A 56,960-nucleotide genomic window follows, 5' to 3' on the forward strand; every position below is an offset into this window, starting at 1 on the left:
ATGCTGACCGACTCGGTGAACGGCAAGAAGAACGAGGGCCAGGCCAAGGAGTCCGTCCAGGTCGTGGACGTCGCCCAGCTGCTGCTGGAGTCCGTCAAGGCCCCGGCCGACCCGGCCGGTGCGGGAGAGCAGGAGAGCGCACCCGAGCCGGAGCCGGTGCAGTAGGCAGCAGTCGGAGCTACGTCCGGTGGACCCACCACCGGGCGTAGCCCGCGGAGGGGGAAGAGGAGAGGATGTCCCGCGCCACCGAACGGTCGGAGCGGACCCGCAGCGGCTACGCGCAGGACTGGACCGTGTGGTCGAGGTTCTGCACCGAGACCGACCTGCCCCAGCTGTCCGTGACGCCCGGCGCCCTGGTCCGGTTCGTCGAGTGGCTGTGGGTGCAGCCGGGCTGGAAGGAGGGCACCCGGGCGGCACCGTCGACCATCGACCGCCGTATCTGGGGAACCGTGGCCACCGCCCGCAACGAGTTCGGAGTGGTGCTGGACAGGAGCGTCGCGCGCAGCGCCCGAGAGCGGCTGAAGCAGCTGGTGGAGGCGACCGCGGACGACGTCGAGACGCGCGGCCGCGGCCCGTGGCCCGTGTCGTGAGGGGCGGTGGACCTGGTGCTCCCGTGCCGGTCCGCGTGACGGCCCGACGCCCCCGTCCCCGGTCCCGGCCCGCCGGGCGTCCTCGTCCGGCGCCAAGGATCGTGCCTCGATGGGCTGTTCGCGCAGCAGCAGGTAAACGGAACGCATCTGAGGGGGTGTGGGAGTGGACCGTTCCGGCTCCGGCGGAGCCGCCTGAGCGGGCCGGGCACCGGCGGGAGTGTGTAATCCGGCGGGCCCCGGCGCGGCGTGCAGCCGATCGACGACCCGTCGACGAGGCCCTCCCCTAGCGTCGTCGCAGACGATGAAACTGCCGAGTTGTGGAGTCCGCGATGTCACGTACGGTCGACGCGCCTTCCTTCGCCGTGATCCCCGGCGCCCAGGTGTACGAAGTCCTCGACGGCCGTGCACCCGAAGTGGTGGGATTGATCGAATCCGCGTACCGGGTGCACGGAGAGGGCGACACCGTCAATCCGCCCTCCTATTTCCTGCGCTTCCCCGACCGGCCTTCAACGTCGTCGACGACATCGAGCACTGCCTCAAGGCCGACACCTCCCCCCACCTCGCCGAGCAGCTCACCGGCAGCCGCGACTTCCTCAACGGGACCCTGTACGACGTCCTCGACGGCACCCTCGCCGTCCCCGCGGACCGGCCGGTGTTCTTCTCCCCGTTCGGCCTGGGCGTCCTCGACCTCGCCGTCGGTCGGCACGTCTACGACACCCTCCGCGCCCAGGGCCGGCTGCCCGTCGTCGAGGACTTCTTCCACGACATGCGCCGCCACGGCTGACCTCCGCACCCGCCGTCGGCCCCTGGAGCGGCGGCCCGGGGTCAGACGGGGAGCCCGGTGGGCCCCTTGATCCGCTTCATGATGATCTGCGAGTTGACCTCGGTGACCCCGGACAGCGCGGTCAGCTTCTCGATCCACAGGCGCTCGTACGCGCGCAGGTCCGCGACCGCGATGCGCAGCAGGCAGCCCGGGCTGCCGAACAGTCGGTACGCCTCGATGACGTCGGGGACGTCCTGCAGGGCCGCCTCGAACGCCTCCACGGCCTCGCGGTCGCGGCGCACCTCCACCGAGACCAGCACCTCGAAACCACGGCCGACCGCCTCGGGATCGATGACGGCCCGGTAGCCGCGGATCACCCCGTCCTGCTCCAGCTGGCGCACGCGGCGCATGCAGGGGGAGGGGGTCAGGCCCACGCGCTGGGCCAGCTCCTGGTTGCTGAGCCGGCCGTCGGCCTGGAGCTCACGCAAGATTTCGCGGTCGATCGCATCCATCACGCAATTATCACCCGAGCCCTGCCGCGGAACGGGCGAAACCGGCAATCGAATTGCGTGCCGGAGCCCCTATCATTGCTCTGTACTGCACATCTGTACGAGATGTCACCCGTTAGGGGAGTTCGAGCGAAAGGGCGGCCATGGGTCGGATCGTCGTCATCAGCACCGGCGGCACGATAGCCAGCCGCTGGCAGGGCTCCGGCTTCGCCGCGGACGCCGACGGACGCGAGGTCATGGCCACCGCGCCGCTGCCCGAGGACGTCACCGTCGAGGTCGTGGACCTCTTCAGCGTGAACAGCCCCCGGCTGACCACCGCCCACCAGCTGACCCTGCTGCGCACCGTGCACGAGGTCCTCGCCGACCCCGGTGTCGACGGCATCGTCGTCACCCACGGCACCGACACCCTCGAAGAGTCGGCCTTCCTCGTCGACCTGCACCACCACGACCCCCGCAGTGTCGTCTTCACCGGCGCCCAGCTGCCCATGGGCACCGCCGAGGGCGACGGCCCCGGCAACCTCTACGACGCCCTGCTCACCGCGGCGACCACCCGCGGCCTGGGCGTCCTCGTCTGCTTCGCCGGCCGGGTCCACGCCGCCCGCGGCACCGTCAAGACCCAGTCCGTGGCGCTGGACGCGTTCGCCGACCCCTCGCGGGAACTCCTCGGGAAGATCGGCTTCGGCAAGGTCGCCATGCTGCGGTCCCCGCAGCGGCCGGAGCCGCTGCCGCTGCCGGCCATGCCGGAGCTGCTGCCGCGGGTGGACATGGTGATGCACCACTGTGACGGGGACCCGGTGCTGTTCAACGCCGCCGTCGCGGCAGGCGCACAGGGCATCGTCCTCGTCGGCACGGGCGCCGGCAACGCCACCCCCGAGATCGTCGCCGCGGTCGAGGCGGCGGTCGCCGACGGTGTCCTGGTCGCCCTGACCACGCGGGTTGCCGCCGGCCCGGTGACGGAGATCTACACCCACGGCGGTGCGGTCGACCTGGTCGCTGTCGGCGCCGTCCCCACGGGCACGCTGCGTGCCGGCCAGGCCCGCATCGCAGTCCTCTCTGCCCTGCTGGCCTCCGACACCCCGCAGGCCCGGGCCGACACCCTCCGCGCCGCAGTCGCCGCCCCCACCCCGTCCCTAACCCCCGCCTAACGCCGCCGCCCTGCCGCCTGCCGCTGCGCGGAGCGATTCCCCCGCGCGGTGGCAACATCCAGCCCGCGCGGCGTTTGGGCGTTCCGGGCGCGAAGCGCCCGGAACGGGTCCGGGCAGAGCCCGGTTTCGGGAAGGGGCGGGACTGGGGAACGGCTCCGCGCAGCGGCACAACGGCGGCGCGGCCGCGGCAATGCGGCAGACGGCGGCGTCGGCCCCGGGCGGCGGGAGCGCTCTTCACAGCCGCGCCTCCGCGACGGAAGGTAGCTGCATGGGTACGGTGGGTGGCGATGTCTGCACCTCGAAACTCCGGGAGTACGTCATGACCACCGAGGAACTCGCCAAGTTCTACGCCCTGCTGACCATCCTCGAGCCGCAGGCGCAGACCTGCCTCCAGTCCGCCCGCCTCGCCGAGGTGGGGACGGCGGGTGACGGCGACACCGACACCACCGTGGTGAAGCAGCTGAAGGCGCATGCTGACAAGATCTCTGCCGAGCTGGCCTCGGTGAGCCCCGAGAAGCTGCAGCGCAAGACGGCGGCGATCGCGAAGTTCCTCGTCTAGGGTCTTTGTGGTGCCGTGACCGGTCGGCGGCCTTCAGGAGGTCGTCGATCCAGATCATTGCGGCGTGGAGGTGGAGGCCTGCGAGGCAGCCGTCCCGGGTTTTGCCGCAGGGGGTGGCGATGCCGCCCCAGGCCGGAGGCCCCGGCCGCAGCGGCACAGGGCGGCTGCGGCCAGGGTTTCGCTATGGGCGGGTGAACGCGGAGAGGATGTGGTCCGCGGCGAGGGTCGGGGTCAGGGAGCCCTCCCTGACCCGGGCCTCCAGGGCGGGAGCGAGGTCCCGCACCGCGGGATCGGCGCGCAGGCGTTGCAGCAGCTCATCGCGGACCATGGACCAGGTCCACTCCACCTGCTGCGCAGCCCGCTTCGCGGCCAGACGGCCACCGGCGTCGAGCAGCCGCCGGTGCTGTTCGAGGCGACCCCACACCTCGTCCAGCCCGCTGGATTCCCGTGCGCTGCACGTCAGCACGGGCGGGGTCCATGCCGCGTCGGCGGGGTGCATCAGCCGCAGCGCCCCTGACAGTTCACGGGCGGCGGCCCGTGCGTCCCGCTCGTGCGGCCCGTCCGCTTTGTTCACGGCGAGGACGTCGGCGAGCTCCAGTACACCCTTTTTGATGCCTTGGAGCTGGTCTCCGGTACGGGCGAGCGACAGCAGCAGGAAGGAGTCGACCATTCCGGCGACCGTGGTCTCGGACTGGCCGACGCCGACCGTTTCGACGAGGACGACGTCGTAGCCGGCCGCCTCCATCACGATCATCGATTCGCGGGTGGCTTTGGCGACTCCGCCGAGGGTCCCCGCCGACGGCGACGGCCGGACGAACGCGGCCGGGTCCACCGACAGCCGTTCCATCCGCGTCTTGTCGCCGAGGATGGAGCCGCCGGTACGGGTGGAGGACGGGTCGACGGCCAGGACGGCGACCCGGTGCCCCAGCCCGGTCAGCATCGTGCCGAACGCGTCGATGAACGTGGACTTGCCGACGCCCGGCACCCCGCTGATCCCGATGCGCCGGGCCCGCCCCGAGTGCGGCAGCAACTGGGTCAGCAGTGTCTGTGCCAGCACCCGGTGCGCGGGGTGGGTGGACTCGACGAGGGTGATCGCGCGGGCGATGAACGCGCGTTTCCCGTCGAGCACCCCCTTCGCGTAGGCCTCGATGTCGATCTTCGGCACCGGCGGCCGCCTACAGCTCGTGGCCCAGATCCGCGGCGAGCCGCGTCACCAGGTCGTGGGCCGCGTCCGGGATGACCGTGCCCGGCGGGAACACCGCTGCCGCGCCCATCTCCAGCAGCGTCGGCACGTCGGCCGGCGGGATGACCCCGCCCACCACGATCATGATGTCCTCGCGCCCCTCCTCCGCGAGCTGCTCGCGCAGCGCCGGTACGAGGGTCAGGTGGCCGGCCGCCAGCGACGACACGCCCACGACGTGGACGTCCGCCTCGACGGCCTGGCGGGCCACCTCCGCCGGGGTCTGGAACAGGGGGCCGACGTCGACGTCGAAGCCCAGGTCGGCGAAGGCCGTCGCGATGACCTTCTGGCCGCGGTCGTGCCCGTCCTGGCCCATCTTGGCGACGAGCACGCGCGGACGCCGGCCCTCCGCCTCCTCGAACCGGTCGACGAGGGAACGGGTGCGCTCCACGTTCGGGGATTCGCCTGCTTCGCTGCGGTACACACCGGAGATCGTACGGATCTGGCTGGCGTGCCGTCCGTACACCTTCTCCAGGGCGTCCGAGATCTCGCCGACGGTGGCCTTGGCGCGGGCCGCGTCGACGGCCAGGGCGAGCAGGTTGCCCTCCAGGCCCTGCCCGGCGCCCCGTTCGGCGGCGTTGGTGAGGGCGCGCAGCGCGTCCTGGGTGCGGGCCTCGTCGCGTTCCTCGCGCAGCCGCCGCAGCTTGTCGATCTGCTGGGCGCGCACCGAGGAGTTGTCGACCTTGAGGACGTCGATCTGCTCGTCGTTCTCGACGCGGTACTTGTTGACGCCGATGACCGGCTGCCGGCCGGAGTCGATCCGCGCCTGGGTGCGGGCGGCGGCCTCCTCCACGCGCAGCTTCGGGATGCCGGCGTCGATGGCCTGCGCCATGCCGCCGGCGGCCTCGACCTCCTGGATGTGCTGCCAGGCCCGGCGCGCGAGGTCGTACGTGAGCTTCTCGACGTACGCGCTGCCGCCCCACGGGTCGATGGACCGGCAGGTGCCGGACTCCTGCTGGAGGAGCAGCTGGGTGTTGCGGGCGATGCGGGCGGAGAAGTCCGTCGGCAGGGCGAGCGCCTCGTCGAGGGCGTTGGTGTGCAGCGACTGGGTGTGGCCCTGGGTCGCGGCCATCGCCTCGATGCAGGTGCGCGTGACGTTGTTGAAGACGTCCTGCGCGGTCAGCGACCAGCCCGAGGTCTGCGAATGGGTGCGCAGGGAGAGGGACTTGGTGTTCTTCGGCTCGAACTGCTTGACCAGCTTCGCCCACAGCAGGCGGGCGGCGCGCAGTTTGGCGACCTCCATGAAGAAGTTCATGCCGATCGCCCAGAAGAAGGACAGGCGCGGCGCGAACGCGTCCACGTCCAGGCCCGCTTCCCGGCCGGCCCGCAGGTACTCCACACCGTCCGCGAGCGTGTACGCCAGCTCCAGGTCCGCCGTCGCCCCGGCCTCCTGGATGTGGTATCCGGAGATCGAGATCGAGTTGTACCGCGGCATCTTCTGCGAGGTGAACGAGAAGATGTCCGAGATGATCCGCATCGACGGCTTCGGCGGATAGATGTAGGTGTTGCGGACCATGAACTCCTTGAGGATGTCGTTCTGGATGGTCCCGGCGAGCTTGTCGGGGGAGACGCCCTGCTCCTCGGCCGCCACGATGTAGAGGGCGAGGACGGGCAGCACCGCGCCGTTCATCGTCATCGACACCGACATCCGGTCCAGCGGGATCCCGTCGAACAGCTGCCGCATGTCGTAGATGGAGTCGATGGCGACGCCCGCCATGCCGACGTCGCCGGTGACGCGCGGGTGGTCGCTGTCGTAGCCGCGGTGCGTCGGCAGGTCGAAGGCGACGGACAGGCCCTTCTGGCCGGCCGCGAGGTTGCGCCGGTAGAAGGCGTTCGACTCCTCGGCCGTGGAGAAGCCCGCGTACTGGCGGATCGTCCAGGGCTGGTTGACGTACATGGTCGGGTAGGGGCCGCGCAGGTACGGGGCCACGCCCGGGTACGTCGCGAGGAAGTCCAGGCCCTCCAGGTCCCGCCCGGTGTACAGCGGCTGCACGCCGATGCCCTCGGGCGTCTCCCACACCAGGTCGCCCGGGGCGGTGCCGGTGGACTCCTTGACGGCGCTGCGCCACTGGTCGGCGGAGCCGGCGGGGGCGGCCGCGGCCGAGGTGGCCGTGTCGCCGCGGAGCGGGAGGTCGGAGAAGTCGGGGATGCCGCTGCCGGTCGTGGTGCCGCTCACGGGGCCACTCCCATCCGGTCGAGAACGGAGGACAGGACCGCGACCGCGTCGCAGCCGGCGTGGACGTACGCGTCGGCGGCGCCGGCCGCCGTGCCGGGCCTGCCCGCGAGGAAGACGGTCGTCGCGCCCGCCGAGCGCAGGGCCGCGGCGACGGCCTCGGCCTGCTCCTCGTACAGGGCGTCGCTGGAGCACAGCACGGCCATGCCGTCGGCGCCGCTCGCCGCGTACGCCCCGGCGGCCGTCGCCGCGTCCACCGACACCGGGTCGTGGACCGGCTGGATGCCGCCCGCCTGGAACAGGTTCGAGGCGAACGTGGCGCGGGCGGTGTGCGCGGCCGCGGTGCCGAGCGCGGCGAGGAAGATCCGCGGCCGGTTGCCGGTCGCCGCCAGGTGGGCGTCGCTGCGGGCGCGCAGCGCCTCGTACGCCTCGTCGCGCCGGACCCGGGGCAGCCCGCCGGACGGGGCTTCGGGGGCGCTTTCGCGCGCGGGCAGCTGCTCGGTGAGCAGCGGGAACTCGCTGACGCCGGTGATGGGTTCGCGGCGCTTGGCCAGGCGCGCGGAGCGCTCCGCCCAGGTCGCGGCCAGGCGGTCGGCGACCAGGCCCGAGCGCAGGGCGGCGGGCAGGCCGCCGGCCTTCTCGACGGTCTGGAAGAACTCCCAGGCGGCGTCGGCGAGTTCGTCGGTGAGCCGCTCCACGTAGAAGGAGCCGCCGGCCGGGTCGATGACGCGGGCCAGGTGCGACTCCTCCAGCAGGATGGAGGAGGTGTTGCGGGCGATGCGGCGCGCGAACGCGTCCGGCAGGCCGAGTGCGTGGTCGAAGGGGAGGACGGTGACCGCGTCCGCGCCGCCCACGCCCGCCGCCATGCAGGCGACGGTGGTGCGCAGCATGTTCACCCACGGGTCGCGGCGGGTCATCATCACCGCCGAGGTGACGGCGTGCTGGCGCTGGGCGCCGGCCTGTGCAGCCCCGCAGGCCTCGGCGATGCGGGCCCACAGCCGGCGCGCGGCCCGGAGCTTCGCGATCGTCAGGAACTGGTCGGCGGTGGCCGCGTAGCGGAACTCCAGCTGGCCGAGGGCGGCCTCGATGCCGAGCCCGGCACCGTCGAGGGCGCGCAGGTAGGCGACACCGCCGGCCAGCGACAGGCCCAGCTCCTCGGCGGCCGAGCCGCCGGCCTCGTGGTACGGCAGGGCGTCCACGGACAGGGCGCGCACGCCCGGCCAGTGCGCGGCCGCCTCCTGGGCGAGGGCGACGGCCGGGGCGAGGTCCGCCTCCTCGCCGGTGCGGGCCTCGTGGCCCAGCGGGTCGGCGCCCAGGGCGGCGCGGGCGGCCTCGGGGGCCACGCCGCGCTCGGCGTACAGGGCGAACAAGGCGCGGGCGGCCGCGGCGGATTCGGCGCCGGCGTCGAGGGACACGGGCGCGAGGTCCAGGTACACCCCGTCCAGGGCGCGGCCCAGCGACTCCACGGGCAGCCCGCCCCGGCCCAGGGTCAGCCAGAGGGAGGTGACGCCGTTCTCCAGGTCGGCGAGGACGGCCTCGTTGACCCGGACGGGGTCGGTGCCGAGGTGCCGCTGCCGCACGTCCCAGCCGGAGGCGGAGTTGCCCGCGGGGCTCCCGCCCCGTACGAAGGGGGCGAATCCGGGGAAGCCGGTGTCGTGGGGCGTTTCGGGCGTCGTGTACAGCGGGCGGGTGGTGAGCCCGTCCTCGAGCTTCGTGGACAACGCGTTTTCCGCGGCCTCGCCGGTTAGGTCCTTGCCGGACTTGCGCAGTACGCCTTCTACCAGGCGCTGCCACTGCTCATGCGTCGCGTCAGGGAACTCGGCGGCCAGGGAGAGCCCGTCGTCAGGCAGGACCGTCATGGCCCGAATGCTAGGGGGGTCACCCAGACGACGACCATAACCACCGGATGTGATCTCCCCCTCTCAGGTGAGGGGGCGGGGGTACGGACGAGCGCGGCGCGCGGCGGACCGGACCCCCGGGCTGGTCAGGCGGGCAGGGTGTTGCGGTGGGAGCGGCGGCGGGCCGCGCTGAAGAGGGCCTGGAGCTGCACGCCGGACTGCTCGACGTCGTCCAGCGGGGAGGGGAAGGGGAGGGTGACGTCGCGGTGGCCGCGGGCCTCCTCCAGGCGCAGGGTGATTCCGTGACGGTCCATGGCGAGCGGCAGCGCGCGTACGAGGGCGGCGGTGGGCGCGGGCCGGACCAGGCGGAGCAGGAGGGTGACGAGTTCGGCGTGGTCGTCGAGGAGGTGGGTGAGCATGCCGGCCTCGTAGGGCGCGAGCGGGTCGGGGGAGGCCGCCTCCAGTGCGTGCAGTCCGACGTACGAGCGGTGGCCGTCGCCGGTCTCCAGGACGGCCCGGTCGTACTCCATGCAGGTGGTGGCGTCGGGGTCGGCATCGGCGCCGGTGTCCGGCCCGGTGTTCGCGTACGGGGTGAGGAGGCGGCCGAAGAGCGTGACGCGGGCGCGCACCCGGTCCCGTGCGGGGGTGGGGGCGATGTCGGTGAACTCCAGCCGGATCGCGGGCCGGTGTTCGGCGTGGCCGCCGGGTTCGGCGGGGTGGAGGTGGAGCCGGCCGAGGGGGTCCGTGCCGTCGAGGTGGCGGACCTCGGTGGCCAGGCCGTCGACGGTCACGGTCATGGAGTGGGCGGCGGCCAGGATCGACCGGACCCGCTCGGCGTCGGTGGACATGCGCATCTCTACTCCCTCACGACCAACTTAGGTATGCCTAACCTAACCCATTGTGGGGGTGGGCTGAACCCCGGATCCCGCCACTCCGTGTCGTTGTTGGGCTGAACGGGTGAAGCACGAGAAGATGGGGGGATGCACATGAAGCGCACGGTCGAGGCGGTCCGGTGAGCAGGTACGACGTCACGGACGAACAGTGGGAGGGTCTCGCGCAGGTGGTCCCCCTGCGCAGCCGCAACGAGTGGCCCTCCCGGGTGGACCACCGCACGATCCCCACGACTCCCAAGGTGTCCGCGGCGGAGCAGCGCCGCTTCGTCGTGATCCGCGTCCAGGTCTTCGCCGACGCCCGGGAGGTGGCCGAATACCTGATCGCCCAGATCCCGGTGCTGCTCGACCTGACCGGCGCGGACACCGAAGTGGCCAAGCGGATCCTGGACTTCAGCAGCGGCGTCGTCTTCGGGCTGGGCAGCGGCATGCACCGGGTCGACCGGAACGTCTTCCTGCTGGCGCCCGTCGGGACCGAGGTCGAGGGGATCGCGGCCGCGGCCGTCCCCCGATCGTAGGAAGGACGCCGCGGCGGAACGGTTCACCGGCCCCGAGGGGGGCCGGGCTGCCCGTACCGTCCGGCGCATGGACGCCACCTCGGACGCGCCGGACGCGGCGCATGCGTCGAACCCGGCGGACGCCCGGGCCGCCGCAGCGGACGCCAGGGCCGCCGCCCTCCCGGGCCTCCGCCCCGCCCCGACGGTCCCGCCGCAGGCGGGGGCTCCGGGCGACGGCCGGGCTCCGGACGGTCGGTCCCCGGACGACCGGGCTCCGGGCGGCCTGAGTGCCCCCGGTGACCTGTCTCTCGACGGTCCGGCTGAGTCGGGCCGGGCTGCCCCCGACGGCCGGGCAGCCCCCGATGGCCCGGATTCCGGCGGCTCGGCTCCCGATGGCCAGGCTTCCGACGGTTCGGGCGCCCCCGACGGTCCGGCCCTCGACGGCCTGTCCTTCGGCGGCAGGGCAGCCGATGCCCCGGCTTCCGGCGGCAGGGCAGCCGCCTCTGCCCCGGCCGCCCTCGACGACGTCGCGCATCACCGGCCCGCCGTCACCGAGCTGCGGCTCTCCGCTTTCGGCCCGCACCGGGCGACCGTCTTCCCGCTCGGTCCCGTCACGCTGTTCACCGGGCCCAGCGGGAGCGGGAAGTCCCAGGCCCTGGCAGCCCTGGAGGCCCTGGCCCGGCTCGGGTCCGGCGCCACCCTGGACACCGCGTTCCCCGACCCGTGCTCCCGGATCCCCGACCTGGCCCGCCCCGACGGGCAGGGGCGGCGCGGATTCCGCATCGGCTGCACCGTCGACGGCCCCCTCGGGCCGGTCCGCCTCGACCTCGCCGTACAGGCCGAGCCCGAGCTGCGGATCGCCGGCGAACGCCTCTCCGTCGACGGCAGGATCCTGCTCGGCACCGCACTGCGCGACCCGGGCCGGCGCAGCGTCCAGGCCGCCTGGCTCACCGGGGGCAGCGCCGCGGTCACCCGGGCCCCGCTCCCCGACGACCGGCTCGGCACCGCCCTGCTCCCGCTCCGCGTGGCCGGAGCCACGCCCGGGCAGCGGCAGGTCCTCGCCGCCGCCGAGCAGGTCGTGGTGGCGCTGCGCTCGGTGTTCCCCTGCGATCCGCGGCCCGAGCGGATGCGCGCCCCCGTCCCGCAGGGCGAGGGCCGGCTGCTGGGCGACTGCGCCAACCTGGCCGACGTACTGCGCCGGACCCGCCACGAGTGCGGCACCCGCCATGCACTGCTGACCGGCGCGGTGCGGGCGGCGTGCGCGGGCCCGGTGCACGGCCTCGACGTCCGGGCCGCCGGCGGGGGTCTCGTGGCCGCGCTGCTGGAGCGCGGCCACGGACGGCCCGCCACCGAGCTCGGCCGGCTCGGCTCGGGCGAGCTCCGCTTCCTCGCGCTGACCCTGGTCCTGCTGACCGGGCCGGGGGTGCTCGCCATGGACCCTGCCGCCGAACTCCTCTCCGCCCGGCAGGCGCTGACCGTCCTCGCCGACGGCTTCGACCGCTGCCTGGACCCGCGGCAGGCCGCCGAGCTGCTGCGCCTGGCCCTGCTGTCCTGCGCGCGCGGGCAGGTCCGCCTCGTCGCGGCCGTGGGCCCGCAGACCGCGGCGGCCGCCCGCCCGCTGGCAGGGGCCGCGGTGGTAGACCTGGGGGCATGAGCGAGACGAACGAGCGGCGGCCGGACGACGGCCGCCCCGAGGAGCGGCTGCACCAACTCCAGCGGCGGCTGGCGGACTTCGCCGCCGCGCGCGGCTGGGAGCCGTACCACACGCCGAAGAACCTGGCGGTCGCGCTGAGTGTCGAGGCGGCGGAACTGGTCGAAATCTTCCAGTGGCTGACGCCGGAACAGTCGGCGAAGGTCATGGAGAAGCCGGAATCCGCACACCGTGTGGCCGACGAGGTGGCCGACGTGCTCGCGTATCTGCTGCAATTCTGCGAGGTTCTTGGGGTGGATGTGCTGGATGCGCTCGCCGCGAAGATCGAGAGGAATGAACTCCGTTTCCCGGTGGAGGGAACCTCGACACCAAATCGTCACTCTTCGGAGTGATGAGGTTGTTCACAACCATGTTTGTGTCCATAGATTTCCGAATACCCCTGGCTTTACTGGCCCATTGCCCTCACTCTGGGTAGTGGCTAGAACGGCGGATGTCGTGCGGACGGGGGACGGCATATGGATGCGGTACGGCTCATCGCGGTCGGCCGGCACGCGCTGGCGCGGAGCGGGGCGGCACTGGACATCGTGGGCGAGGCCTGGCAGGCCCAGGCACTGGCCCAGGGCATGGGGAACTGGCTCGCGGTCAGCGGACCGCGGGAGCTGAGATCGGAGGCACGGGGACTGGGGGAAGCGGGAGGCAGAGGCTGCGGGGTGTTCGACAGAGCCGCCCTGCGCGGTGAGGGCCGCGGGCCCGACCACCCGCCGAGAGCGGCACAGCTCAGCGGGGTGGCCGATCTCCGGCAGGCGCTGCTCGGACTCCAGGAGCTGCTGGGCGAGGTGGGGATAGCCCTGGTCGGCGTGGCCTGCGCGACGGACGACGAGGGCCTGTACTGGCAGTGCATAGAGTCCATCGACGCGGCCGACGAGTCGAGCGACCGGGTACGGGCGATCCTGCGCCTCCTGATGGTCCCCGACCGCGGCCCCGCCACAGGCGCGGCCTAACAGGCGAAACGCCCGGCCGGCGGGGCGGCCGGGCCGGCCGGGCGTGTTGCCGGAGAGGCTGCGGTCAGAACGGGCGCTATGACCGGCGGTCGCCCTCCGGGGTGCGGGAGGACGCGGGGGACGGTGTGCCGGGGGCACGGTCCGCGGAGGACTGGAGCTCGGCGTCGAGCTGCGACAGGTCGGCGTTCAGGGCTGCCATCAGCTCCTCCATCTGCTGGACCAGGCCCTTCGGCGCGCCGTCCGCGGCGGCCCCGCCGGGCTCCCGGCGCGCGTCGTCGTGCGCGGACTCGTCGGACATGGCGGCCTCCTCGGCCCTGGCCCTCCCGGGTCGGAAGGGCGCGGTGTACGCACCGGCGGGCGCCACCGACGCGCGAGCCGGACGGTCCGGCTCCGGACGGGCCAACGATCCCCGTGCGGGCCGGTCACTGGCCGGGTGTCCTTCGACATCCACGTCAGAGATCGTCTCGATTGGTGTGATCTCTGGGATGGCTGCCGTGACGGCCATGGCGGAGCGTCTGATTCCAGACGGGTGTGGGAGTTGCGTTCGCCGGCAGTGCCGCCGTCCTGATCTGCCACCGCAGACTGGCCGCCTGACCGGAACCGCTGGGCTGAGATGATCGATGCAGGAACCGGAGACGCCACGGACGACGCGTACACAAGTGGGGGACGCCATGACCGACTACCTGGCCGCTGCCATGGCGATGCTCGGCCCTGCTCAGAACCGGTACGCCGATCCGGCCGCCTGGAAGGAGCTCCACGCCGAACTCGGAATCGAGCTGCCGCGCGAGTATCAAGCTGTCGTGGACGCCTACGCTCCCGTTCGGCTCAACGGCCACCTGTATCTGCATCACCCCGCAACCGAACGCTGGAACCTGGGCCGGCAGATCCGGGACACGGTCCGGGCGTGGTCCGATGTGGATTGGGATGATCTCGACCCGGACGAGGACCCTCGCCGGTTGTTCGGACTCGAAGGTCTGCGCTTCGGCACCCGCGACGGACTGTGGCCGATCGCGAGCACCGACCGCGGCGAGACGGTCTTCCTCGTCGCGGCGGGCGCGACAACCGCTCGGCTCCTCGTGGAAGACGGCGAGGGGGGCTGGGCACGGTACGACATGGGATTCGCCGAATGGCTCTACCGCTACCTCATCGGCGAAGACATGGCCGGCCCCACAGCTCAGCCTTCCATCCCGGCCTCATGCGACTGGAGTACCTCCCGATGACCCCCGACGAGCGCCCCGTGCCCTGGTACGGCATGTAGCGGGGCTGCGGCGTGGGTGAGGTCCGTTTCCGCGGCCCGTCCGTCCCCCGAGTCGGTTGACCGCGGAATTCGCCCGGCAGGGGTGGGGGCGGGGCAGGATGGAGGGCATGGATCTGCGTATCTTCACCGAGCCCCAGCAGGGCGCGAGCTATGACACCCTCCTCAGCGTTGCGAAGGCCACCGAGGAGCTTGGCTTCGACGCGTTTTTCCGGTCCGATCACTATCTGAAGATGGGGTCCGCCGACGGGCTGCCCGGGCCCACCGACGCCTGGATCACGCTCGCCGGCCTGGCGCGGGAGACGCGCCGGATCCGGCTGGGCACGCTGATGACGGCCGGCACCTTCCGGCTGCCCGGCGTCCTCGCCATCCAGGTCGCGCAGGTCGACCAGATGTCCGGCGGGCGCATCGAACTCGGCCTGGGAGCAGGCTGGTTCGAGGAGGAGCACAAGGCGTACGGGATCCCCTTCCCCGCGGAGCGGATGGCCCGCCTGGAGGAGCAGCTGGCCATCGTCACCGGCCTGTGGGCCACCGAGCCGGGGGCCGTGTTTGACTTCGCGGGCACCCACTACCGGGTGGAGAACTCCCCGGCGCTGCCCAAGCCCGCCCAGGCCAAGGTGCCCGTCATCATCGGCGGCCACGGCGCGAAGCGCACCCCGCGCCTCGCCGCCCGCTACGCCGACGAGTTCAATATGCCCTTCGCCTCGATCGCGGACAGCGAGCGGCAGTTCGACCGGGTCCGCAGGGCCGCGGAGGAAGCCGGGCGCAAGCCCGACGACCTCGTCTACTCCAACGCCCTGGTGGTCTGCGTGGGCCGGGACGACGCCGAGGTCGCCCGCCGGGCCGCCGCCATCGGCCGGGACGTCGACGAGCTCAAGGCGAACGGCCTGGCCGGCTCGCCCGCCGAGGTCGTCCACAAGATCGGCACCTACGAGGGCATCGGCTCCTCCCGCGCCTACCTCCAGCTGCTCGACCTCGACGACCTGGACCACCTGGAGCTGATCTCGGCCCAGGTGCTGTCCCAGCTCGGCTGACGGAGGCGCAGCACGATGCCCCGCGCGTCCGGCCCGCTCGCCGAGGCCCTGTCCCGCAGGACCGTCGTCCTGGACGGCGGCCTGAGCAACCAGCTCGCCGACCAGGGCTGCGACCTTTCCGGCGGTCTTTGGACGGGCCGGGTGCTCGCCGAGGCGCCCGGCCAGGTCGAGGCCGCGCACACCGCGTACGCGCGGGCCGGCGCCGAGGTGCTGATCACCGCCAGCTACCAGGTGGGGTACGGGGCCTTCGCCGCCCGCGGCCACGACCGCGCGGAGACCACCGCCCTGCTGCACCGCAGCGTCGCCCTGGCGGCCCGGGCCGCGGAGGCCGCCGACCACGAGGTGTGGGTCGCCGCCTCCGTCGGCCCGTACGGGGCGGTCCTCGCGGACGGCTCCGAGTACCGCGGCCGGTACGGGCTGGGCGTGCGCGAGCTCGCCGCCTTCCACCGCCCGCGCATCGAGGCCCTGCTGGCGGCCGGCCCCGACGTGCTGGCGGTGGAGACGATTCCCGACGCGGCCGAGGCGGAGGCCCTGGTCACCGTCCTCGCCGAGACGGGCGCACCCGCCTGGATCTCCTACACCGCCGCCGCCGGGCGGACCCGCGCCGGCGACCCCCTGACCGAGGCCTTCGCCCTCGCCGCCGCCTCCCCGCAGGTCATCGCGACCGGCGTCAACTGCTGCGACCCGCAGGACGTCCTGCCCGCCCTGGAGGCCGCCGCCTCCGTCACGGACCTGCCGCTCCTCGCCTACCCCAACGACGGCTCCGTCTGGGACGCCGCCACCGGCACCTGGAACCGCCCGGCCGACCCCGCCCCCTGGCCCGTGGCCGCCTGGCAGCGCGCCGGCGCCCGCCTCGTCGGCGGCTGTTGCCGCATCGGCCCCGCCCGCATCGCCCGCATCGCCCGCATCGCCCGCCTGGCCGCCGGAAAATAAGGAGCAGCGGGAGCGGGTGACGGGCAAGAATCGGTCGTGTGTTCCTGACGATCTCCACCACCGGTACCCCTGAACGACCCGCCACCGACCTGGGCTTTCTGCTGCACAAGCATCCCGGCAAGGCGCAGGCGTTCCCCACCTCCCACGGCACGGCCCACGTCTTCTACCCCGAGGCCGCGCACGGGCGCTGCACGGCGGCCCTGCTGCTGGAAGTGGACCCCGTCGCGCTCGTGCGGCGCGGGCAGGGCAAGGGCCGGGGCGGGGCGCCCGACGCGGCACTGGCGCAGTACGTCAACGACCGCCCGTACGCCGCCTCCTCGCTGCTCGCCGTCGCCCTGCGCGCGGTGTTCGGCAGCGCGCTGAACGGCCGCTGCACCGCCCGGCCGGAGCTCGTCGGGCAGGTCCGCCCGCTGCGGATCGAGATCCCGGTGCTGCCCGCCCGCGGCGGGGCGGAGCTCGTGCACCGCCTCTTCGACCCGCTCGGCTGGGACCTCGTACGCCCGGAGCCGCTGCCGCTGGACGAGCAGTTCCCCGAGTGGGGGGACTCCCGGTACGTGCGGCTCGTCCTGGAGGGCGAGCTGCGGCTCACCGACGCGCTGCGCCAGCTGTACGTCCTGCTGCCCGTGCTCGACGACGCCAAGCACTACTGGGTCGCCCCCGACGAGGTGGACAAGCTGCTGCGGGCCGGCGACGGCTGGCTCGCCGGGCACCCCGAGAACGGCCTGATCACCTCCCGCTACCTGGCCCGGCAGAAGCGGCTGACCCGGGACGCCCTGGAGCGCCTGGAGCTGGCCCGCCTCGCCGAGGTCGATGGCACCGAGGCCGAGGACCTCGACAACGCCGTCGACGAGGACACCGACACCGCCGAGCGGCCCGTGCCGCTGGCCGTGCGGCGCCGCGAGGCGATCGTCGCCGCGCTGCGCGCCGCCGGCGCGGCCCGGGTCCTCGACCTCGGCTGCGGCCAGGGCCAGCTGGTGCAGGAGCTGCTGCGGGACGTGTCGTTCACCGAGATCACCGGTGTCGACGTGTCCATGCGGGCCCTGGGCACCGCGGCCCGGCGGCTGCGGCTGGAGCGGATGGGGGAGAAGCAGAGCGGCCGCGTACGGCTGCTGCAGGGCTCGCTCGCGTACACCGACAAGCGGCTGGCCGGCTACGACGCGGCCGTGCTCAGCGAGGTCGTCGAGCACCTGGACCCGCCGAGGCTGCCCGCCCTGGAGTACGCGGTGTTCGGCGCGGCCCGCCCCCGCACGGTCCTCGTCACCACCCCCAACGCCGAGTACAACGTCCGCTGGGAGACGCTGCCCGCCGGCCGGTTCCGGCATGCGGACCACCGCTTCGAGTGGACCCGCGCCGAGTTCCGGGACTGGGCCGGGGCCGTCGCCGGGCGCCACGGGTACGCGGTCGAGTTCACGCCCGTCGGGGAGGACGACCCCGAGGTCGGCCCGCCCACCCAGATGGCCGTCTTCACCCGGGGCGACGCAGACACCGGCACGTCCGGCACCACGGAAACCACCGACACCACCCGCACCACCGACACCCCGAAGGAGGGAGAGGCGGCATGACCACCGACACCGACACCACCGGCACCGACACCACCGGTTCCCCCACCGGCAGCAGCGACCGCCGCGTGCTCCCCGTCACCGATCTGTCCCTCGTCGTCCTGATCGGAGCCACCGGATCGGGCAAGTCCACCTTCGCCCGCCGGCACTTCAAGCCCACCGAGGTCATCTCCTCCGACCACTGCCGCGGGCTCGTCAGCGACGACGAGAACGACCAGAGCGCCAGCAAGGACGCCTTCGACGTCCTGCACTACATCGCCGGCAAGCGCCTGGCCGCCGGCCGCCTCACCGTGGTGGACGCCACCAGCGTCCAGCAGGAGGCCCGCCGGCAGCTGGTGCGGCTCGCCCGCGAGCACGACGTGCTGCCCATCGCCATCGTCCTCGACCTGCCCGAGCAGGTCTGCGCCGAGCGCAATGCCGCCCGCCCCGACCGGGCCGGGCTGCCCCGCCACGTCATCCAGCGGCACCGCCGCGAGCTGCGCCGCTCGCTGCGCGGCCTGGAGCGCGAGGGCTTCCGCAAGGTGCACGTGCTGCGCTCCGTCGAGGAGGTGGAGAAGGCCGAGATCGTCCGCGAGAAGCGGTTCAACGACCTCACCCACCTCACCGGCCCCTTCGACATCATCGGCGACATCCACGGCTGCTCCTCCGAGCTGGAGACCCTGCTCGCCAAGCTCGGCTACGCGGACGGGGTCCACCCCGAGGGCCGCACCGCCGTGTTCGTCGGCGACCTCGTCGACCGCGGCCCGGACAGCCCCGGCGTCCTGCGCCGCGTGATGGGCATGGTCCGCTCCGGCAACGCCCTGTGCGTGCCCGGCAACCACGAGAACAAGCTCGGCCGCCACCTCAAGGGCTCCAAGGTCCAGCTGACCCACGGCCTCGCCGAGACCGTCGAGCAGCTGGCCCGCGAGCCCGAGGAGTTCGTGCGGGAGGTCCGCGCGTTCATCGCCGGCCTGGTCAGCCACTACGTCCTCGACGGGGGCCGGCTGGTGGTCTGCCACGCCGGCCTGCCCGAGAAGTACCACGGCCGGACCTCCGGCCGGGTCCGCTCGCACGCCCTGTACGGGGAGACCACCGGCGAGACCGACGAGTTCGGGCTGCCGGTGCGCTACCCGTGGGCCGAGGAGTACCGGGGCAAGGCGGCCGTGGTCTACGGCCACACCCCGGTCCCGGACACCTCCTGGATCAACAACACCATCTGCCTCGACACCGGCGCGGTCTTCGGCGGCCGGATGACCGCCCTGCGCTGGCCGGAGCGGGAGCTGGTCGACGTACCGGCGGAGAAGGTCTGGTACGAGCCGGTCAAGCCGCTCGCCGCCGAGGCCCCCGGCGGCCGCGAGGGGCGCCCGCTCGACCTGGCGGACGTGCACGGGCGGCGGACGGTGGAGACCCGGCACCTGGGCAACGTGGCCGTGCGCGAGGAGAACGCGGCGGCCGCCCTGGAGGTCATGAGCCGCTTCGCGGTGGACCCGCGGCTGGTGCCGTACCTGCCGCCGACGATGGCGCCCGCGGCGACCTCGAAGGACGGGGACTGGCTGGAGCACCCGGCGGAGGCCTTCGCGCAGTACCGGGCCGACGGCATCGCCCAGGTCGTCTGCGAGGAGAAGCACATGGGCTCCCGCGCGACCGTCCTGGTGTGCCGGGACGCGGACGCGGCCCGGGAGCGGTTCGGTACCGACGGCGCCGCCACCGGCTCGGTCTACACCCGTACCGGACGGCCCTTCTTCCCGGACCCGGAGACCACCGAGCAGGTCCTGGCCCGGATCCGGTCGGCCGTCACCGACGCAGGCCTGTGGGAGGAGCTGAACACGGACTGGCTGCTCCTCGACGGGGAGCTGCTGCCCTGGTCGCTGAAGTCCGGCGGGCTGCTGCGCAACCAGTACGCGGCCGTCGGCGCGGCCTCCCGCGCCGTCTTCCCGGACGCGATCGCCGCCCTGGCCGCGGCCGCCGACCGGGGCGTGGACACCGGCGGCCTGCTGGAGCGCCAGCGGGAACGGGCCGCGGACGCCGCCCGGTTCACCGACGCCTACCGCCGCTACTGCTGGACCACCGACGGGCTGGACGGCGTACGGTTCGCGCCGTTCCAGCTGCTGGCCGCGGCCGGGCGGTCGCTGGCCGCCGTCCCCCACGACGAGCAGCTGTTCTGGCTGGACCGGCTCGTCGCCGCCGACGAGGCGGCCGGCACCGGGCTGCTGCGCCGCACCGCACGGATCCTGGTCGACCCGGCCGACCCGGACTCCGTACGGGCGGGCACCGACTGGTGGCTGGAGCTCACGGCCGCGGGCGGCGAGGGCATGGTCGTCAAGCCGCTCCAGGCGTACGCCCGGGACGGCAAGGGCCGCCTGGTCCAGCCGGGCATCAAGGTGCGCGGCCGGGAGTACCTGCGGATCATCTACGGTCCGGAGTACACGCGTCCGGAGCAGCTGGAGCGGCTGCGGGCGCGGTTCCTGGGGCACAAGCGGTCGCTGGCGCTGCGCGAGTACGCGCTGGGGCTGGAGGGCCTGGACCGGCTGGCGGCCGGCGAGCCGCTGTGGCGGGTCCACGAGGCGGTCTTCGCGGTGCTCGCCCTGGAGTCGGAGCCGGTCGACCCCCGGCTGTGAACGGCCGGCCCGGCCGGGGCGCGGTCCGCACGGCCCGGTGTGCCGGGGCACGTAAATCCCGTGCCCCGGCACCGCCCCGAATTAGGTCGTATGGGGGAACTTTCCCGGGGAACGCCGGGGAAACCGCGGGCCGGATCGTTCATCCAGGGCAGCGGAACGTCCGCGACCCAGGAAGGACGGAACAGCACTTATGAAGATGACCGCGCGCGGAAGCATTGCGGCGCTCATGACCTGTATCGCCGCCGCCGGCGCGGCCGGCCCCGCAGCGGCCGACGCCGTGCCGGTCGATGTCCCGCTGGACGCCGTGAAGACCACGCTGGGTGTGGACACCCCGCGCGTGGGCACGGGTGTGCCGCTGCCCGTCGTCGGCGCCCCGGAGGTCCGCCACCACTCCGGGGACCTGCTGCCGACGACGGTCGTGCCGGCCCTGCCCGTCGGCGCCGAGCTCGGCCGCACCCTGGTCAGCACGCCCGTCCCCAACCTGCTCGGCGACCCGGAGACGGACGGCGAGGGCGCGCTGGAGTCCCCGGCCACGGACCTGGTCGCCCGGACCCCGGGCGTGGTCCTCGGGGCCCCGCTGACGATGCCCGACAGCGGCAACCACGGCATCCCGAACGCGACCCTCCCCAAGCTGGGCCTGGCCGGCCCGGAACTGGTCGGGGCGCCGACGGCGCTGCTCGGCCTGCGCTGAGCCCGCGCGCCCCGTCGTACGCCGGGGTCTCCTGAGCCAACGCCACATCAAAGAGCCGTCCGGTCTGCGAACGTGTATGCCATGGGATTCCATGTCGACTCCGAGGCCGGACGGCTTCGCCGCGTCATCCTCCACCGGCCCGACCTGGAGCTGAAGCGGCTCACACCGAGCAACAAGGACTCACTGCTCTTCGACGACGTGCTGTGGGTGCGCCGGGCCCGCCAGGAGCACGACGGGTTCGCGGACGTGCTGCGGGACCGGGGTGTGGAGGTGCACCTCTTCGGCGACCTGCTGCACGAGGCCCTGGACATCCCCGAGGCCAGACACCTCGTCCTCGACCGGGTGTTCGACGAGAAGGAGTACGGGCCGCTCGCCACCGACCACCTCCGCGCCGTGTTCGACGGGCTGCCGTCGGGCGACCTCGCCGAGGCGCTGGTCGGCGGCATGACCAAGCGCGAGTTCCTGGAGCGGCACGCGGAGCCGGTCTCGGTCCGCTTCCACGCCATGGAGCTGGACGACTTCCTGCTGGACCCGCTGCCCAACCACCTGTTCACCAGGGACACTTCGGCCTGGATCTACGACGGGGTGTCGATCAACGCGATGCGCTGGCCGGCCCGGCAGCGCGAGACCGTGCACTTCGAGGCGATCTACCGGCACCACCCGCTGTTCACGGCGTCGGGCGCCTTCCACTTCTGGTCGCAGGGGCAGGCCGACTATCCGTCGACGATCGAGGGCGGCGACGTGCTCGTCATCGGCAACGGCGCGGTCCTGATCGGGATGAGCGAGCGGACCACCCCGCAGGCGGTCGAGATGCTCGCCCGCGGCCTGTTCGCCGCCGGGTCGGCGACCGGCATCGTCGCACTCGACATGCCCAAGCGGCGGGCGCTGATGCACCTGGACACGGTGATGACGATGGTCGACGGGGATACGTTCACCCAGTACGCGGGCCTGGGCATGCTGCGCTCGTACACCATCGAGCCGGGGGCCGGCGCGCACGACCTGAAGGTGAGCGACCACCCGCCGGAGCACATGCACCGGGCCATCGCCGCGGCGCTCGGGCTGGACTCGATCCGGGTGCTGACCGCCCGGCAGGACGTCCACTCGGCGGAGCGCGAGCAGTGGGACGACGGCTGCAACGTGCTGGCGGTGGAGCCGGGGGTGGTCGTGGCGTACGAGCGGAACGTGACGACCAACACGCACCTGCGCAAGGAGGGCATCGAGGTCATCGAGATCCCGGGCAGCGAACTGGGGCGTGGGCGGGGCGGTCCCCGGTGCATGAGCTGCCCGGTGGAACGGGATCCCGTATGACCCGTCCGGCCGCCGACGGTGCGCCGGGAGGCGTCTGACAAGGCACGATGGGCGGGGCGGGGAAAAGAGGGGCTGTATATGAATGCAGTCTCTCGTATAGACTTCCAGCATTCCCCGTCACGCGACCCTGGAGTGCCGCCATGGCCACCGACCTCGTCGGCCGCAGTTTCCTCAAGGAGCTCGACTTCACCGCCGCCGAGTTCCGCGGCCTGGTCGACCTGGCCGCCGAACTGAAGGCGGCCAAGAAGGCGGGGGCCGAGCAGCGGCGCCTCACGGGCCGCAACATCGCGCTCATCTTCGAGAAGACCTCGACGCGCACCCGCTGCGCGTTCGAGGTCGCCGCCGCCGACCAGGGCGCCCACACCACCTACCTCGACCCCGCGGGCTCCCAGATAGGCCACAAGGAGTCGGTCGAGGACACCGCCCGCGTGCTGGGCCGCATGTTCGACGCGATCCAGTACCGCGGCGACAGCCAGGAAGCCGTCGAGGCGCTCGCCGGGTACTCCGGCGTGCCCGTCTACAACGGCCTCACCGACGACTGGCACCCCACCCAGATGCTGGCCGACGTCCTCACCATGACCGAGCACTGCGCCAAGCCGCTGGACCGCATCGCCTTCGCCTACCTCGGCGACGCCCGCTTCAACATGGGCAACTCCTACCTCGTCACCGGCGCCCTGCTCGGCATGGACGTCCGCATCGTCGCCCCGAAGGCCTACTGGCCGGCCGAGGACGTCGTCGCCCGCGCCCGCGAGCTCGCCGCCGGCAGCGGGGCCCGGATCACCCTGACCGAGGACGTGGCCGAGGGCGTCGACCGGGCCGACTTCGTCGCCACCGACGTCTGGGTCTCCATGGGCGAGCCCAAGGACGTCTGGGACGAGCGCATCACCGCCCTGGCCCCGTACGCCGTCACGATGGACGTGCTGCGCGCCACCGGCAACCCGGACGTGAAGTTCCTGCACTGCCTGCCCGCCTTCCACGACCTGGGCACCGCGGTCGGCCGCGAGATCCACGCGCGGCACGGGCTGGACTCGCTGGAGGTCACGGACGAGGTGTTCGAGTCCGCGCACTCCGTCGTGTTCGACGAGGCCGAGAACCGGCTGCACACCATCAAGGCGATCCTCGTCGCGACCCTTGCCCGCCCGGGAGCCTGACCGGCCGCCCGGGCGCCGCCCGGGCGGCACCCGCACGCCACCACGCCGTCACCCGGATATCGCGCTTCTGTGACGGAAGTCAGGATGCGGTGATACCGTCGTTCCCGTGAGCCCCTTCATCGGTTCCGCCCCGGCAACCCAGCGGTGGCGCCATCTGCGGGTGACCCGGCAGGACGGCGTGGCCACCGTCACCCTCGACCGCCCCGAGAAGCTCAACGCCCTCACCTTCGGCTCCTACGCCGACCTCCGCGACCTCCTCGCCGAACTCTCCCGGGAGCGCTCCGTACGCGCCCTCGTCCTCGGCGGCGAGGGCCGCGGCTTCTGCTCCGGCGGGGACGTCGACGAGATCATCGGCGCCACCCTCGCCATGGACACCGCCCAGCTCCTCGACTTCAACCGGATGACCGGCCAGGTCGTGCGCGCCGTCCGGGAATGCCCGTTCCCGGTGATCGCCGCCGTCCACGGGGTCGCCGCCGGCGCCGGCGCGGTCCTCGCCCTCGCCGCCGACTTCCGCATCGCCGACCCCACCGCCCGCTTCGCGTTCCTCTTCACCCGCGTCGGCCTCTCCGGCGGCGACATGGGCGCCGCCTACCTGCTGCCCCGCGTCGTCGGCCTCGGCCACGCCACCCGGCTCCTCATGCTCGGCGAGCCCGTCCACGCCGCCGAGGCCGAACGCATCGGCCTGCTCAGCGAGCTCACCGAGGAGGGCAAGGCCGACGCGCGGGCCGCCGAACTCGCCGCCCGCCTCGCCGCCGGGCCCGCCCTCGCCTACGCCCAGACCAAGGCCCTGCTCACCGCCGAGCTCGACATGCCGCTGGCCGCCGCGGTCGAACTCGACGCCAACACCCAGGCCCTGCTGATGAACGGGCAGGACTACGCCGAGTTCCACGCCGCCTTCACCCAGAAGCGGCCCCCGGAGTGGAAGGGCAGGTAGCGCCATGCCCCTCGCCCAGCGCGGTACGGGCGGCCCGCTCCGGGTCGCGGTGGTCGGCGGGGGACCGGGCGGACTGTACGCCGCCGCGCTGCTGGCCCGGCAGGGCCACGGGGTGGAGGTGTGGGAGCGCAGCGCCCCCGACAAGACCTTCGGCTTCGGCGTCGTGCTGTCCGACGAAACCCTCGGCGGCATCGAACGGGCCGACGCCGTCGTCCACACCGCCCTCAGCGCCGAGTTCGTCCGCTGGGACGACATCGACATCGTCCACCGCGGCCGGATGCTGACCTCCGGCGGCCACGGCTTCGCCGCCCTCGGCCGGCGCCGGCTCCTGCAGATCCTGCACGAGCGCTGCACCGCCCTCGGCGTCACCCTCCGCTTCCGCACCCCGGCACCGCCCGCCGAGACGCTGGCCGCCTCCTACGACCTGGTCGTCGCCGCCGACGGGGTGCACAGCCCCACCCGGCAGAGCGGGGCCGCGCACTTCCGGCCGACCCTGACGAGCGGGCGCTGCCGGTACATCTGGCTGGCCGCCGACTTCGCCTTCGACGCGTTCCGCTTCGAGATCGCCCAGACCGAGCACGGCATCATGCAGCTGCACGCCTACCCGTTCTCGGCGGACGCCTCCACGGTGATCGTCGAGATGCGGGAGGAGGTCTGGCGGGCCGCCGCCTTCGACCTCTGCGACGAGGCCGAATCCGCGGCCCGCTGCGCCAAGCTCTTCGGAGAGGCCCTGCGCGGCCGCCCCCTGCACGGCAACCGCTCCGCCTGGACCGCGTTCCGCACGGTCGTCAACGCACGCTGGTCCCACGGCAACGTGGTGCTGCTCGGCGACGCCGCGCACACCGCGCACTTCTCCATCGGCTCCGGCACCAAACTCGCCGTCGAGGACGCCCTCGCCCTCGCCGAGGCCGTGGCCGCCGAGGACGACGTCCCCGCCGCCCTGGCCGCGTACGAGGCCGAGCGGCGGCCCGCGGTCGCCTCCACCCAGCGGGCGGCCGCCGCCAGCATGCGCTGGTTCGAGGAACTCGCCGGCCACGTCGACCAGCCCGACCGGCAGTTCGCGTTCAACCTGCTCACCCGCAGCCGCCGGGTGACCCACGGCAACCTGCGGCTGCGCGACGAGCGGTTCACCCGCGCCGTCGAACGCGAATTCGGCTGCCCCGACGACGCGACCCCGCCCATGTTCACCCCGCTGAGGCTGCGCGGCCTGACCCTGCGCAACCGGGTCGTGGTCTCCCCGATGGACATGTACTCGGCCCCCGACGGGGACGGCACCCCCGGGGACTTCCACCTCGTCCACCTGGGCGCCCGGGCCCTCGGCGGGGCGGGCCTGGTGATGACCGAGATGGTCTGCACGTCCCCCGAGGGCCGGATCACCCCCGGCTGCACCGGCCTGTACACCGCCGGGCAGGCCGCCGCCTGGAAGCGGATCGTCGACTTCGTGCACGGTTCGGCACCCGGCACGGCCTTCGGGGTCCAGCTCGGCCACTCGGGCCGCAAGGGCTCCACCCGGCTCATGTGGGAGGGCATGGACGACCCCCTCCCGGAAGGCAACTGGCCGGTGGTGGCCGCCTCCCCGCTGCCGTACCGGCCCGGGGTCTCGCCCGTACCGCGCGCGCTGACCCGCGGCGACCTCACCGCGATCCGCGGCGAGTTCACCGCGGCCGCCGCCCGGGCCGCCGACTGCGGCTTCGACCTCCTCGAACTGCACTGCGCGCACGGCTACCTGCTGTCCGGGTTCCTGTCCCCGCTGACCAACCACCGCGACGACGCCTACGGCGGCCCGCTGCAGAACCGGCTGCGGTTCCCGCTGGAGGTGTTCGACGCCGTCCGCGAGGCCTGGCCCGAGGACCGGCCCATGACGGTCCGCTTCTCCGCCGCCGACTGGGCGCCGGGCGGCACCACGCCCGAGGAGGCCGTGGACATCGCCGCCGCCTTCGCCGCGCACGGCGCCGACGCCATCGACGTGTCCACCGGCCAGGTCGTCGCCGACGAGGCCCCCGAGTTCGGGCGCTCGTACCAGACCCCGTACGCCGACCGGATCCGCAACGCGCTCGGCGTCCCCGTGATCGCCGTCGGCGCGATCTCCTCCTGGGACGACGTCAACTCCCTGCTGCTGGCCGGCCGCGCCGACCTCTGCGCGATCGGCCGCCCCCACCTGTACGACCCGCACTGGACCCTGCACGCGGCCGCCGACCAGGACTACCGCGGCCCGGCCGCCCCCTGGCCCGCCCCCTACCGGGCCGGCAGCCGCAAACCCCCGACGGGCAAGGGCTGACCCGCCCCCGCCCCCCGCTGCCCGCGGCCGCCGCGGTCGCCCGCCGCCCGGCGGCCGCAGGGAGGTGTGCGGTGCGACGCTCAGCCCGGCGTCACCACGGCCCGGTCCTCCACCGGGCGGAAGCCGAGCCTCAGGTACACGCCCGTGCTCGTCGGGTTCGCCGTGTCCGCGAAGAGCAGCACCTCCGCCGCCCCGGCCGCGCGGGCCGCCCCGACCGCGGCGTGCGTCACCCCGGCCGCGTAGCCCCGGCGCCGCTCCTGCGGCGGCGTGTACACCGGGCCGATGCGGGAGGCCCCGCCCTCCGCCGGGCTGAACGCGGCCAGTGCCACCGGCCGGCCCGTACCGTCCTCCCACAGCAGGACGCCGTCCCCGGCGACCCGGTCCCGTACGGCGCCGTCCGCGGGAACCGGATCGCCGACCTCGTGCGCGAAGGCCGTGAACCACTCCCGCACCAGCGGGAGGTCCGCCCCGCCGGCCGGCCTGGCCCGCCCGGCGGGCGCGGGGTCCGGGTCCGCCAGGTCCCCGAGCCGGTACAGCCGCATCACCTCCGGCTCGCCGACCGGCCGCCCCCAGGCCGCCGCCAGCCGCTCCCCGTCGGCGAGCCGCGCGTTGAACCCGCCGATGCCGCTCAGCAGCGGCTCCCGGTGCAGCGCCTCGCCGAGGGCCGCCACCGCCTCGTCCGGTACGGTGCCCAGCACCAGCGGGTACGGCGGTGTGCACAGCAGTCCGCCGGCCACGGCGCCGTCCGCGCCGGTCCACCAGCCGAACACCGGGGTGTCGTCGGAGTAGGCGTGTGGTCCCCGGCGGTGCAGCCCGCCGGCCACCGTCAGCAGCAGGGTGTTGGACACGGGGTCGGCGGCCACGGCCGGGCCCGCCGCGGCCTGCCAGGCCGCCAGGTCTTGGGTGAAAGTCCATGTCATGCCCCGCATGATGCAGCCCGGCCGGGCACCCCCGCATCCGGGTTGGCAGCAGTTGATTCGGCTGTAGGTCACGGTGGGTCATACAGTCCCCCACATGAGTGACGAGGCTGAGGACTGGATCTCTGCGGGCAAGGCGGCGAAGCGGCTGGGGGTGTCTACTCGGACGCTGCGCCGCTACACCCTGGAAGGGGTGTTGGAGGACCGGCGTTCCCCGGGTGGCCGGCGGGTGTTCCGTGTGGCGGATCTGGACGCGGTCGCGCGTCGGCGGGGGAACCTGGCTGTGTCTGCGGCGGGTTCAGTGGTGTTGTACGGGCGGGTGTCCTCGCACCGGCAGCGCGCCGAGGGTGACCTGGAGCGGCAGATGGAGCGGCTGCGGATGGCGGCCGGGGACCGCGCCGTGGCCGGGGAGTTCACCGATGTCGCCTCGGGGCTGTCGGACAAGCGCAAGGGCCTGCGGCGGGCGCTGCGGGCCTGCCAGGCGGAGGCGGTGACGGTGCTTCTGGTGACGCAGGAGGAGCGGCTGGCCCGGTTCAGTACCGGTCTGCTGGCGGAGGTGGTGCTGCCGTCGTGGGGGTGCCGGCTGGAGGTCGTGGGCGGGGACGAGGAGCTCGACGGGAGCGAGGAGGGGGAGCTGGTCCGGGACATGATCGCGGTCGTCACCTCCTTCTCGGGCCGCCTGTACGGGGCTCGTTCCGCGAAGGCCCGCGCGCTCACGTCCGTGGTCAAGTCCACCGTCGGAGAAGCTGATTTGTAGGCCACAGCTGGACATGCATAGGATTTCTTCGCGAGTTGAGAACATCGAACGGGAAGGGGGTCGTGGTCGTGGCGAGGAAGCGCAGCAGCAAGAAGCGCGAACTGCGGACGATCGCGGCCCCCTTCACCGTTTCCGCTCCGACCGGCGCCCGCATCCGTGCCCGTGCCCGTGTCAGTGCCCGGGACGCGGAGGTGCTGCTCCTGGTCGGCGAGCACCTCGGCCACCATCAGCGGGCCGACCTCGCCGAGCGTGTACGTATCGGCAAGGTGCCGGTGAAGGACAATCAGCGGGCCCGGCGGAAGAAGTCCCTCACCGCCCTCTCGTCCTCCCGCTGGGCCGGGGCCATGACCCGCGCCTCGGAGGACCAGTACCAGCTGTCGCTGCGGGCCCTGTTCGACGAGCGCGCCTGCCTGCGCCGCGCTGTCCGCACCATCGCCAAGCGTCTGGCCGCGCCGTGCGGGCAGCGCTCGAAGGGCGGTGTCCGCGGCTACCCGACCCAGGCCGAACGTTTCGAGAAGCAGCGCCGCCTGGCGGTACTCACGGCCCGTCTCGCGGGCGTCGAGGAGCGCATCGAAGCCGGACGCCCCTCGATCACGGTCGGGGGCGGGCGCCTGGTGAAGGCGCGCCACAACCTGGATGCCGCGCAGCTGACAGAGCGGGAATGGCGGCAGCAGTGGGAAGCCGGCAGATTGTTCCTCACCGCGGACGGCGAGTCCGGCGCCCCGCACGGCAACTACACCATCACCGTCGACCCCGGCACGGGGGCCGTGTCGATGGTGCTGCCCGAACCGCTGCGGCATCTGGCGAACGCGCCCCGCGTCCGCTACCTGTTCTCCTTCACCATCGCCTTCCACCACCGCCGCGAAGAGTGGCTGGACCGGGCGACCGCGAACCGGGCCGTGCGCTACGACTTCACCCACGACCCGGGCCGTGACCGCTGGTACCTGGACGCCTCCTGGGCCGCCGAGGCGGTCGCACTGCCTGCGCCGGAAGAGATCCGCCAGCTCGGGGAGAAGCTCCTCGGGGTCGACCTGAACGCCGACCACCTCGCCGCGTACGTCCTCGACGTCCACGGCAACCCCGTCGGCCGGCCCATCACCGTACCGATCGACCTGACCGGGCCCACGTCTCAGCGGGACGGCCGGCTGCGGGCCGCGATCTCCGAACTGATCCGCATCGCCCGCGCCCACCGGTGCGTGGGCATCGCGATCGAGAACCTGGGCTTCGGCGATGCCCGCGCCACCGGCCGCGAGACCATGGGCCGCGGGAAGCGGGGGAAGACATTCCGCCGCACCGTCGCCGGCATCCCCACGGCCAAGTTCCGTGAGCGTCTGCGCTCGATGGCCTTCCATGCGGGCCTGGTCGTCATCGCCGTCGACCCCGCCTACACCAGCGTCTGGGGCGAGCGGTACTGGAAGACCCCGCTCCAGCACAACAACCAGCAGACCACCGTCACCCGCCACCACGGCGCCTCGGTGGCCATTGGACGACGCGCCCTCGGGCACCGAGCACGGCGTCGGCCAGGTGTGACCGCACACGACCAGCGGATCGTGGCGCGGAGAGCTACCGGCCAGACCGCACTCATCCCGAGGGCACGTGGGACCGCGAACCCACCCAGGACAGCGAGCACGCCCAACGCGGGCGGCAAGACTCGACCGGGCCAAGGTGACCAACTCGCGCTGTTCCCCGACCCCGAACACCATTCGCGGGGTCACCGGACCACCAGTCCGGTTTCATGCGATGTGGCCAACAGCGGCCAACATCGCTAAGAACGGTTTCAGGACGGCAGCCCGGGCGGCCACCACGGGGGCACGTTGTCCGGCCCGCACAGCCCCGACTCCCCGCGGACCCCGACCGGGGTCCCGTTCGCGGCGAAGTACCAGAGAACCACCACCACCAGTACCAGCAGCACGGCCGCCACACCCGCCGTCGGATGGGCCCGCCGGAGGGGCAGCCAGACCAGCACCGCGAGCAGCGCACAGCCCGGGACCAGCAGGAGCATGTTCAAGAACAGTTCGAACTTGCCGCCCGCCTCCCAGCCCGCGTCGCAGTAGGCCCTGGCGTTCGCCGCCAGCAGGTGGGCGAGGTAGCCGGAGAAGGCGCCGCACAGCGCCAGGGCGACCGCGGTCCAGATGCGTATCCGCTTCTCGGCCCGTGCCGTCGCGGCGGGCGGATGGCCGGGCGGCGGGACGGGCAGCCCGAATCCGGGTGGCGGGACCGGCGGCCCGAATCCGGGCGGTGCCTGCGGCGGGCGGCCCGGCGGCGCAGGGGCCGGCGGCGGGGCAACCTGCGGCGGGCGGGCCTGCTGCGCGGCGTGCGGCGGCGGCCCGGGCGGCGGAGCGCCCTGCGGAAGATCGTTTCCTGTCACGTCCCGTCGTGACGCGCACGCCGTCCGCTACGGTTCCGTGAACCTGGCCCCCGCGTCCCGCAGCCGCGAGTGCAGCTCGGCGAAGACCGCCGCGGCCCGGTCGCCCGGCCAGTCCGACGGCAGCAGGTCGTGCGGCAGCCCGGGGTCCGCGTACGGGAGCCGCCGCCAGCTGTCCAGGGCGAGCAGGTAGTCCCGGTAGGCCTCCTCCGGGGTGGGGGAGCCGCCCTGCTGGAGGGCCCGCAGCACCGGCTCGTGCCGGTCGAGGAACGCCTCGTGCTCCTTGGCCAGGGCCGTCAGGTCCCACCAGCGGGCAACCGCCTCGGCGGTCGCGGCGAAGCCGAGGTGCTCGCCGCGGAACAGCTCCACGTAGCCCGTCAGGTGCAGCCGGTTCAGGGTGTGCCCGGTCTCCTCGTACAGGTGGGCCGGGGCGATCCACACGCCGGGCGCGACCGAGCCGAAGCCGAGCCGGGCCAGCCGGGAGCGGAGCAGGTGCCGCTTGGCCCGCTCCTGCTCGGGCACGGAGAACACCGCGACCAGCCATTCGCCCGTGCCGCGGGCGACGCGGTCGCCGTAGATCCGCCGGTCGCCGTCGTCCAGCAGCTGCCGGGCCTCCTCGGAGAGCTCGTACCCGGCGGAGCCGTCCGCGGCCCGCGCGGGCAGCAGGAAGCCGCGCCGCTTGAGCCGGGACACCGACGAACGCACCGACGGGGCGTCCACGCCGGCCGCGCCCAGCAGGCGGACCAGCGCGGACACCGGCACCGGGCCCTCGAAGGACCGCCCGTAGGCGCCGTAGAAGGTGACGATCAGGGATCGCGGAGTGTGCTGCTCGGCCACGAGTTCACTGTAGATCGCGCAGCCGGAACCGCTGCAGTTTCCCCGTCGCCGTCCGCGGCAGCGAGGACAGGAAAACGAACGACCGCGGGCATTTGTGGGGGGCCAGCTCCGCCCGCATGAAGGCCCGCAGGGCCTCCTCCGTCAGAGTGGCGCCCTGGCGGGGCACCGTGTACGCGACCACGATCTGCCCGCGTCGCTCGTCCGGGCGGCCCACGACCGCGGCCTCCGCCACGTCCGGGTGGCGCATCAGCGCTTCCTCCACCTCCGGGCCCGCGATGTTGTAACCCGCCGAGATGATCATGTCGTCGGCGCGGGAGACGTACCGGAAGTAGCCCTCCGCATCGCGTACGTAGGTGTCGCCGGTCAGGTTCCAGCCGTCCCGTACGTACTCCTCCTGGCGCGGATCGGCCAGGTACCGGCAGCCCACGGGGCCGCGCACGGCGAGCAGCCCCGGCTCGTCGTCCGCGACGGGCCGCCCGGAGCCGTCCACGATCCGGGCCTGCCAGCCGGGCACCACCCGGCCCGTGGTGCCCGGGCGGATGTCGTCGTCGGCGGCGGAGATGAAGATGTGCAGCAGTTCGGTGGCGCCGATCCCGTTGATGATCCGCAGCCCGGTGCGCTCGTACCAGGCGTGCCAGGTCGCCGCGGGCAGGTTCTCGCCCGCCGAGACGCAGCGGCGCAGCGCCGACAGGTCGTAGGCGCCGGCGTCGTACGGGCCCAGGGTGTCGAGCATCGCCCGGTAGGCGGTGGGGGCGGTGAACAGGACCGTCACCCGGTGCTGGGCCAGCGCGGGCAGCAGGGTGCGCGGGCCGGCCTGCTCCAGCAGCAGCGCGGAGGCCCCGGCGCGCAGCGGGAAGACGACGAGCCCGCCGAGGCCGAAGGTGAAGCCGAGCGGCGGGCTGCCCGCGAACACGTCGTCGGGGCGGGGGCGCAGCACGGTGCGGGAGAAGGTGTCGGCGACGGCGAGCAGGTCGCGGTGGAAGTGCATGCAGCCCTTGGGGCGGCCGGTGGTGCCGGAGGTGAAGGCGATCAGGGCGACATCGTCGGCGGAGGTCGGCACGGCGGGGAACGGCGCCCCGTGCCGCTCCGCGAGACGCAGCAGGTCCCCGGGGTCCTTGCCGCCGTACGGGGTGATCCGCAGGTCCGGCACCCCGGCCCGGGCCAGGTCGTCCAGCAGGTCCGCGTGGCACAGCGCGTGCCGTACCCGGGCCATCGCGCAGACCGTCGCCAGCTCGTGCGCCCGCTGCTGCGCCAGGACGGTGACGGCGACCGCGCCCGCCTTCAGCACGGCGAGCCAACAGGCGGCGAGCCAGGGTCCGGTGGGCCCGCGCAGCAGCACCCGGTTGCCGGGGACGACGCCCAGGTCGGCGGTGAGCACGTGGGCGATGCGGTCGACCCGGTCGCGCAGCTCCCCGTACGACCAGACCTCGCCGGTGCCGGTGCGGAAGGCCGGACGGTCCGGCCCGAAGCGGTCGATGGTGGCGTCGAGGAGCTCGGTTCCGCAGTTGAGCCGGTCCGGATAGGCCAGCTCGGGCAACTCGAAGAGGAGCCGCGGCCAGGCGTGGGGCGGCGGCAGGTGGTCACGCGCGAAGGTGTCGGCGTGGGCGGAAGGCTTGAGCTCCAAGGCGGGTTCGCCCCCTTGCGACGGCAGCGGCCCCCGGCGGGGGACCGAAGTGGGTGGAGCCGGCCGTGCGGACTCTCCCGGCCGCGGCCGGAAGACACTGCCAGGAGCGTATCGTGATGGTGACGGCAGTCAACAGGACGCGATAGAACCGGGGATGTCCGCATGAACGGATTCGCGCTCGGAGCAGAACAAGAGGAGTGGTGCGGGCGGTTGCGCGCGCTGTCGGCCGCCCGGCTGCGGCCGCTCGCCGACAAGGGGGAGCCGGGGAGGGTCAACCGGCCCCTGCTCGCGGAGCTGGGGGAGCTCGGCCTGCTGGAGCGGGTCTTCGACGCGGGGGCCCTGGAGCTGTGCCTGCTGCGCGAGTCGCTCGCGTACGGCTGCACCGAGGCGGAGACGGCCCTCGCCCTCCAGGGGCTCGGCGCGCACCCCGTGCTCGCGGCGGGCACCGCGGCGCAGCGGGAGCGCTGGCTGCCGCAGGTGCGGGCCGGGCGGGCGGTGGCGGCCTTCGCGCTGAGCGAGCCGGGCGCCGGCTCGGACGCGGCGGCCCTGGCCCTGACAGCCGAGGCCGACGGGCCGCGGGCGGCCCGGTCCGCCGCCGGACCGGGCAGCGGGTCCGGGTCGGAGGCCGGATCGGGGCGCGGCGCCGGGTCCGGGCCGGGTGCCGGACCGGGTCCGGGCGCCGGGTCCGGGCGCCGGGCCGGGTCCGGGCGGGGCTGGCGGCTCAGTGGGGAGAAATGCTGGATCTCCAACGCCCCCGAGGCGGACTTCTACACCGTGTTCGCCCGAACGGGTGAGGCGCCCGGCGCCCGGGGGGTCACCGCCTTCCTCGTCCCCGCCGACCGGCCCGGCCTGACCGGCGAACCCCTGGACATGCTCTCCCCGCACCCCATCGGCAAGCTCGTCTTCGACGGGGTCCCCGTCGGCCCCGAGGACCTGCTGGGCGAGCCCGGCCGCGGCTTCGCCGTGGCGATGGCCACCCTGAACCTGTTCCGGCCCAGTGTGGGGGCCTTCGCGGTCGGCATGGCGCGGGCCGCGCTCGACGCGACCCTCGCGTACACGGCCCGGCGGCCCGCCTTCGGCGGTGTGCTGGGCGACCTTCAGGCGGTGGGGCACCGGGTGGCGGAGATGGCCACCCGGACCGAGGCCGCCCGGCTGCTGGTCTACGCGGCGGCGGGCGCGTACGACGCCGGCGCGCCGGACGTGCCGCGCCGCTCGGCGATGGCGAAGCTGCTGGCGACGGAGACCGCCCAGTACGTGGTCGACCACGCGGTCCAGCTGCACGGGGCGGTCGCCCTGCAGCGCGGCCACCTGCTGGAACACCTCTACCGGGAGGTCCGGGCGCCCCGCATCTACGAGGGCGCGAGCGAGGTCCAGCGCACGATCATCGCGCGGGAGCTGTACCGGTGAGCGTCGAGCGCATCAACCCGGCGGAGCTCTCCCCGCCGGCGGGCTTCTCCCACGCGGTGGCCGCGACCGGATCCCGGCTGGTCTTCCTGGCCGGGCAGACCGCACTGGACACCGCGGGCAAGGTGGTCGGGGCGACCCTGCCCGAGCAGTTCGAGCGCGCCCTGGCCGGTCTGCTGGCGGCCCTTGCCGCGGCCGGCGGCGCCCCCGCGGACCTGGTGCGGGTCACGGTCTACGCCGTCGACGTGGCCGCGTACCGTGCCCACGCCCCCGAACTCGGGCGGATCTGGCGCCGGTTGGCGGGCCGTGACTATCCGGCGATGGCGGTGGTCGGCATCGTCCGCCTCTGGGACGAGGACGCGATGGTCGAGCTGGACGGTATCGCCGTCCTCGATGCATAGCCGAACCGCCGGGAACCCCGGAAGCCCTTTCCGTATGGCGAGAAGGACCAGTTCAAGCCGGTGGTCTCGACCTTCCCTTTGACACGGAAGGGGGTACGAGGGAGGGTGGAAATGCCCTTTCTGTAGGCATTCGTCAACAATGCTCGGAGGTGCATGATCATGCGCCGTGGGATCATTGCGGCGGTTGTTGCAGGTGCCGCCGGAGTCACGCTCGGCCTGACACCCGTGAGCGGTGCGTTCGCCGCAGCGCTTCCCGAGACCCAACCGACCACGCAGACCGGCGACTGGTGCGACTGGCGCAGCAACTGGCGCGGCGACTGGCGCGACTGGCGCGACTGCTGCGACCGCTGGAGCCGACACGACCGTGACTGGTGCTGGGACAACTGGCGGGACCACGGAAACTGGCGGGACCACGGAAACTGGCGCGGCGGTGACGGCCGGTTCGACGACCACCGGCACGACCACAGGGACTTCTGGAACGACCGCGGCGGACGCGGTGACTGGGTCTGGTGGTGGTGACGGTCGCGCGCACGTGACCACGGCGGAAACGGGCGAGAGACCTGGCTGAACGAACGAGAAGCATGCGGGCGGCCGCCCACGCGGCCGCCCGCACTGCTGCCCGCACCGCCACGGAAGACCGTCGGCCGGACGGTGCGCTGCCGGACACCCACCCGGACACCCTCCCGAACGGCCCCCAGCGTTTGCCGCGGGCCGCACCCCCGCCGAACCTGGCAAGTACTGCCGGACCGGAGGGACGGGTACCGATGGCGGACGTACCGATGTCGGACGTGCGAGCCCAGCGCATCGCGCGGTTCATCGAACCGCTGCGGGTCCAACCCGGGTCCACCGTGGACCTCGCCGAGGACTTCGACCCCCGCTACAAGGCGGACCTGACCAAGGAGGAGGGCATCGCCCTGCTGGCCGAGGGCGTCGAGGTGCTCGCCGAGTTCCAGGCGCGGCTGGCCGCCCAGGACTCCCGCGGCGTGCTGCTCTGCCTCCAGGCCATGGACGCCGCGGGCAAGGACGGCACGATCCGGCACGTGATGAGCGGGGTCAACCCGCAGGGCGTGCGCGTGAGCAGCTTCAAGGTGCCGTCCGATGAGGAGATCGACCACGACTACCTGTGGCGCTACCAGTGCAGGCTGCCCCGGCGCGGCGAGATCGGGATCTTCAACCGCTCGCACTACGAGGAGGTCCTCGTGGTCCGCGTGCACCCCGAGTACCTCCGGCGCCAGCGGCTGCCGGAGGAGAGGCACGACCCGGGCGTCTGGGAGCGCCGCTACCGGGAGATCAACGACTGGGAGCGGCACCTCGTCGACAACGGCTTCAGCGTGGTGAAGGTCTTCCTCAACCTCTCCAAGGAGGAGCAGCGCGAGCGGTTCCTCAGCCGGATCGACCTGCCCGAGAAGAACTGGAAGTTCTCCACCGCCGACGTCCGCGAACGCCGCCACTGGGACGCGTACCAGCGGGCGTTCTCCGAGATGCTGTCCGCCACCAGCACCGAGTGGGCGCCCTGGTACGTCGTCCCCGCAGACCGCAAGTGGTTCGCCCGCATCTGCGCGGCGGCCGTGCTCGGCCACGCCCTGATGGAGATCGACCCGCAGTACCCGACGGTCGGCGAGGAGGCCCGCAAGGACCTGAAGACCGCCAGGAGGGAACTGGAAGCGGAAGCCCCCGGCGCCCGGCACCGGGCCCCCGCCGAGGACAGCCGCAGCAAGCGCCGCAAGTAGCCCGGTTCCGGATCGGAGGTAAGAGGATGACGGCCCAGCCGGAACCGGCAGGCGAGGAGGGCGCCCCCGGCGCCTGGTACGCGCAGTCCCCGCAGGACGTCGCAGCCCGCTGCGGGGTGGATCCCGCGGTCGGCCTGCCGGCGGCCCGGGCGGCCGAGCGGCTCGCGGCCGACGGCCCGAACGCCCTGCCCGAGGAGAAGCCGAAGCCGGGCTGGCTGCGCTTCCTCGACCAGTACCGCAGCTACATGCAGATCATCCTGGTGGCCGCGGCGGTGGTGTCCCTGCTGATCCGGGAGTGGAACACCGCCATCCTGCTCGTGCTGCTCACCCTGCTGAACGCGGTCGTCGGCCTGCGCCAGGAGGGCAAGGCCGAGAGCGCCATGAACGCGCTGAAGTCGATGATGAAGGCGACGGCCCGGGTCCGCCGCGACGGCACCGAGTCGGAGATCCCGGCCGAACAGCTGGTGGTCGGGGACACCGTGCTCCTCGCGGCCGGCGACCAGGTCCCGGCGGACGGCCGGATCGTCGAGGCGAGCGCCCTGCAGATCGACGAGTCGGCCCTGACCGGTGAGAGCACCCCCGCGTCCAAGGACACGGCGACCCTCCCCGCCGAACGGCTCGGGCCGGGCGACCAGTCGAACATGGCGTTCATGAACACGCCGGTCACCCACGGCAGCGGCCTCGTCATCGTCACCGGCACGGGCAGCGGCACCGAGCTCGGGAAGATCTCCGGCATGCTCTCGGAGACCAAGCGGGAGCAGTCGCCGCTCACCCGGGAGCTCAACACGCTCACCCTGTGGATCGCCGGGGCCGCCGGCCTCACCATGGTCGTCATGTTCGCCCTCGGCCGCAGCCGCGGCCAGGCCTGGGACCTGCTCTTCGTCAGCGCCGTCTCGCTCGCCATCGCCGCGATCCCCGAGGCCCTGCCCACCGTCAGCCAGGTGATCCTCTCGGTCGGCAGCCTCAACCTGGCCCGGCGCAACGCGATCGTCAAGGAGCTGGCGTCCGTCGAGACCCTCGGCTTCACCTCGGCCATCAACTCCGACAAGACCGGCACCCTGACGATGAACCAGGTGACCGTCGTCGAGGTGATCAGCCCCACCGACCGGTACACCGTGTCCGGCACCGGCTACCGCCTCGACGGCAAGGTCCACCACGCCGCCGGGACCTCCGCCGGCATCGAGGACGCCGTCCTGCCCTACCTGGTCGCGAGCGACGCCAAGCTGGTGGACGGCCAGGTCGTCGGCGACCCCACCGAGGGCGCCCTCCTCGTCCTCGGCCACAAGGCCGGACTGGACATCGAGGAGACCCGGGACCGCCTGCCCCGCCTCGCCACCCTCCCCTTCGACCCCACCTACAAGCTGATGGCCACCTTCAACGCGGCCAAGGACGCCTCGGGCCGCAAGGTGGTCCGCTGCTTCGTCAAGGGCGCCGCACCCGCGGTCATGGGACGCGCCACCACCGCGCTCGCCGCGGGCACCCCCATCCCCTGGGACGAGGACCTGGACCGCCGCGCCCAGGAGCAGATCAACCGGATGGCCGCCGACGGGCGCCGGGTGATGGCCGCCGCCGTCCGCGACCTCGACCCGGCGGACTTCGACCCGGACGGCGACCTGCTCGCCCTCGTCACCGGCCTGCACATGGTCAGCCTCGTCGGCATGGTCGACCCGCCGCGCGAGGAGTCCAAGGCGGCCGTCGCCGACGCCCAGGCCGCCCACATCCGGGTCCGCATGGTGACCGGCGACGACGTCACCACCGGCGCCGCCATCGCCCGGCAGCTCGGCATCCCCGGCGAGGCCGTCCTCGGGGCCGACTTCGCCGCCCTCCCCGAGCAGGAGCAGCTGGACCGGATCGACGGGATCGGCGTCCTCGGCCGTGTCGCCCCCGAGCACAAGGTGCTCCTCGCGGACATCCTCAAGAAGAAGGGCGACGTCGTCGCCATGACCGGCGACGGCGTCAACGACGCGCCGGCCATCAAGGCCGCCGACATGGGCATCGCCATGGGCAGCGGCACCAGCGTCGCCAAGAACGCCAGCCGCATGATCCTCTCCGACGACAACTTCGCCACGATCATCCACGCCGTGGCGGAGGGCCGGAAGCTCTACGACAACCTCACCAAGTACATCCGGTTCGTCCTGGTCCTGCTGGTCACCTTCGTCCTGACCTTCCTCGGCGCCGCCCTGTTCAACATCGCCGCCGGCGAACCGTTCACGCCCCCGCAGGTCCTGTGGATCCACTTCGTCGTCAACGCGCCCTTCGGCTTCGCCCTCGGCTTCGACCGCGAGACCCCGGGCCTGATGCAGCGGATCCCCCGCCCCCGCGGGGAGACGGTGCTGACCGGCCGGCTGATGGTCACCGTCGGCCTCGCCGGGCTGGCCCTCACCGTCGCCCTGCTCGGGCTGATCCGGCTGGGGCAGGAGCGCTACGGCAGCGCCGAGGCCGGCAACTCCATCGCGTTCACGGCGTTCGCGCTCTGCCTGATCGTGGCCGCCTTCGAATGCCGCAGCGAGACGGCCTCCGTGCTGAGCCCGAGCACCTTCGACAGCAAGCAGATGAACTGGGCGGCCCTCGCGGAGCTGGCCCTCGCGGTCATGTCCACCCAGATGGACGGCTTCCGGCGGATGCTCGACACCACCGAGCTCACCCTCCGGCAGTTCGGTTGGGCCGTGCTGGCCGCCCTCGCCCTGCTGGTCCTGTGGGAGCTCGGCAAACTGGTCCGCCGCGCCCGCCGCGCCCGCGGAGCCCACGGGGTGCCGGCCGCGGGGTGAGGGGGCGGCGAGCCGGGCCGGTACCCCCGCGCCAGCCCCCGCCCCCGTACCCGTGCGCGTACCCGCTGCGGGGTCAGCCCTCCAGCAGCGTCCCCATCCACTCCTCGATGCCGGCCACCGTGCGGGGCAGGGCGCCCGACATCAGCCGGGCGCCCGTCGCCGTGACGACCAGGTCGTCCTCGATGCGCACGCCGATGCCGCGCAGCTCCGGCGGCAGGGTCTCGTCGTCGGGCTGCAGGTACAGGCCCGGCTCGACGGTGAGCACCTGCCCCTCCTCCAGGACCCCGTCCAGGTATGTCCCGGCCCGCGCCTTCGCGCAGTCGTGGACGTCCAGTCCCAGCATGTGGCCGCTGCTGCACAGGGTGTACCGCCGGTGCAGGTCGCCCGCCGCGTTCTTGAGCACGCCCCACTCGGCGAGCCCCTCCGCGATCACCCGCATGCCGGCCCGGTGGAAGTCCCGGAAGCTGGCGCCCGGGCGGAGCGCGGCGATGCCGGCCTCCTGGGCGGCGAGGACGAGCTCGTACACCTGCCGCTGGACGGGGGAGAAGCGCCCCGACAGCGGGAGGGTGCGGGTGATGTCGGCCGTGTAGAGGGTGTCGGTCTCCACGCCCGCGTCCAGCAGCAGCAGGTCGTCGCGGTTCAGCCGCCCGTCGTTGCGGATCCAGTGCAGGACGCACGCGTGGGCGCCGGACGCGGCGATGGTGTCGTAGCCGGTGCCGTTGCCCTCGGTTCGGGCGCGCAGGCCGAAGACCCCCTCGATCCACCGCTCGCCGCGCGGGTGCGCGAGGGCGCGCGGCAGTGCCCGTACGACGTCCTCGAAGCCGGCGGCGGTGTGGTCGACGGCGAGCTGGAGCTGTCCGACCTCCCAGGCGTCCTTCACCAGGCGCAGTTCGGAGAGCGCGGCGGCGAGTTCGGCGTCGGTGGCGGGGTTGCGGCCCTCCGGGGTGCCGAGGGTGTCCAGGCGGTCGCAGCGCAGGCCGGTCAGGCGCTCGGCCTCCGCGAGGTCGGGGCGGCGGCCGACCCAGAACTCTCCGTAGCGGCGGTCCCGGTAGAACTCCTCGCTGCCGCCGGTGCGGGGGGAGCGGGGGCGCAGGTACAGCACGGCCTCGTGGCCGTGCGGGCCCGAGGGCTCCAGGACGAGGACGTGGCCCACCTGGTCCTCGCCGGTGAGGCCGGTGAGCCAGGCGTACGCGCTGTGGGGGCGGAAGCGGTGGTCGCAGTCGTTGGAGCGGACCTTGAGCTCGCCGGCCGGGATGATCAGCCGTTCGCCCGGGAAGCGTGCCGAGAGCCGGGCGCGGCGGGCGGGGGTGGCGTCGTACGCGGGGACGCGGACCGAGTCGGGCAGGGGTGAAGCGGCCCAGTCCCCGGCCATGAATCGGGACAACTCGGGGGATACCGGCAGGTCGTGACTGCCGATGTTGAGGCGGGGGGATGCGTCGGACACGTCGGGCTCCCTCGGGAAGACGCGAACTGGTGGGCGCACAGGTCTTGTCAGTGCAATTTCACATTACTATGTTACAGCTCACACCGCGGCGCGTTAATCCCCGTCAAACGCCGTGTGACGCAGGCCGGTTCGCCTTTTTTCACACCACGCACCCCTTGCGCGCCATGTCCCCCACCTCCCCTCCCCACAGGAGTCCTTGGTGTCCCAGCACAGAGTTGTGCGTACGTCCCTCCTCTCCGCCGCCGTGGCGGTCACCCTCCTCGCGACGGCCGGCCAGGCCGTCACGCAGGCCGCGGAGCCGGCCGCCGCCCCCGCCAAGGCGCCGGCCGCCGCCCCGGCCGCCTTCACCGGCGGGGCGCCCGGAGCGAACCCGTTCGACGAGGTCGACCGCCTGGCCTCGCCGAAGGAGGCCGTCCCCGCGCCCGACCGCGCCCCCGGCGCCGACCGGCCCGCCGAAGCCGCAGCGGGAGGCGGAGCCGGAGCCGGAGCCGGCACCGCCGCCGGCGGCCGGATCCCCGGCGCGGCCACGGCCGCCGCTGCGCCCGCCGAGCGCACCGAGAAGAACCGCAAGGCGGCCGCAGCCCAGGCCGCCCCCACCGGCCGGACCCTCGCGGCCGGCGTGCCCTGCACCCTCGACGGGATCACGGGCCTTTCCCCCGAGCAGTTCGCCGACTTCCTCGGCGACCAGGCCGTCCTGGCCGACGGCTGTCTGCGGGGGCTGATCTGGACCTGGGACGCCCGCCTGGCCCCGGTCATGTCCGATGCGCACGTCCAGGCCGTGTCGCGGCGGATATCCTCGCTGGCCGCCGCCCACGACGGCCGCAACTCCTCCCACCTGGAGGAGATGTTCACGTACCTGCACGCGGTCGCCTACCACGACCACTCCCGCTCCGAGATCGACGTCACCGACGCCCCGACCGTGGACGCCATGCGCCGGGCCGTCGCCGACTTCGGGGCCGCGGCCCGCACCTTCGACGTCACCGCGTCCAACGCCCGCACCCTGCGCGAGGCCCTCTACGCCGGCAGCGCCCCCGGCCTGCGCCAGCACCAGCTCGGTATCGTCAAGCAGGTCCTGGCCACCATGGACCCGTCCCACCCCGCCACCCACAAGGACGCGGCCTGGGCGGGCGCCGCCCTGGCGGCCCTCTCCGTGAACTACCTCGGCGTCTACCCGGGCAACCAGGACGCCGCCTTCCACGCGGCGGTCGCGGCGGACCCCGCGTACCGCGCCGTCTTCAAGGCCTTCGCCTCGTACGGCCACCTCAAGGACACCGGCAACTCCTGGGTGGCGCGCGACGCCCTCGGCGAGTACGGCCGCTTCGGCCAGGTCCCCGCCCTGAAGGAGCAGGTCGTCGCGGACCTCGGGGCCCTGCTCGCGACGGCCCGGTCCACGTTCGGCGACGGCAGCGAGCAGTGGGCGAAGGTCGTCTCCTGGCTCAACTTCTACGAGGCGTGCAAGCCGTACGGGGTGTGCAAGGAGGACATCGAGAAGCAGCTCTTCCCGAACACCTTCACCTACGACAACGGCGCCATCAAGGTCCGCACCGCCCTCGACCGGGCCACCGTCGACCAGCTCTACTACGCCAGCAAGCAGGTCAAGACGCAGTACCACCGCGTCCTCGGCACCGACCAGCCGCTCGCCGGCGACCCCAACAGCACGCTGAACATCGTGCTGTACGCCTCCCGCGCCGACTACGTGAACTACCACCCCATCCTGACCGGGTACAGCACCAACAACGGCGGCATCTACATCGAGAACGGCGCCACCTTCTACACGTACCAGCGGCGCGTCCCGCAGGACTCCTCCCTCACCCTCGAAGAGCTCTTCCGCCACGAGTACACGCACTACCTCAACGGCCGCTTCGCCGTCCCCGGCTTCTTCGGCGAGGGCCCCTGGTACGAGGGCGACCGCACGACCGCGATGGACGAGGGCACCGCCGAGTTCTTCGACGGCGCCACCCGCGACAACGGCATCGCCGTCCGCAAGTCCCTCGTCAAGAGCATCATCAGTGACACGGCGGGCGGCGGCCCCCGCATGTCGGTCGAGCAGCTGCTCAACGCCACGTACGACGGCGACGGCTTCCGCTTCTACAGTTACGCCGGCACGTTCTTCGAGTTCCTGTGGACCGAGAAGCCCTCGCTGCTGCGCGAGATGTACACGCACCTGCGCAACAACGACGTCGCCAAGTACGACGCCTGGCGGAACCGGATGGGCGGGGACACCTACCTCCAGCGCGACTACGACCGCTTCCTGGACGCGCAGATCGCCAAGGTGGACGAGCTGTTCGTGCCGAACACCACCTACACGCCCAACGAGCGGCTGCGCGACTCGGCGCTCGCGAACGTGAAGTCGGCCTTCTCGGCGGCCACGTACAACACGCCGGACTGCGTGGAGAACGGGGACCCGGGCAAGCGCCGGTTCACCTGCACCGGGCGGATCACCGCGAACCTGAAGAACTGGCGCAGCGACGACCAGAACTTCAAGGACATGTCGGAGACGGTCGACTACTTCATCCTCGACCGGGCGGGCGCGGCCTCCAACAACCTCGCCGACATGAACTGCTCCTTCGGCCCGGTGGAGATCTGGGACAACCGCAAGGCCGGCACGTCGAGCTACAGCTGCGAGGGCCCGCTCCGCAGCTGACCCGGCACCGGCGGCCGGTCCCGTTTCCGACACGGTCGGGCGGGGGGCGGGACCGGCCGCCGGACACCCGTGACCCGGGCCCCTCCGGGGTCTGGGCACCCCATAAAGAATGTGACATATTACTGCCGTGCCCAAGAGAAACCCTCTGGACGTCGTGATCATCGGCGCCGGCGTCGTCGGAGCCGCCTGCGCCTACTACGCGGCCCGCTCCGGACTGCGCGTCGCCGTCGTCGACCGCGGCCCCGTCGCCGGCGGCACGACCGGCGCCGGCGAAGGCAACCTGCTCGTCTCCGACAAGGAGGCCGGCCCGGAACTCGACCTCGCCCTGCTCTCGGCGCGCCTGTGGCGCGAACTCGCCGCAGCGCTCCCGCAGGAGGTCGAGTACGAGCCCAAGGGCGGCCTCGTCGTCGCCCCCGACGAGGCCACGCTGGAGGCCCTGCGCGCCTTCGCCAAGGGCCAGCGCGCCGCAGGGGTCGACGTGGTCGAAGCCGCCCCCGACGACCTCCCGCAACTGGAGCCCCATCTGGCCCCCGGCCAGGCGGGCGGCTTCCACTACCCGCAGGACGCCCAGGTCCAGCCCGCCCAGGCCGCGGCCCGGCTCCTCGCGGCCTCGGGGGCCGAAGTCCACCTCGGCGAGGAGGTCACCGCGATCCTGCGCACCCCCGGCGGCGCCGTCCGCGGAGTCCGCACGCGATCCCGCGAACTGGCCGCTCCCGCCGTGGTCAACGCCGCCGGCACCTGGGGCGGCCGCATCGCCGAACTCGCCGGCGTCACCCTGCCGGTGCTCCCGCGCCGCGGCTTCGTCCTGGTCACCGAGCCGCTGCCGCGGGTGGTCCGGCACAAGGTCTACGCCGCCGACTACATCGCCGACGTCGCCAGCGGCTCCGCGGCCCTGCAGTCCTCGGCCGTCGTCGAGGGCACCCCGGCGGGCCCGGTCCTGATCGGCGCGACCCGGGAGCGGGTCGGCTTCGACCGCTCCCTGTCGACCGAGGCCCTGCGCCGCCTCGCCGCCCAGGCGGCCGCGCTCTTCCCGGTCCTGGCCGACGTGCGGATCCTGCGCACCTACCACGGCTTCCGGCCCTACCTCCCGGACCACCTCCCGGCCATCGGCCCGGACCCGCGGGTCCCCGGCCTGCTGCACGCCTGCGGCCACGAGGGCGCGGGCATCGGCCTGGCCCCGGCCACGGGCACCCTGATCACCGCAGCCCTAACAGCCACCCACCCCCCTCTGAACCCCACCCCGTTCCACCCCGACCGCTTCCCACCGGGGTGAATCCGGCCCACCCGGCGCGCGGGCCGGGTAAATCCAGCCCGTCCGGCGTTTGAGGACCTGGGGGTCCGGGGGCGGAGCCCCCGGGATACGGAGAAAGGGCGGGGCGTGGGGGTCCCCCCGGACGGAGTCTGGGGGAGAGACGGCTCCGCGCAGCGGCCCACATCACCACCCCGACGCAAGGCCCCCGGCACCCCCCACCGGCCGTCCGCGCGACACCGAACGCCCCACCCCGAGGGAGAACCGACGATGAGCCACCCCACCCACACCCCGCGGCCCCCGAACCCGGACCGGAGGTCCCCCCGCGGACTGGTCGGCGGCTCCCCCCAGGCCACGTACGTGCTCCGCTTCGACGGCCGCGACCTCACCGCCCAGGCGGGCCAGAGCATCGCCGCCGTCCTGTGGGCCGCCGGCATCCTCGCCTGGCGGACGACGCGCCACGGCGGCGCCCCCCGCGGGGCGTTCTGCGGCATCGGCAGCTGCTACGACTGCCTGGTCACCGTCAACGGCCGCCCGAACCAGCGCGCCTGCCTCGTCCCCGCCCGCCCCGGGGACGTCGTCACCACCCAGGAAGGGACCGGCCGTGCCGACCTCGCCGTCTGACAGCCCGGTCGACCTCGCCGTCGTCGGCGCCGGCCCGGCCGACCTCGCGATCGTCGGCGCCGGCCCGGCCGGCCTCGCCGCGGCGGTCGCCGCTGCCGGCTTCGGTCTGCGCGTCACCCTCCTGGACGCGGGGGAGCGGACCGGCGGCCAGTTCTACCGCCATCCCGCGCCCGCCCTCGGCGCCGCCCGTCCGGAGGCCCTCCACCACGGCTGGGCCGCGTTCGCCGCGCGCGATGCCGCTCTGCGGGCCCACGCGGCGGCCGGCCGCATCACGTACCTGCCCGCCCACCACGTCTGGACGGTGGTCCCGCAGGACAAAACACCCACTCCCACCTGGATCCTGCACGCCGTGGCCGGCCCCGACGAACTCCCCGCCACGGTCCGCGCTCGCGCGGTCCTCCTGGCCACGGGGGCGTACGAGCGCCAGCTCCCGTTCCCCGGCTGGACCCTGCCCGGGGTCGTCGGGGCCGGCGGGGCCCAGGCCATGCTGAAGTCCGGGCTGGTCCTGCCCGGCCGGCGGGTCGTCGTCGCGGGGAGCGGCCCGCTGCTGCTCGCGGTGGCCGGCTCGCTCGCCGCCGCCGGGGCCCGGGTCCCGGCCGTGGTGGAGGCCGCCGCCTACACCGCGTACGCCCCGCACCTCCCGGCCCTGCTGCGCAACCCCGGCAAGCTCGCCGAGGGCGCCATGTACGGCAGCGCCCTGCTGCACCGGCACATCCGGCTGCTCACCCGGCACGCCGTGACGGAGGCCCACGGCACCGGCCGGGTGGAGGCGGTCACCGTGGCCCGCCTGGACCGGGACTGGCGGCCGCTGCCCGGCACGGCCCGCCGGATCCCCTGTGACGCGGTGGCGGTGGGCCACGGGCTCGTGCCCCAGCTGGAGCTGGCCACGGGCCTCGGCTGTGCCACGCGCGGCGCGGCCGACGGCACGGCCGCCCTGCAACTCGACGCGCTGCAGCGCACCTCCGTGCCCGGCGTCTGGTCCGCCGGCGAGACCGGCGGGGTCGGCGGCGCCCAACTGGCCCTGGTCGAGGGGGAGATCGCCGCCCGTGCGATCGCCGGCCGGCCGGTCCCGGCCGCGCTGGCCCGCCGTCGTGCCCGGCTGCGGGCCTTCGCCGACGCGATGGGCGGGGCCCACCGTCCGGGGGCCGGCTGGACCGGCTGGTTGCGCGACGACACCGATGTCTGCCGGTGCGAGGAGGTGCCGGCCGGCCGGATCCGGGAGGCGGTCGCCGACCTCGGCGCCCGGGACGCCCGTACCGCCAAGCTGCTCACGCGCGCCGGGATGGGCTGGTGCCAGGGCCGGATGTGCGGTCCGGCGGTCGCGGCCCTGGCCGCCGATGGCAAGCCGGAGCCGGACCGGCGCCCCCTGTCCTGCCCGGTGCCGCTGCGCCACCTCGCCGAACTTCCGCCTGCCGACCGCTGAACCGCAGCCGCCCCGTGCCCGAACCGCGGGGTCCGGACCCTTGTGGCCGCATCACACCCACTAGTAAAATGTCACACACCACACTAGGGAGCTCTCACATGACCGACACCCGCACCCGCCCCTGGCACGGCATCATGGTCGCCACCGCGCTGCCGCTGCGCGAGGACCTCAGCGTCGACTTCGACGCCTACGCCGAACACGTCGCCTGGCTCATCGCCAACGGCTGCGACGGCGTGGTCCCCAACGGCTCCCTCGGCGAGTACCAGACCCTCACCGACGAGGAGCGGGCCCGCGTCGTGCGCACCGCCGTCGAGGCGGCCGGCGACGGCGCCCGCGTCATGCCCGGCGTCGCCGCCTACGGCAGCGCCGAGGCCCGCCGCTGGGCCGACCAGGCAGCCGAGGCCGGCGCCGGCTCCGTCCTCCTCCTGCCGCCCAATGCCTTCCGGGCCGACGAGGAGGCCGTACGCGCCCACTACGCCGAGGCCGCCCGGGCGGGCCTGCCGGTGGTCGCGTACAACAACCCCATCGACACCAAGGTCGACCTGACCCCGGCCCTCCTGGCCCGGCTGCACGCGGACGGCAGCATCGTCGCCGTCAAGGAGTTCAGCGGCGACGTCCGCCGCGCCTACGAGATCGCCGAACTCGCCCCGGGCCTGGACCTGCTCATCGGCGCCGACGACGTCCTGCTCGAACTCGCCCTCGCCGGCGCCGTCGGCTGGATCGCCGGCTACCCCAACGCCCTGCCGCGCTCCTGCGCCACCCTGTACCGGGCCGCCGCCGCCGGCGACCTGGCCACCGCCCTGCCGCTGTACAAGTCCCTGCACTCGCTGCTGCGCTGGGACTCCAAGACCGAGTTCGTCCAGGCCATCAAGCTCTCCATGGACCTGGCCGGACGCCCCGGCGGCCCCACCCGCCCGCCCCGCCTCCCGCTCGCCGGCGAGACCGAGGCGGCCGTCCGCGCCGCCACCGAGAAGGCCCTCGCCGAGGGACTCAACTAGCCGACCGGGGGGACCCCATGCGCACGCGCCACATCTACCACGCGGTGGACTCGCACACCGAGGGCATGCCGACCCGGGTCATCACCGGGGGCGTCGGGGTGATCCCCGGCGCCACCATGGCCGAGAAGCGGCTCCACTTCATCGAGCACCTGGACCACGTCCGCACCCTGCTCATGTACGAGCCGCGCGGGCACTCCGCGATGAGCGGCGCGATCCTGCAGCCCCCCACCCGCCCCGACGCCGACTTCGGCGTGCTGTACATCGAGGTGTCGGGCCTGCTGCCCATGTGCGGGCACGGCACCATCGGGGTCGCCACCGTCCTCGTCGAGACGGGCATGGTGCCGGCCGTCGAACCGGTCACCACCGTCCGCCTCGACACCCCGGCGGGGCTCGTCAGCGTCGACGTCCGCGTCGAGGACGGGGCGGCCACCGCCGTCACCCTCACCAACGTCCCCTCCTTCTGCGTCGGACTCGACCTCAAGGCGGAGGTCCCCGGCCACGGCACCGTCACCTACGACCTCGCCTACGGCGGCAACTTCTACGCCTTCGTCGAACTCGACGCCCTCGGGCTGCCCTTCGACCGGGCCCGCAAGGACGACCTGCTCGCCGCCGGGCTCGCCGTCATGGACGCCGTCAACGCCTCCGCCGACCGGCCCGTCCACCCCGAGAACCCGTCCATCGCCGGGGTCAAGCACGTCTACCTCGCCGCCCCCGGCTCCGACGCCCGCCGCTCCCGGCATGCCATGGCCATCCACCCGGGCTGGTTCGACCGCTCGCCCTGCGGTACGGGCACCAGCGCGCGCATGGCCCAGCTGCACGCCCGCGGCCTCCTCGGCCTCGACACCGACTTCGTCAACGAGTCCTTCATCGGCACCGAGTTCACCGGCCGCCTCGTCGGCCGCACCACCGTCGGCGGCCACGAGGCGGTCGTCCCCACCGTCACCGGCCGGGCCTGGATCACCGGCACCGCCCAGTACTTCCTCGACCCGACCGACCCCTTCCCCGGAGGGTTCCTCCTTTGACTCCCGCACCCCCCACACCTTCCGCCCCTTCCGCCCCTTCCGCCCCTCGCCCCCCGCTGACCGTCCGCACGGTCGACTACCACACCGCCGCGGAGCCCTTCCGGATCGTCGACACCACCGCCCCGGGATTTCCGGCCGTGCCGCCCGGGGACACCGTCGCCGAGCGCTGCGCCACCGCCATCGGACCCGGCGGCTCCGGGACGGCCCCGCGCCCGGGCGGGCTGGACGACGTACGGCGCCTGCTCGTGCAGGAACCGCGCGGGCACGCCGGGATGTACGGCGGGTTCGTCGTGCCCCCGGACGACGACGGGGCCCACTTCGGCGTGCTGTTCTGGCACAAGGACGGCTACTCCACCGCCTGCGGCCACGGCACCATGGCGCTCGGCGCCTGGGCGGTCGACAGCGGCCGGGTCCCCGCCCCCGAGCAGGGGGACGTCGAGGTGCGGATCGACGTCCCGTCCGGGCGGGTCACCGCCACCGTGCACCGGGACGGGGGCCGCACCACCGGGGTCACCTTCCGCAACGTCCCCGCCCGGGTCACCGCCCGCAAGGTGCCCGTCGCCACCACCCTCGGCCTCGCCGAGGTGGACCTCGCGCACGCCGGCGCCTGCTACGCCTCCGTCCGCGCCCGCGACCTCGGCCTGGACGTCACCCGGGCCGCCCTGCCCGACCTGGTGCGCGCCGGGCGCGAGATCCGGGCCGCCCTCGCCACCCACCCCGGGACCTGGCACCCGGGCGGGCCGCTGCTCTCCGGTGTCTACGGGGTCATCCTCCACGAGGAGCTGCCCGGCACCCCGTTCGGCCCGCACCAGCGCAACGCCACCGTCTTCGCCGACGGGCAGGTCGACCGCTCGCCCTGCGGCTCCGGCACCTCGGCGCGGCTCGCCCTGCTGGCCGAGGACGGGCGGCTCGCGCCCGGCGAGGACCTGCTCCACGAGTCGGTGGTCGGCACGGTGTTCACGGGCCGCGTGACCCCGGACGCAGGCCCGGCGGACGTCGCCGACGGCCTGGTCACGGAGGTCACCGGCACCGCTTACCGCACCGGCGAGCACACCTTCACCCTCGACCCGCACGACACCCTCGGCACCGGATTCCTGCTGTGATCCGCCAGTTCAGTGCCACCGACATGGCCGGGCTGCTCACCCCGGCCCGGGCCGCCGACGCCCTGGCCGAGACCCTGCGCCGCGGGCTGGACCCGGAGCTCTGCCCGCAGCGCAGCGCGCTGCGGGTGCCGGGCGGGGAACTGCTGCTGATGCCGGCCGCGGCGGGGGCGTACGCCGGGGTGAAGATCGCCGGGGTGGCGCCCGGCAACCCGGCGCTCGGCCTGCCCCGCATCACCGGCTCGTACCTGCTGCTGGACGGTGCCACCCTGCAGCCGGTCGCCCTCCTCGACGCGGCCGCCCTCACGGCGCTGCGCACCCCCGCGGTCTCGGTGCTGGCGCTGCGGTACCTGGCCCCGGAGGGGCGGCCGCTGCGGCTGGTGCTCTTCGGCAGCGGGCCGCAGGCGTACGGGCACCTCGAAGCGGTGTCCGCGGTACGGGACCTGGCGGGGGCGGTGGTCGTGGGCCGCGATCCGGCCGGGGCCCGGAAGCTGGCGGCGCACGCCCGGGCCCTGGGCATCCCGGCCCGGACCGGGACGGCGGCGGACGTGGCCGACGCCGACCTGGTGGTCTGCTGCACCTCGGCCCGCACCCCGCTCTTCGACGGGCGGCTGGTGGCCCCGGACGCGGTGGTGGTGGCGGTCGGCTCGCACGAGCCGGACGCCCGGGAGACGGACACGGCGCTGGTGCGGCGGTCGGCCGTGTACGTGGAGGCGCGGACGGCGGCCCTGCGCGAGGCGGGGGACCTGCTGGTGCCGGAGGCGGAGGGGGCCATCGGCGCCGGTCATATCAACGGCACCCTGGCTGACCTGGTCGCGGGCCGGATACCGCCCGGCGGGAAGCCCGGTTGTCCACAGCTCTTCAAGAGCGTGGGCATGGCCTGGGAGGATCTTGCCGTGGCGGTGGCGCTGTACGTCGCCGCCGGGGAGAACAGCGAAACGTGACATTGTACGCTGTTCCCCTGCACGTCGGTCGTGTGCGGTGCCTCGGAGGAAAAGCAATGGGTGACCTGAAGCAGCACAGTCTCATCAAGGCCCAGGAACGGCTCCGCGACCAGGTCGGCCATGCCCTCCGAGCAGCCCTGATAGCGGGCGAACTCCGCCCCGGCAGCGTCTACTCGGCCCCCGGCCTGGCCGCCGAGCTCGGCGTCTCGGCCACCCCGGTCCGCGAGGCCATGCTCGACCTGGCCCGCGAAGGCCTCGTCGAACCCGTCCGCAACAAGGGCTTCCGCATCACCGAGGTCAGCGAGCGCGACCTGGACCAGTACACCGAACTGCGCACGATGATCGAGGTCCCGACCGTCGCCAAGGTCACCCGGATCGCCACTCGGGAACAACTGGAGGAACTCCGCCCGATCGCGGAGGAGATCGTCACCAGCGCCCGCGAGCACAACCTCATCGGCTACCTGGAGGCGGACCGCCGCTTCCACCTCACCCTGCTGGGCCTCGCGGGCAACGACCGCCTCGTCGAAACGGTCGGTGACCTCCGCAAGCGCTCCCGCCTCTACGGCCTGACGGGCCTGGACGAGGCCGGCAAGCTGGTCACCTCCGCCGAGGAACACGTCGAACTCCTGGACCTGATGCTGGCGGGCGACGCGGAAGGGGCGGAGGAGTGCATGCGCCGCCACCTGGGCCACGTCCGCTCCCTCTGGGCCGAAGCCCGCGACGAACCGGTAGGCCGCCCCACCTCCACAGGCCTCGGCTCGGGCCTGTAGTCCGGTCCGGCGGCCGGGGACTACGGGCGTCGTCGCCTGAGTTCGGGGTGGTGCCGCAGGATCAGCACGTTCATGTCCGTGACGCGCGACCTGTCCCGGGCGACCTGGGCGTCGAAGCGGTCGGTGACGTGCCGCGCGCACTCGGCGCAGGAGTCCGGCGGGACGGGCCAACACGGAAACAGGTCCGCCGCCGTCATCGGACGGCTCCCGAGCGCAGTGTCCTCCGGCTTGGCGGAGTCCGACGGGCCCGCGGCAGGCGAGCGGGCGGCGGTAATGCGGCGGACACCGATCAGCAGGCCGCTGTTCTGCTCGGTGTGAGCGTTCTCGTTCATCCGTTGCTTTCCTGATCTCGATGGGCCCACTGGGGTTCCGGCGGGCGATTTTCATCCGTCCCGGGACGCCGCCCCCGGCTCGTCCGCCGCCGGTCGTAGGGAGCGCGCCGACAGCGGCGTGCCGCCGCAGCGGGGGCACTTGCACGGGGGGTAGCGGCCGGGGTCGGAGAGGATGTCGAACCGGTCCCCTTCCAGGACTCGCGTGCTCGGCAACCACGTCCGGCCCGAGTCCCGAGAGACCCGCATGCTCATCAGGACGCGGGGTTCGCCACCCAGGGCCGTCCGCTCTGTATCAGGAGTGCCCGCCAAGCCGTTCAAGGCGGTCGTCCTCGTTCGCTTCGCCATGTGCAGAAGGGTTGCGGTCAGGGCCCGGGGCCGGAAAGGTCCAGCGGATTACCCAACTTGGATAACATCACGCTCGGTTGAGACCTTGAAGCGGTCCGTAGTCCTCCCCCGGAGCGTGCCCGATGCCCGAGCCACATCGCACGAAGGAACTTCCGGCGAGTCTGCTCACCGATCCTGAGATGATCGGTGCGTGCCGCGTGCGTGACTTCGCGAAGGTCTTCCGCCTGGTCAAGGCCCGGGCGGGTATCTACCCGTCGATGATCGCGCGGCAATGCGAGCTGACGCCGAGCCGAGTGGGCGAGGTCATCGCGGGCCGGCGGCAGCTTCTCCACATGGACGTGATCGAGCGCATCGCCGACGGCTTGCGCATCCCGGGACACATGCTCGGGCTTGCCCGACGGGAGTGGGAGACGCCGGCCGCGCTTGCCGTGGCCGAGCGGGAGCCGACGGAATCCGTTCACCCACCTGCCGAGCACTGGCCGCTTGCTGCGTTACCCGGGGTGGAGGTGGACAGCATCCTCGCTCTGGCTGCCGGGACCCATCCGAGCCCGTCCACGCTCCAGGCGCTTCGGTCCTCGATCGAGGACTACTGGCGACGCGACGACGAGCACGGAGGCGAGACCCTGCGTCCCGCCGTCGTCGGCCAGCTGCGATACGTCGAGGGGCTGCTGAAGGACCAGCGGCCGACGCCGATACAGCACGGCCTGTACGGCATCGCCGCAGAACTGGCACGGCTCACCGGATGGACGCACTTCGACGCCCGCCAGTACCACCAGTCGCGGGCCTACTTCTCGGAGGCCCTGCAACTGGCCCGGGAAATCAACGATCACCCGTTCATGGCCAACGTGCTCGCCTGCATGAGCCTGCAAGCGACCTACCAGGACAAGCCGGCAGATGCCCTGGCACTGGTATCCGCCGCGCAGGACCAAGCCCGTGCCGCGAGCGGGACGACAGCGAGGGTGCGGTCCATGCTGGCAATGCGGGAAGCCTTCGCCCACGCCGCCTTGGGTGACAAGAGAGCGACGCACACGGCGATCTCCGAAGCGCACAGCCAGTTCGAGCGCATCCGACCCGGAGACCCCGACCCGGCGTGGGTGACGTATTTCGATGAGCCGAAGCTCATCGTGGACACCGGCATCGCGCATGGCCGTCTCGGGGAGGCTGCCATTGCCGAACCGCTGATCGCGGATGCGCTGGAGCGGGAGGATCGGGCGCATCAGCGGGGCCGTGCCTTCCACGCCTTCTGGCTCGCCCGTACGCAGCTCCAGCGGGGCAAGGTGGACCAGGCGTGCCACACGGCGACGGAGGCGCTGGTGCACGCCGCCGCGGTGACCTCGGAGCGGGTGGCCGGGCACCTTCGTGAGTTCTACGAGCAGCTTGCGCCGCATCGCGAGGTGCCGACCGTGGTTGCCTTCGAGGCTCGTCTACGCGAGGTGCTACCGGTTCCCGGTCAGTGGATCCCATCGTCCATGAGGACGTAGAGCAGGCCGACGAGGGTGCCACTGCTGACGATCTCGCGGCGGTCGATCATGCCGCGGATGTTCGCCAGCGGGATCCACTCGATCCGGTCCGACTCGTTCTTCTCGGTCGGCGGCCCCTCGTACGTCGCACCGTCGGCGCGGAACAGGTGGTGCTGGGAGTCCGTGATGCCGTTCGCCGGTTCTGCGTAGACGAGCGGCTTCATCGGACCCGGCCGCCAACCGGTCTCTTCGAGCACTTCGCGGGCGGCAGCCTGGCCGGGGGTCTCGCCCTCTTCCACCAAGCCCATCGGGAGCTCCCAAGCCCAAGCGTCCGTGATGAAGCGGTGGCGCCACATCATCAGAACCTCTTGGCGGTCGTTGATCACGGCGGCCACGGCCAGGTGGCGGAGCTTGACGACGTGGTGTTCCCAGCGGTGGCCGTCCGGCGTCTCGACGTCGGTGAGCCACAGGTCCACCCACTTGTTCTCGTAGATCGGACGTTCCCCGTGGATCTTCCACTGCATTGCTGCGGCCCCTCTCGATCGGCCTCCAGCATCGCAGAGTTGGGCGCGGAGTGCGGGTGAGGGGGTAGCGGCGGTGAGCCCGAAGCCCGAGACGAACCGGTGGGCCGCCCCACCTCCCCGGGCCTCGGCTTGACGCTCTGACACCTGCAGACGGGCCGGTCCCCCCGTCGGCACCGCCCGGGTGGCACTGGCGGAGCGGTCAGACGAACAGCTCCGGCACGGGGCAGGCCTCCAAGGGCCCCTCCGGCCAGTCGGCCCAGTGCCACCACACGTGCCGCTCCGGGCACTTCCAGAGCGAACGGCAGGTCCGCTTGCCGTCGTCCTTGCGCCCGCAGAGCACGTAACCTCCGAACGCCATGATGCGGCCGCACTCGGGGCAGGCCGGGCTGCTGTCCGTCATACCGCGCACGGTAGCGCGCCGGGGGAGACCCGGCATCGTCTTATGGTCAGGTCCACTCCGGTGAGGGCCAGCCGGATGCCTCAGCGTGGTCGAGGAGCGCCCGCATCACGGGCTCCGGCAGCGCCGGCGAGGCTGCCGCCTGGCCGGCGACCGAGTCGATCGGATCGGCCAGCAGCCGTACCAGGGCCGCCGGCGGAAGGCGGGGGTGGGCGGCTGCGGCGCGACGCACCTCCGGGTCCTCGTCCGCCCCGAGCCGCTCCAGGAGCTCGGCCGGCAGCTCGGAGTCCCGCAGGGCGAGGACGCGCATCCGCGCATCCGGGTCCGTGGCGAACCGCCGCAGCGTCTCGGGCGGGAAGTCGACGCAATCCGCCGGACGGCCCGCCGAACCCTTCCCGGACTTGGTCCGCACGCGGTGGCGCCGGTCGATGTCCTCCGCGACGGCCAGGTCCACATCCGGCAATCGGGTCAGCGCGAGGAAGCGTACGGATGCGTCCTCGTCCGCCAGCATCCGCGCGCGGACCTCGGGAGGGAGCGCCCCGCTGCGCGCCGCGGCCCGGCGCAACCCCACGCATGGTGAGTCGACGTGGGGGAGGGGATCGGCGACGACCCACGGGTAGGAGCCCTCGTCGACACCGATGAGGGCCAGGTGGCACAAGGTGTCCGCCACGGTCCCCGACGACCAGTCATCGCCCGCCCGTTGCGCCCCTGCGGTCAGCCACGCATGGATCTCGTCGCGCAGCTTCTCAGGCGTGTCGGCCCGTTGGAACACCGCACCGCGTACGAACGGGTCGGCGTCCCGGGCCAGCTCGTCACGCAGTGCGGCGGACAGGGCCGGGTGGGCCGCCAGCGCCTCCCGGACTTCCTCGTCCGGGTCGGCGGCCAAGTCGGCCGCCGTGTCCGGGTCCAGGTCGAGGAAGGGGACGACATGTCGGCGCGTCGCCGGGTCGGCCAGCAGTGGCCCGTGCAGGTCACCCGGCGGCCGGTGGCGGCAGGCGGCCGCCCGCACCTCTGGATCGGGGTCGGTCAGCAGCATGCGCAGGGCGTCCTCGGGCGGGGCTTCTGTCCGCTCGGCGACGGCCTTCCGCACCCGTCCGTCCTGGTCCGCGGCCATTGCCCCCGCCAACTCCGCGGACAGCGCCGGGTTCTTCGCCAGGGCGGTCCGTACGGCGGGGTCGGTGTGCGCCGCCAGGAGTGCGGTGACGGTGGGCGGCAGCGTCCTGGCCTGGGCCAGCTCCTCCGCCCTCCCGCGAGCCAGGAAGCCCTCGCACAGGGCCTCGCTCGGTCCAGGTGACTCGCGCCAGGCGATTTCGCTGGCGGTTCCCCAATCGCCGAGCAACCGCAATGCCAGGTCGTCGCCCAGGGCAGGGTTCCCGGCGAGGCCGTCGAGCACGGTCGTGAGATCTGCGATCTCCCGGAGTGGTATCGCTTCCATGCCGCGAGCCTAGGCCGCCCCGCCCAACTGCCCCGCAGTCGGGCTGATTTGGACACGGCTGGATAACGGCGGGACCGATCTCTTGTCAGTGCAATTTCACATTACTATGTTACCGGTCACATCATAGAGCGCGGCCCTGCACTGGAGTGACCATGACCAAGCGCACCCAACTCGCCCTCGCCACCGCCCTGGTGGCGGCTCTCGCAGTCGGCGCCTCGGGCTGCTCCGACCCCAAGAAGGGCTCCGCCGCCCCCGGCGGCGCCAACCCCGCCGCCGCCAACGACGGCAAGGTCCTCGGCGGCACCCCCGCCAAGGGCGGCACGCTCACCGTCCTGTCCAACCAGGACTTCTCCCACCTCGACCCGGCCCGCAACTGGACCATGCCGGCCATGGACTTCGGCACCCGCCTGCTCTACCGCACCCTCGTCACCTTCAAGGCCGAGCCCGGCAAGGCCGGCAGCGAGCTCGTCCCCGACCTCGCCACCGACCTCGGCACCCCCTCCAACGGCGGCCGCACCTGGACCTTCACCCTCAAGGAGGGCCTGAAGTACGAGGACGGGACCCCCATCAAGGCCCAGGACGTCAAGTACAACGTCGAGCGCTCCTTCGCCCCCGACCTCACCGGCGGCCCCGACTACGCCGCCCAGTACCTCGCCGGCACCGACGGCTACAAGGGCCCGCTCCAGGGCCAGCACCTCGACTCCGTCAAGACCCCCGACGACCGGACCATCGTCTTCGAACTCAAGCGCCCCGTCGCCGAGTTCTCCGCGACCGCCACCCTCCCCACCTTCGCGCCCGTCCCGCAGTCCCAGGAGAAGGGCACCCAGTACGACGCCCGCCCGTTCTCCTC

50 protein-coding genes and 1 pseudogene (1 of these 51 running past the window's edge) are annotated in these 56,960 nt (G+C 73.4%); 36 read left to right on the forward strand and 15 right to left on the reverse strand.

What is annotated here, in order from left to right:
- The first annotated feature begins 233 nt into the window (after positions 1 to 233).
- The gene (locus tag ACIQUT_RS00005) at positions 234 to 590 is read left to right on the forward strand and encodes a hypothetical protein (RefSeq protein WP_403557559.1); all 357 of its coding nucleotides are present in this window, start codon (positions 234 to 236) and stop codon (positions 588 to 590) included.
- 508 nt (positions 591 to 1,098) lie between these two features.
- A pseudogene (locus ACIQUT_RS00010) lies at positions 1,099 to 1,374 on the forward strand (2,3-diaminopropionate biosynthesis protein SbnB); the annotation flags it as partial.
- A gap of 41 nt (positions 1,375 to 1,415) precedes the next feature.
- Here ACIQUT_RS00010 and ACIQUT_RS00015 read toward each other — a convergent pair.
- Positions 1,416 to 1,865 carry an Lrp/AsnC family transcriptional regulator gene (locus ACIQUT_RS00015; protein ID WP_403557561.1) on the reverse strand — a complete coding sequence of 150 codons (450 nt, stop codon included), beginning with the start codon at positions 1,863 to 1,865 and terminating at the stop codon, positions 1,416 to 1,418.
- Between the two features lie 140 nt (positions 1,866 to 2,005).
- On the opposite strand from ACIQUT_RS00015, the gene ACIQUT_RS00020 reads away from it, so the two are divergent.
- Both ACIQUT_RS00020 and ACIQUT_RS00025 read left to right on the forward strand, forming a co-directional pair.
- Positions 2,006 to 3,007 (forward strand): asparaginase, encoded by a 1,002-nt coding sequence (locus tag ACIQUT_RS00020; RefSeq protein ID WP_403557562.1) that lies wholly within the window; start codon positions 2,006 to 2,008, stop codon positions 3,005 to 3,007.
- Between the two features lie 268 nt (positions 3,008 to 3,275).
- Complete coding sequence (locus ACIQUT_RS00025) at positions 3,276 to 3,566, forward strand: hypothetical protein (RefSeq protein WP_403557564.1); 291 nt, start codon at positions 3,276 to 3,278, stop codon at positions 3,564 to 3,566.
- A 181-nt stretch (positions 3,567 to 3,747) separates the two neighbouring features.
- On the opposite strand, the gene meaB is transcribed toward ACIQUT_RS00025, so the two are convergent.
- From meaB to ACIQUT_RS00045, 4 genes are all read right to left on the reverse strand, one after another.
- A complete protein-coding gene (meaB, locus tag ACIQUT_RS00030) occupies positions 3,748 to 4,731 on the reverse strand; it encodes a methylmalonyl Co-A mutase-associated GTPase MeaB (protein ID WP_403557566.1) in 984 nt (327 codons plus the stop codon).
- Between the two features lie 10 nt (positions 4,732 to 4,741).
- On the reverse strand, positions 4,742 to 6,982 hold the full coding sequence (gene scpA / locus ACIQUT_RS00035) for a methylmalonyl-CoA mutase (protein ID WP_403557568.1): 2,241 nt from the start codon (positions 6,980 to 6,982) through the stop codon (positions 4,742 to 4,744).
- On the reverse strand, positions 6,979 to 8,838 hold the full coding sequence (locus ACIQUT_RS00040; protein ID WP_403557570.1) for a methylmalonyl-CoA mutase subunit beta: 1,860 nt from the start codon (positions 8,836 to 8,838) through the stop codon (positions 6,979 to 6,981). Before ACIQUT_RS00040 ends, scpA begins: the two co-directional genes overlap by 4 nt.
- A gap of 125 nt (positions 8,839 to 8,963) precedes the next feature.
- Positions 8,964 to 9,665, reverse strand: coding sequence for a DUF2470 domain-containing protein (locus ACIQUT_RS00045; RefSeq protein ID WP_403557572.1), 702 nt, complete (start codon positions 9,663 to 9,665; stop codon positions 8,964 to 8,966).
- Positions 9,666 to 9,829: 164 nt separating this feature from the next.
- Here ACIQUT_RS00045 and ACIQUT_RS00050 point away from each other — a divergent pair, with 164 nt between their 5' ends.
- The 4 genes from ACIQUT_RS00050 to ACIQUT_RS00065 all read left to right on the forward strand — a co-directional run bounded on the left by ACIQUT_RS00050 (position 9,830) and on the right by ACIQUT_RS00065 (position 12,856).
- Positions 9,830 to 10,225, forward strand: a complete 396-nt coding sequence (locus ACIQUT_RS00050) for a cell division protein SepF (protein ID WP_403557574.1) — start codon at positions 9,830 to 9,832, stop codon at positions 10,223 to 10,225.
- A 424-nt stretch (positions 10,226 to 10,649) separates the two neighbouring features.
- Positions 10,650 to 11,858 (forward strand): ATP-binding protein, encoded by a 1,209-nt coding sequence (locus ACIQUT_RS00055; RefSeq protein WP_403559218.1) that lies wholly within the window; start codon positions 10,650 to 10,652, stop codon positions 11,856 to 11,858.
- Positions 11,855 to 12,247, forward strand: coding sequence for a nucleotide pyrophosphohydrolase (locus tag ACIQUT_RS00060; RefSeq protein WP_403557576.1), 393 nt, complete (start codon positions 11,855 to 11,857; stop codon positions 12,245 to 12,247). The genes ACIQUT_RS00055 and ACIQUT_RS00060 overlap by 4 nt, the downstream gene beginning before the upstream one ends.
- A 123-nt stretch (positions 12,248 to 12,370) precedes the next feature.
- On the forward strand, positions 12,371 to 12,856 hold the full coding sequence (locus ACIQUT_RS00065) for a DUF6099 family protein (RefSeq protein ID WP_403557578.1): 486 nt from the start codon (positions 12,371 to 12,373) through the stop codon (positions 12,854 to 12,856).
- 76 nt (positions 12,857 to 12,932) lie between these two features.
- On the opposite strand, the gene ACIQUT_RS00070 is transcribed toward ACIQUT_RS00065, so the two are convergent.
- Entirely contained in the window at positions 12,933 to 13,154 is a 222-nt protein-coding gene (locus ACIQUT_RS00070) for a hypothetical protein (RefSeq protein ID WP_403557580.1), read from the reverse strand.
- Positions 13,155 to 13,527: 373 nt separating this feature from the next.
- Here ACIQUT_RS00070 and ACIQUT_RS00075 point away from each other — a divergent pair, with 373 nt between their 5' ends.
- The 10 genes from ACIQUT_RS00075 to ACIQUT_RS00120 all read left to right on the forward strand — a co-directional run bounded on the left by ACIQUT_RS00075 (position 13,528) and on the right by ACIQUT_RS00120 (position 26,596).
- Positions 13,528 to 14,076, forward strand: coding sequence for an SMI1/KNR4 family protein (locus ACIQUT_RS00075; protein WP_403557582.1), 549 nt, complete (start codon positions 13,528 to 13,530; stop codon positions 14,074 to 14,076).
- Between the two features lie 145 nt (positions 14,077 to 14,221).
- Complete coding sequence (locus ACIQUT_RS00080) at positions 14,222 to 15,145, forward strand: LLM class F420-dependent oxidoreductase (protein WP_403557584.1); 924 nt, start codon at positions 14,222 to 14,224, stop codon at positions 15,143 to 15,145.
- Positions 15,146 to 15,160: 15 nt separating this feature from the next.
- Positions 15,161 to 16,078, forward strand: a complete 918-nt coding sequence (gene mmuM, locus ACIQUT_RS00085) for a homocysteine S-methyltransferase (protein WP_403557586.1) — start codon at positions 15,161 to 15,163, stop codon at positions 16,076 to 16,078.
- A gap of 38 nt (positions 16,079 to 16,116) precedes the next feature.
- On the forward strand, positions 16,117 to 17,640 hold the full coding sequence (locus tag ACIQUT_RS00090; protein ID WP_403557588.1) for a 3' terminal RNA ribose 2'-O-methyltransferase Hen1: 1,524 nt from the start codon (positions 16,117 to 16,119) through the stop codon (positions 17,638 to 17,640).
- A complete protein-coding gene (locus tag ACIQUT_RS00095; RefSeq protein ID WP_403557590.1) occupies positions 17,637 to 20,234 on the forward strand; it encodes a polynucleotide kinase-phosphatase in 2,598 nt (865 codons plus the stop codon). Before ACIQUT_RS00090 ends, ACIQUT_RS00095 begins: the two co-directional genes overlap by 4 nt.
- 226 nt (positions 20,235 to 20,460) lie before the next feature.
- Positions 20,461 to 20,925 carry a hypothetical protein gene (locus ACIQUT_RS00100; protein ID WP_403557592.1) on the forward strand — a complete coding sequence of 155 codons (465 nt, stop codon included), beginning with the start codon at positions 20,461 to 20,463 and terminating at the stop codon, positions 20,923 to 20,925.
- A gap of 81 nt (positions 20,926 to 21,006) precedes the next feature.
- The gene (locus ACIQUT_RS00105) at positions 21,007 to 22,233 is read left to right on the forward strand and encodes an arginine deiminase (protein WP_403557594.1); all 1,227 of its coding nucleotides are present in this window, start codon (positions 21,007 to 21,009) and stop codon (positions 22,231 to 22,233) included.
- Between the two features lie 140 nt (positions 22,234 to 22,373).
- Entirely contained in the window at positions 22,374 to 23,384 is a 1,011-nt protein-coding gene (gene argF / locus ACIQUT_RS00110; RefSeq protein WP_403557596.1) for an ornithine carbamoyltransferase, read from the forward strand.
- 106 nt (positions 23,385 to 23,490) lie between these two features.
- The gene (locus ACIQUT_RS00115; RefSeq protein ID WP_403557597.1) at positions 23,491 to 24,318 is read left to right on the forward strand and encodes an enoyl-CoA hydratase family protein; all 828 of its coding nucleotides are present in this window, start codon (positions 23,491 to 23,493) and stop codon (positions 24,316 to 24,318) included.
- Between the two features lie 4 nt (positions 24,319 to 24,322).
- Positions 24,323 to 26,596: a bifunctional salicylyl-CoA 5-hydroxylase/oxidoreductase gene (locus ACIQUT_RS00120; protein ID WP_403557599.1), complete on the forward strand. Its 2,274-nt coding sequence runs from the start codon at positions 24,323 to 24,325 to the stop codon at positions 26,594 to 26,596.
- Between the two features lie 80 nt (positions 26,597 to 26,676).
- Here the strand turns inward: ACIQUT_RS00120 and ACIQUT_RS00125 are convergent, their stop codons facing one another.
- Positions 26,677 to 27,516, reverse strand: coding sequence for a GNAT family N-acetyltransferase (locus ACIQUT_RS00125; protein WP_403557601.1), 840 nt, complete (start codon positions 27,514 to 27,516; stop codon positions 26,677 to 26,679).
- 94 nt (positions 27,517 to 27,610) lie between these two features.
- Between ACIQUT_RS00125 and ACIQUT_RS00130 the strand changes: the two genes are divergently transcribed.
- Complete coding sequence (locus ACIQUT_RS00130) at positions 27,611 to 28,270, forward strand: IS607 family transposase (RefSeq protein WP_403557603.1); 660 nt, start codon at positions 27,611 to 27,613, stop codon at positions 28,268 to 28,270.
- A 68-nt stretch (positions 28,271 to 28,338) separates the two neighbouring features.
- A complete protein-coding gene (locus ACIQUT_RS00135) occupies positions 28,339 to 30,039 on the forward strand; it encodes a hypothetical protein (RefSeq protein WP_403557605.1) in 1,701 nt (566 codons plus the stop codon).
- Between the two features lie 8 nt (positions 30,040 to 30,047).
- On the opposite strand, the gene ACIQUT_RS00140 is transcribed toward ACIQUT_RS00135, so the two are convergent.
- The 3 genes from ACIQUT_RS00140 to ACIQUT_RS00150 are packed head-to-tail and all read right to left on the reverse strand — an operon-like array spanning position 30,048 to position 33,096.
- Positions 30,048 to 30,638, reverse strand: a complete 591-nt coding sequence (locus tag ACIQUT_RS00140; protein ID WP_403557607.1) for a hypothetical protein — start codon at positions 30,636 to 30,638, stop codon at positions 30,048 to 30,050.
- A 27-nt stretch (positions 30,639 to 30,665) separates the two neighbouring features.
- On the reverse strand, positions 30,666 to 31,472 hold the full coding sequence (locus ACIQUT_RS00145) for a PaaX family transcriptional regulator C-terminal domain-containing protein (RefSeq protein WP_403557609.1): 807 nt from the start codon (positions 31,470 to 31,472) through the stop codon (positions 30,666 to 30,668).
- A 4-nt stretch (positions 31,473 to 31,476) separates the two neighbouring features.
- Positions 31,477 to 33,096 carry an AMP-binding protein gene (locus ACIQUT_RS00150; RefSeq protein WP_403557611.1) on the reverse strand — a complete coding sequence of 540 codons (1,620 nt, stop codon included), beginning with the start codon at positions 33,094 to 33,096 and terminating at the stop codon, positions 31,477 to 31,479.
- A gap of 162 nt (positions 33,097 to 33,258) precedes the next feature.
- On the opposite strand from ACIQUT_RS00150, the gene ACIQUT_RS00155 reads away from it, so the two are divergent.
- The 5 genes from ACIQUT_RS00155 to ACIQUT_RS00175 all read left to right on the forward strand — a co-directional run bounded on the left by ACIQUT_RS00155 (position 33,259) and on the right by ACIQUT_RS00175 (position 39,399).
- Positions 33,259 to 34,503 (forward strand): acyl-CoA dehydrogenase family protein, encoded by a 1,245-nt coding sequence (locus tag ACIQUT_RS00155; protein ID WP_403557613.1) that lies wholly within the window; start codon positions 33,259 to 33,261, stop codon positions 34,501 to 34,503.
- Positions 34,500 to 34,901, forward strand: a complete 402-nt coding sequence (locus ACIQUT_RS00160; RefSeq protein WP_403557615.1) for a RidA family protein — start codon at positions 34,500 to 34,502, stop codon at positions 34,899 to 34,901. The genes ACIQUT_RS00155 and ACIQUT_RS00160 overlap by 4 nt, the downstream gene beginning before the upstream one ends.
- Before the next feature lie 225 nt (positions 34,902 to 35,126).
- The gene (locus tag ACIQUT_RS00165; protein ID WP_403557617.1) at positions 35,127 to 35,420 is read left to right on the forward strand and encodes a hypothetical protein; all 294 of its coding nucleotides are present in this window, start codon (positions 35,127 to 35,129) and stop codon (positions 35,418 to 35,420) included.
- Between the two features lie 260 nt (positions 35,421 to 35,680).
- On the forward strand, positions 35,681 to 36,631 hold the full coding sequence (locus tag ACIQUT_RS00170; RefSeq protein WP_403559220.1) for a polyphosphate kinase 2 family protein: 951 nt from the start codon (positions 35,681 to 35,683) through the stop codon (positions 36,629 to 36,631).
- A gap of 26 nt (positions 36,632 to 36,657) precedes the next feature.
- Positions 36,658 to 39,399 (forward strand): cation-translocating P-type ATPase, encoded by a 2,742-nt coding sequence (locus ACIQUT_RS00175; RefSeq protein WP_403557619.1) that lies wholly within the window; start codon positions 36,658 to 36,660, stop codon positions 39,397 to 39,399.
- Positions 39,400 to 39,472: 73 nt separating this feature from the next.
- Here ACIQUT_RS00175 and ACIQUT_RS00180 read toward each other — a convergent pair whose 3' ends face one another.
- Entirely contained in the window at positions 39,473 to 40,843 is a 1,371-nt protein-coding gene (locus ACIQUT_RS00180; protein WP_403557621.1) for an aminopeptidase P family protein, read from the reverse strand.
- A gap of 199 nt (positions 40,844 to 41,042) precedes the next feature.
- Between ACIQUT_RS00180 and ACIQUT_RS00185 the strand changes: the two genes are divergently transcribed.
- From ACIQUT_RS00185 to ACIQUT_RS00225, 9 genes are all read left to right on the forward strand, one after another.
- Positions 41,043 to 43,487 carry a collagenase gene (locus ACIQUT_RS00185; RefSeq protein ID WP_403557623.1) on the forward strand — a complete coding sequence of 815 codons (2,445 nt, stop codon included), beginning with the start codon at positions 41,043 to 41,045 and terminating at the stop codon, positions 43,485 to 43,487.
- A 127-nt stretch (positions 43,488 to 43,614) separates the two neighbouring features.
- Positions 43,615 to 44,760, forward strand: coding sequence for an NAD(P)/FAD-dependent oxidoreductase (locus ACIQUT_RS00190; RefSeq protein WP_403557624.1), 1,146 nt, complete (start codon positions 43,615 to 43,617; stop codon positions 44,758 to 44,760).
- Between the two features lie 246 nt (positions 44,761 to 45,006).
- Positions 45,007 to 45,360, forward strand: coding sequence for a (2Fe-2S)-binding protein (locus tag ACIQUT_RS00195; RefSeq protein WP_403557625.1), 354 nt, complete (start codon positions 45,007 to 45,009; stop codon positions 45,358 to 45,360).
- Positions 45,341 to 46,783: an NAD(P)/FAD-dependent oxidoreductase gene (locus ACIQUT_RS00200; RefSeq protein WP_403557626.1), complete on the forward strand. Its 1,443-nt coding sequence runs from the start codon at positions 45,341 to 45,343 to the stop codon at positions 46,781 to 46,783. The genes ACIQUT_RS00195 and ACIQUT_RS00200 overlap by 20 nt, the downstream gene beginning before the upstream one ends.
- A gap of 98 nt (positions 46,784 to 46,881) precedes the next feature.
- Positions 46,882 to 47,781 (forward strand): dihydrodipicolinate synthase family protein, encoded by a 900-nt coding sequence (locus ACIQUT_RS00205; protein WP_403557627.1) that lies wholly within the window; start codon positions 46,882 to 46,884, stop codon positions 47,779 to 47,781.
- A 17-nt stretch (positions 47,782 to 47,798) separates the two neighbouring features.
- Positions 47,799 to 48,803 (forward strand): proline racemase family protein, encoded by a 1,005-nt coding sequence (locus tag ACIQUT_RS00210; protein ID WP_403557629.1) that lies wholly within the window; start codon positions 47,799 to 47,801, stop codon positions 48,801 to 48,803.
- Between the two features lie 56 nt (positions 48,804 to 48,859).
- The gene (locus ACIQUT_RS00215) at positions 48,860 to 49,906 is read left to right on the forward strand and encodes a proline racemase family protein (protein WP_403559222.1); all 1,047 of its coding nucleotides are present in this window, start codon (positions 48,860 to 48,862) and stop codon (positions 49,904 to 49,906) included.
- 23 nt (positions 49,907 to 49,929) lie between these two features.
- Entirely contained in the window at positions 49,930 to 50,847 is a 918-nt protein-coding gene (locus tag ACIQUT_RS00220) for an ornithine cyclodeaminase family protein (protein ID WP_403559225.1), read from the forward strand.
- A 56-nt stretch (positions 50,848 to 50,903) separates the two neighbouring features.
- Positions 50,904 to 51,617 carry a GntR family transcriptional regulator gene (locus ACIQUT_RS00225; RefSeq protein WP_403557631.1) on the forward strand — a complete coding sequence of 238 codons (714 nt, stop codon included), beginning with the start codon at positions 50,904 to 50,906 and terminating at the stop codon, positions 51,615 to 51,617.
- A 20-nt stretch (positions 51,618 to 51,637) separates the two neighbouring features.
- Here ACIQUT_RS00225 and ACIQUT_RS00230 read toward each other — a convergent pair whose 3' ends face one another.
- Positions 51,638 to 51,949 (reverse strand): hypothetical protein, encoded by a 312-nt coding sequence (locus ACIQUT_RS00230; protein WP_403557633.1) that lies wholly within the window; start codon positions 51,947 to 51,949, stop codon positions 51,638 to 51,640.
- A 467-nt stretch (positions 51,950 to 52,416) separates the two neighbouring features.
- On the opposite strand from ACIQUT_RS00230, the gene ACIQUT_RS00235 reads away from it, so the two are divergent.
- Positions 52,417 to 53,775 (forward strand): hypothetical protein, encoded by a 1,359-nt coding sequence (locus tag ACIQUT_RS00235; RefSeq protein ID WP_403557634.1) that lies wholly within the window; start codon positions 52,417 to 52,419, stop codon positions 53,773 to 53,775.
- On the opposite strand, the gene ACIQUT_RS00240 is transcribed toward ACIQUT_RS00235, so the two are convergent.
- The 3 genes from ACIQUT_RS00240 to ACIQUT_RS00250 all read right to left on the reverse strand — a co-directional run bounded on the left by ACIQUT_RS00240 (position 53,745) and on the right by ACIQUT_RS00250 (position 56,110).
- Complete coding sequence (locus tag ACIQUT_RS00240) at positions 53,745 to 54,278, reverse strand: NUDIX hydrolase (protein ID WP_403557636.1); 534 nt, start codon at positions 54,276 to 54,278, stop codon at positions 53,745 to 53,747. The genes ACIQUT_RS00235 and ACIQUT_RS00240 overlap by 31 nt on opposite strands.
- A 199-nt stretch (positions 54,279 to 54,477) precedes the next feature.
- Positions 54,478 to 54,678, reverse strand: a complete 201-nt coding sequence (locus tag ACIQUT_RS00245; RefSeq protein ID WP_403557638.1) for a dehydrogenase — start codon at positions 54,676 to 54,678, stop codon at positions 54,478 to 54,480.
- A gap of 46 nt (positions 54,679 to 54,724) precedes the next feature.
- On the reverse strand, positions 54,725 to 56,110 hold the full coding sequence (locus tag ACIQUT_RS00250; RefSeq protein ID WP_403557639.1) for a hypothetical protein: 1,386 nt from the start codon (positions 56,108 to 56,110) through the stop codon (positions 54,725 to 54,727).
- Between the two features lie 152 nt (positions 56,111 to 56,262).
- On the opposite strand from ACIQUT_RS00250, the gene ACIQUT_RS00255 reads away from it, so the two are divergent.
- Positions 56,263 to 56,960 carry the start of an ABC transporter substrate-binding protein gene (locus ACIQUT_RS00255; protein WP_403557641.1) on the forward strand. It continues 1,045 nt past the right edge of the window, so the window shows 698 of its 1,743 coding nt (coding positions 1-698); it begins with the start codon at positions 56,263 to 56,265; its stop codon lies off the right edge, out of view.

It is taken from the genome of Streptomyces sp. NPDC090445, from assembly GCF_044769385.1.
Lineage (GTDB): Bacteria > Actinomycetota > Actinomycetes > Streptomycetales > Streptomycetaceae > Streptomyces.

Coding starts and splice junctions, on each gene's coding strand:
- ACIQUT_RS00235 (WP_403557634.1), top strand. CDS start 52,417: ATGCCCGAGCCACATCGCACGAAGGAACTTCCGGCGAGTCTGCTCACC.
- ACIQUT_RS00020 (WP_403557562.1), top strand. CDS start 2,006: ATGGGTCGGATCGTCGTCATCAGCACCGGCGGCACGATAGCCAGCCGC.
- ACIQUT_RS00130 (WP_403557603.1), top strand. CDS start 27,611: ATGAGTGACGAGGCTGAGGACTGGATCTCTGCGGGCAAGGCGGCGAAG.
- ACIQUT_RS00120 (WP_403557599.1), top strand. CDS start 24,323: ATGCCCCTCGCCCAGCGCGGTACGGGCGGCCCGCTCCGGGTCGCGGTG.
- ACIQUT_RS00245 (WP_403557638.1), bottom strand. CDS start 54,678: ATGACGGACAGCAGCCCGGCCTGCCCCGAGTGCGGCCGCATCATGGCG.
- ACIQUT_RS00230 (WP_403557633.1), bottom strand. CDS start 51,949: ATGAACGAGAACGCTCACACCGAGCAGAACAGCGGCCTGCTGATCGGT.
- ACIQUT_RS00210 (WP_403557629.1), top strand. CDS start 47,799: ATGCGCACGCGCCACATCTACCACGCGGTGGACTCGCACACCGAGGGC.
- ACIQUT_RS00070 (WP_403557580.1), bottom strand. CDS start 13,154: ATGTCCGACGAGTCCGCGCACGACGACGCGCGCCGGGAGCCCGGCGGG.
- ACIQUT_RS00105 (WP_403557594.1), top strand. CDS start 21,007: ATGGGATTCCATGTCGACTCCGAGGCCGGACGGCTTCGCCGCGTCATC.
- ACIQUT_RS00195 (WP_403557625.1), top strand. CDS start 45,007: ATGAGCCACCCCACCCACACCCCGCGGCCCCCGAACCCGGACCGGAGG.
- mmuM (WP_403557586.1), top strand. CDS start 15,161: ATGCCCCGCGCGTCCGGCCCGCTCGCCGAGGCCCTGTCCCGCAGGACC.
- ACIQUT_RS00060 (WP_403557576.1), top strand. CDS start 11,855: ATGAGCGAGACGAACGAGCGGCGGCCGGACGACGGCCGCCCCGAGGAG.
- ACIQUT_RS00100 (WP_403557592.1), top strand. CDS start 20,461: ATGACCTGTATCGCCGCCGCCGGCGCGGCCGGCCCCGCAGCGGCCGAC.
- ACIQUT_RS00205 (WP_403557627.1), top strand. CDS start 46,882: ATGACCGACACCCGCACCCGCCCCTGGCACGGCATCATGGTCGCCACC.
- ACIQUT_RS00250 (WP_403557639.1), bottom strand. CDS start 56,110: ATGGAAGCGATACCACTCCGGGAGATCGCAGATCTCACGACCGTGCTC.
- ACIQUT_RS00065 (WP_403557578.1), top strand. CDS start 12,371: ATGGATGCGGTACGGCTCATCGCGGTCGGCCGGCACGCGCTGGCGCGG.
- ACIQUT_RS00225 (WP_403557631.1), top strand. CDS start 50,904: ATGGGTGACCTGAAGCAGCACAGTCTCATCAAGGCCCAGGAACGGCTC.
- ACIQUT_RS00040 (WP_403557570.1), bottom strand. CDS start 8,838: ATGACGGTCCTGCCTGACGACGGGCTCTCCCTGGCCGCCGAGTTCCCT.
- argF (WP_403557596.1), top strand. CDS start 22,374: ATGGCCACCGACCTCGTCGGCCGCAGTTTCCTCAAGGAGCTCGACTTC.
- ACIQUT_RS00170 (WP_403559220.1), top strand. CDS start 35,681: ATGTCGGACGTGCGAGCCCAGCGCATCGCGCGGTTCATCGAACCGCTG.
- ACIQUT_RS00025 (WP_403557564.1), top strand. CDS start 3,276: ATGGGTACGGTGGGTGGCGATGTCTGCACCTCGAAACTCCGGGAGTAC.
- ACIQUT_RS00045 (WP_403557572.1), bottom strand. CDS start 9,665: ATGTCCACCGACGCCGAGCGGGTCCGGTCGATCCTGGCCGCCGCCCAC.
- ACIQUT_RS00005 (WP_403557559.1), top strand. CDS start 234: ATGTCCCGCGCCACCGAACGGTCGGAGCGGACCCGCAGCGGCTACGCG.
- ACIQUT_RS00125 (WP_403557601.1), bottom strand. CDS start 27,516: ATGACATGGACTTTCACCCAAGACCTGGCGGCCTGGCAGGCCGCGGCG.
- ACIQUT_RS00240 (WP_403557636.1), bottom strand. CDS start 54,278: ATGCAGTGGAAGATCCACGGGGAACGTCCGATCTACGAGAACAAGTGG.
- ACIQUT_RS00155 (WP_403557613.1), top strand. CDS start 33,259: ATGAACGGATTCGCGCTCGGAGCAGAACAAGAGGAGTGGTGCGGGCGG.
- ACIQUT_RS00220 (WP_403559225.1), top strand. CDS start 49,930: ATGGCCGGGCTGCTCACCCCGGCCCGGGCCGCCGACGCCCTGGCCGAG.
- ACIQUT_RS00075 (WP_403557582.1), top strand. CDS start 13,528: ATGACCGACTACCTGGCCGCTGCCATGGCGATGCTCGGCCCTGCTCAG.
- ACIQUT_RS00095 (WP_403557590.1), top strand. CDS start 17,637: ATGACCACCGACACCGACACCACCGGCACCGACACCACCGGTTCCCCC.
- ACIQUT_RS00015 (WP_403557561.1), bottom strand. CDS start 1,865: ATGGATGCGATCGACCGCGAAATCTTGCGTGAGCTCCAGGCCGACGGC.
- ACIQUT_RS00175 (WP_403557619.1), top strand. CDS start 36,658: ATGACGGCCCAGCCGGAACCGGCAGGCGAGGAGGGCGCCCCCGGCGCC.
- ACIQUT_RS00080 (WP_403557584.1), top strand. CDS start 14,222: ATGGATCTGCGTATCTTCACCGAGCCCCAGCAGGGCGCGAGCTATGAC.